This window comes from Streptomyces endocoffeicus (assembly GCF_016741935.1).
In the GTDB taxonomy this organism is placed as follows: Bacteria; Actinomycetota; Actinomycetes; order Streptomycetales; family Streptomycetaceae; genus Streptomyces; species Streptomyces endocoffeicus.
Map to the genome: position 1 here is coordinate 114,987 of NZ_JAERRG010000025.1, position 44,984 is coordinate 159,970.

Annotated in this window: 42 protein-coding genes and 3 tRNA genes (1 of these 45 only partly in view); 25 read left to right on the plus strand and 20 right to left on the minus strand. The window is 69.4% G+C overall.

Annotated elements, in window-relative coordinates; all coding sequences use genetic code 11:
- Both trxB and trxA read left to right on the plus strand, forming a co-directional pair.
- Positions 1 to 294 carry the final stretch of a thioredoxin-disulfide reductase gene (gene trxB / locus JK364_RS41290; RefSeq protein ID WP_201856573.1) on the plus strand. Its footprint begins 657 nt before the window's first position, so the window shows 294 of its 951 coding nt (coding positions 658-951); its start codon lies beyond the left edge, outside the window; it ends in the stop codon at positions 292 to 294.
- 42 nt (positions 295 to 336) lie between these two features.
- A complete protein-coding gene (gene trxA / locus JK364_RS41295) occupies positions 337 to 666 on the plus strand; it encodes a thioredoxin (protein ID WP_014061966.1) in 330 nt (109 codons plus the stop codon).
- Between the two features lie 75 nt (positions 667 to 741).
- On the opposite strand, the gene JK364_RS41300 is transcribed toward trxA, so the two are convergent.
- The 9 genes from JK364_RS41300 to rpmH all read right to left on the minus strand — a co-directional run bounded on the left by JK364_RS41300 (position 742) and on the right by rpmH (position 7,498).
- Entirely contained in the window at positions 742 to 1,359 is a 618-nt protein-coding gene (locus tag JK364_RS41300) for a GNAT family N-acetyltransferase (RefSeq protein ID WP_037954609.1), read from the minus strand.
- A gap of 326 nt (positions 1,360 to 1,685) precedes the next feature.
- Complete coding sequence (locus tag JK364_RS41305; protein ID WP_201856574.1) at positions 1,686 to 2,831, minus strand: ParB/RepB/Spo0J family partition protein; 1,146 nt, start codon at positions 2,829 to 2,831, stop codon at positions 1,686 to 1,688.
- Positions 2,828 to 3,916 (minus strand): ParA family protein, encoded by a 1,089-nt coding sequence (locus JK364_RS41310; protein WP_078956777.1) that lies wholly within the window; start codon positions 3,914 to 3,916, stop codon positions 2,828 to 2,830. Before JK364_RS41310 ends, JK364_RS41305 begins: the two co-directional genes overlap by 4 nt.
- A 226-nt stretch (positions 3,917 to 4,142) precedes the next feature.
- Positions 4,143 to 4,856 carry a 16S rRNA (guanine(527)-N(7))-methyltransferase RsmG gene (gene rsmG, locus JK364_RS41315; protein WP_037954600.1) on the minus strand — a complete coding sequence of 238 codons (714 nt, stop codon included), beginning with the start codon at positions 4,854 to 4,856 and terminating at the stop codon, positions 4,143 to 4,145.
- 111 nt (positions 4,857 to 4,967) lie between these two features.
- Positions 4,968 to 5,477: a Jag family protein gene (locus JK364_RS41320; protein ID WP_020869968.1), complete on the minus strand. Its 510-nt coding sequence runs from the start codon at positions 5,475 to 5,477 to the stop codon at positions 4,968 to 4,970.
- 15 nt (positions 5,478 to 5,492) lie between these two features.
- Positions 5,493 to 6,635: a membrane protein insertase YidC gene (gene yidC, locus JK364_RS41325; RefSeq protein ID WP_201856575.1), complete on the minus strand. Its 1,143-nt coding sequence runs from the start codon at positions 6,633 to 6,635 to the stop codon at positions 5,493 to 5,495.
- A gap of 3 nt (positions 6,636 to 6,638) precedes the next feature.
- Positions 6,639 to 6,956 (minus strand): membrane protein insertion efficiency factor YidD, encoded by a 318-nt coding sequence (gene yidD / locus JK364_RS41330; RefSeq protein ID WP_020869966.1) that lies wholly within the window; start codon positions 6,954 to 6,956, stop codon positions 6,639 to 6,641.
- Positions 6,953 to 7,336 (minus strand): ribonuclease P protein component, encoded by a 384-nt coding sequence (gene rnpA, locus JK364_RS41335; RefSeq protein WP_037954594.1) that lies wholly within the window; start codon positions 7,334 to 7,336, stop codon positions 6,953 to 6,955. The genes yidD and rnpA overlap by 4 nt, the downstream gene beginning before the upstream one ends.
- Positions 7,337 to 7,360: 24 nt before the next feature.
- On the minus strand, positions 7,361 to 7,498 hold the full coding sequence (rpmH, locus tag JK364_RS41340) for a 50S ribosomal protein L34 (RefSeq protein ID WP_003956500.1): 138 nt from the start codon (positions 7,496 to 7,498) through the stop codon (positions 7,361 to 7,363).
- 438 nt (positions 7,499 to 7,936) lie between these two features.
- On the opposite strand from rpmH, the gene dnaA reads away from it, so the two are divergent.
- The 11 genes from dnaA to JK364_RS41395 all read left to right on the plus strand — a co-directional run bounded on the left by dnaA (position 7,937) and on the right by JK364_RS41395 (position 22,454).
- The gene (dnaA, locus tag JK364_RS41345; protein WP_201856576.1) at positions 7,937 to 9,811 is read left to right on the plus strand and encodes a chromosomal replication initiator protein DnaA; all 1,875 of its coding nucleotides are present in this window, start codon (positions 7,937 to 7,939) and stop codon (positions 9,809 to 9,811) included.
- An 861-nt stretch (positions 9,812 to 10,672) separates the two neighbouring features.
- Positions 10,673 to 11,803 (plus strand): DNA polymerase III subunit beta, encoded by a 1,131-nt coding sequence (dnaN, locus tag JK364_RS41350; RefSeq protein ID WP_201856577.1) that lies wholly within the window; start codon positions 10,673 to 10,675, stop codon positions 11,801 to 11,803.
- 105 nt (positions 11,804 to 11,908) lie between these two features.
- The gene (gnd, locus tag JK364_RS41355) at positions 11,909 to 12,790 is read left to right on the plus strand and encodes a phosphogluconate dehydrogenase (NAD(+)-dependent, decarboxylating) (RefSeq protein WP_201856578.1); all 882 of its coding nucleotides are present in this window, start codon (positions 11,909 to 11,911) and stop codon (positions 12,788 to 12,790) included.
- Positions 12,791 to 12,846: 56 nt separating this feature from the next.
- On the plus strand, positions 12,847 to 13,989 hold the full coding sequence (gene recF / locus JK364_RS41360; protein WP_201856579.1) for a DNA replication/repair protein RecF: 1,143 nt from the start codon (positions 12,847 to 12,849) through the stop codon (positions 13,987 to 13,989).
- Positions 13,986 to 14,528, plus strand: a complete 543-nt coding sequence (locus JK364_RS41365) for a DciA family protein (protein ID WP_201856580.1) — start codon at positions 13,986 to 13,988, stop codon at positions 14,526 to 14,528. Before recF ends, JK364_RS41365 begins: the two co-directional genes overlap by 4 nt.
- 307 nt (positions 14,529 to 14,835) lie before the next feature.
- Positions 14,836 to 16,866, plus strand: coding sequence for a DNA topoisomerase (ATP-hydrolyzing) subunit B (gyrB, locus tag JK364_RS41370; protein ID WP_201856581.1), 2,031 nt, complete (start codon positions 14,836 to 14,838; stop codon positions 16,864 to 16,866).
- 42 nt (positions 16,867 to 16,908) lie between these two features.
- Positions 16,909 to 19,533: a DNA gyrase subunit A gene (gene gyrA / locus JK364_RS41375; RefSeq protein ID WP_201856582.1), complete on the plus strand. Its 2,625-nt coding sequence runs from the start codon at positions 16,909 to 16,911 to the stop codon at positions 19,531 to 19,533.
- A 3-nt stretch (positions 19,534 to 19,536) separates the two neighbouring features.
- The gene (locus tag JK364_RS41380) at positions 19,537 to 20,331 is read left to right on the plus strand and encodes a DUF3566 domain-containing protein (protein ID WP_201856583.1); all 795 of its coding nucleotides are present in this window, start codon (positions 19,537 to 19,539) and stop codon (positions 20,329 to 20,331) included.
- Between the two features lie 62 nt (positions 20,332 to 20,393).
- Positions 20,394 to 20,467: transfer RNA gene (locus tag JK364_RS41385), tRNA-Ile, on the plus strand.
- Between the two features lie 191 nt (positions 20,468 to 20,658).
- The gene (locus JK364_RS55965) at positions 20,659 to 20,793 is read left to right on the plus strand and encodes a DLW-39 family protein (protein ID WP_003958712.1); all 135 of its coding nucleotides are present in this window, start codon (positions 20,659 to 20,661) and stop codon (positions 20,791 to 20,793) included.
- Positions 20,794 to 21,098: 305 nt separating this feature from the next.
- Positions 21,099 to 22,454: a hypothetical protein gene (locus JK364_RS41395; protein ID WP_201856584.1), complete on the plus strand. Its 1,356-nt coding sequence runs from the start codon at positions 21,099 to 21,101 to the stop codon at positions 22,452 to 22,454.
- A gap of 163 nt (positions 22,455 to 22,617) precedes the next feature.
- On the opposite strand, the gene JK364_RS41400 is transcribed toward JK364_RS41395, so the two are convergent.
- Both JK364_RS41400 and JK364_RS41405 read right to left on the minus strand, forming a co-directional pair.
- On the minus strand, positions 22,618 to 24,345 hold the full coding sequence (locus JK364_RS41400; protein ID WP_201856585.1) for a serine/threonine protein kinase: 1,728 nt from the start codon (positions 24,343 to 24,345) through the stop codon (positions 22,618 to 22,620).
- Positions 24,346 to 24,390: 45 nt separating this feature from the next.
- Positions 24,391 to 24,936, minus strand: a complete 546-nt coding sequence (locus JK364_RS41405; RefSeq protein ID WP_037954566.1) for a helix-turn-helix domain-containing protein — start codon at positions 24,934 to 24,936, stop codon at positions 24,391 to 24,393.
- Positions 24,937 to 25,054: 118 nt separating this feature from the next.
- Between JK364_RS41405 and JK364_RS41410 the strand changes: the two genes are divergently transcribed.
- Both JK364_RS41410 and JK364_RS41415 read left to right on the plus strand, forming a co-directional pair.
- A tRNA-Ala gene (locus tag JK364_RS41410) sits at positions 25,055 to 25,127 on the plus strand.
- A gap of 187 nt (positions 25,128 to 25,314) precedes the next feature.
- Positions 25,315 to 26,466 (plus strand): response regulator, encoded by a 1,152-nt coding sequence (locus JK364_RS41415; protein WP_201856586.1) that lies wholly within the window; start codon positions 25,315 to 25,317, stop codon positions 26,464 to 26,466.
- 133 nt (positions 26,467 to 26,599) lie between these two features.
- Here JK364_RS41415 and JK364_RS41420 read toward each other — a convergent pair whose 3' ends face one another.
- Positions 26,600 to 27,322, minus strand: a complete 723-nt coding sequence (locus tag JK364_RS41420) for a DUF5324 family protein (protein WP_201856587.1) — start codon at positions 27,320 to 27,322, stop codon at positions 26,600 to 26,602.
- A gap of 296 nt (positions 27,323 to 27,618) precedes the next feature.
- Between JK364_RS41420 and JK364_RS41425 the strand changes: the two genes are divergently transcribed.
- Together JK364_RS41425 and JK364_RS41430 are read left to right on the plus strand one after the other, a co-directional pair.
- Complete coding sequence (locus tag JK364_RS41425; protein ID WP_044581678.1) at positions 27,619 to 28,152, plus strand: peptidylprolyl isomerase; 534 nt, start codon at positions 27,619 to 27,621, stop codon at positions 28,150 to 28,152.
- Between the two features lie 110 nt (positions 28,153 to 28,262).
- The gene (locus tag JK364_RS41430) at positions 28,263 to 29,147 is read left to right on the plus strand and encodes a rhomboid family intramembrane serine protease (protein ID WP_201856588.1); all 885 of its coding nucleotides are present in this window, start codon (positions 28,263 to 28,265) and stop codon (positions 29,145 to 29,147) included.
- 344 nt (positions 29,148 to 29,491) lie between these two features.
- Here JK364_RS41430 and crgA read toward each other — a convergent pair whose 3' ends face one another.
- A complete protein-coding gene (crgA, locus tag JK364_RS41435) occupies positions 29,492 to 29,749 on the minus strand; it encodes a cell division protein CrgA (protein WP_201856589.1) in 258 nt (85 codons plus the stop codon).
- A 145-nt stretch (positions 29,750 to 29,894) separates the two neighbouring features.
- On the opposite strand from crgA, the gene JK364_RS41440 reads away from it, so the two are divergent.
- From JK364_RS41440 to JK364_RS41465, 6 genes are all read left to right on the plus strand, one after another.
- Positions 29,895 to 30,665: a DUF881 domain-containing protein gene (locus JK364_RS41440; protein ID WP_201856590.1), complete on the plus strand. Its 771-nt coding sequence runs from the start codon at positions 29,895 to 29,897 to the stop codon at positions 30,663 to 30,665.
- 53 nt (positions 30,666 to 30,718) lie between these two features.
- On the plus strand, positions 30,719 to 31,396 hold the full coding sequence (locus JK364_RS41445; RefSeq protein WP_201856591.1) for a class E sortase: 678 nt from the start codon (positions 30,719 to 30,721) through the stop codon (positions 31,394 to 31,396).
- Between the two features lie 84 nt (positions 31,397 to 31,480).
- Entirely contained in the window at positions 31,481 to 31,657 is a 177-nt protein-coding gene (locus tag JK364_RS41450; RefSeq protein ID WP_020869946.1) for a hypothetical protein, read from the plus strand.
- Complete coding sequence (locus JK364_RS41455; protein ID WP_201856592.1) at positions 31,654 to 32,304, plus strand: aminodeoxychorismate/anthranilate synthase component II; 651 nt, start codon at positions 31,654 to 31,656, stop codon at positions 32,302 to 32,304. The genes JK364_RS41450 and JK364_RS41455 overlap by 4 nt, the downstream gene beginning before the upstream one ends.
- Positions 32,301 to 33,935, plus strand: a complete 1,635-nt coding sequence (locus JK364_RS41460) for a class E sortase (protein WP_201856593.1) — start codon at positions 32,301 to 32,303, stop codon at positions 33,933 to 33,935. Before JK364_RS41455 ends, JK364_RS41460 begins: the two co-directional genes overlap by 4 nt.
- 41 nt (positions 33,936 to 33,976) lie before the next feature.
- The gene (locus JK364_RS41465; protein ID WP_307841537.1) at positions 33,977 to 34,717 is read left to right on the plus strand and encodes a class E sortase; all 741 of its coding nucleotides are present in this window, start codon (positions 33,977 to 33,979) and stop codon (positions 34,715 to 34,717) included.
- Positions 34,718 to 34,809: 92 nt separating this feature from the next.
- On the opposite strand, the gene pknB is transcribed toward JK364_RS41465, so the two are convergent.
- The 6 genes from pknB to JK364_RS41495 form a co-directional block, all read right to left on the minus strand.
- Positions 34,810 to 36,831 (minus strand): Stk1 family PASTA domain-containing Ser/Thr kinase, encoded by a 2,022-nt coding sequence (gene pknB, locus JK364_RS41470; RefSeq protein ID WP_201856595.1) that lies wholly within the window; start codon positions 36,829 to 36,831, stop codon positions 34,810 to 34,812.
- A gap of 165 nt (positions 36,832 to 36,996) precedes the next feature.
- Positions 36,997 to 38,469 carry a peptidoglycan D,D-transpeptidase FtsI family protein gene (locus JK364_RS41475; RefSeq protein ID WP_201856596.1) on the minus strand — a complete coding sequence of 491 codons (1,473 nt, stop codon included), beginning with the start codon at positions 38,467 to 38,469 and terminating at the stop codon, positions 36,997 to 36,999.
- On the minus strand, positions 38,466 to 39,878 hold the full coding sequence (locus tag JK364_RS41480) for an FtsW/RodA/SpoVE family cell cycle protein (RefSeq protein ID WP_201856597.1): 1,413 nt from the start codon (positions 39,876 to 39,878) through the stop codon (positions 38,466 to 38,468). The genes JK364_RS41475 and JK364_RS41480 overlap by 4 nt, the downstream gene beginning before the upstream one ends.
- A 22-nt stretch (positions 39,879 to 39,900) precedes the next feature.
- Positions 39,901 to 41,490, minus strand: coding sequence for a PP2C family protein-serine/threonine phosphatase (locus tag JK364_RS41485; protein WP_201856608.1), 1,590 nt, complete (start codon positions 41,488 to 41,490; stop codon positions 39,901 to 39,903).
- Positions 41,491 to 41,565: 75 nt separating this feature from the next.
- The gene (locus JK364_RS41490; RefSeq protein ID WP_201856598.1) at positions 41,566 to 42,096 is read right to left on the minus strand and encodes an FHA domain-containing protein FhaB/FipA; all 531 of its coding nucleotides are present in this window, start codon (positions 42,094 to 42,096) and stop codon (positions 41,566 to 41,568) included.
- Between the two features lie 10 nt (positions 42,097 to 42,106).
- The gene (locus tag JK364_RS41495) at positions 42,107 to 42,961 is read right to left on the minus strand and encodes an FHA domain-containing protein (protein WP_201856599.1); all 855 of its coding nucleotides are present in this window, start codon (positions 42,959 to 42,961) and stop codon (positions 42,107 to 42,109) included.
- Between the two features lie 326 nt (positions 42,962 to 43,287).
- Here JK364_RS41495 and JK364_RS41500 point away from each other — a divergent pair.
- Positions 43,288 to 43,374: transfer RNA gene (locus JK364_RS41500), tRNA-Leu, on the plus strand.
- Between the two features lie 295 nt (positions 43,375 to 43,669).
- On the opposite strand, the gene JK364_RS41505 is transcribed toward JK364_RS41500, so the two are convergent.
- Positions 43,670 to 44,326 (minus strand): FMN-dependent NADH-azoreductase, encoded by a 657-nt coding sequence (locus JK364_RS41505; protein WP_201856600.1) that lies wholly within the window; start codon positions 44,324 to 44,326, stop codon positions 43,670 to 43,672.
- A gap of 114 nt (positions 44,327 to 44,440) precedes the next feature.
- Here JK364_RS41505 and JK364_RS41510 point away from each other — a divergent pair, with 114 nt between their 5' ends.
- Entirely contained in the window at positions 44,441 to 44,818 is a 378-nt protein-coding gene (locus JK364_RS41510; RefSeq protein WP_201856601.1) for a winged helix-turn-helix transcriptional regulator, read from the plus strand.
- Positions 44,819 to 44,984: the final 166 nt, after the last annotated feature.

Genomic DNA, 44,984 nt, shown 5'->3' on the forward strand with positions numbered 1-44,984 from the left:
CGCGACGTCAAGAAGGACGAGACCTCCGAGCTGCAGGTCACCGGACTGTTCATCGCGATCGGTCACGACCCGCGCACCGAGCTGTTCAAGGGCCAGCTGGGCCTGGACGACGACGGGTACCTGAAGGTGGAGGCGCCCACCACCCGGACCAACCTGTCCGGTGTCTTCGCCGCCGGCGATGTCGTGGACCACACCTACCGTCAGGCGATCACCGCGGCCGGCACCGGTTGCTCGGCGGCACTGGACGCCGAGCGGTACCTCGCCTCGCTGGGCCAGGGCGACGCCACCGTCTGACTCCGATTCCCACCTCTGCACCAACTCACTAAGGAGATTGCCATGGCCGGTGCCACGGTCACCGTGACGGACGCCGACTTCGAGGAGAAGGTCCTCAAGAGCGACAAGCCGGTACTCGTCGACTTCTGGGCCGCCTGGTGCGGTCCGTGCCGCCAGATCGCCCCCTCCCTGGAGGCCATCGCGGCCGAGCACCCCGACAAGATCGTCATCGCCAAGCTCAACATCGACGAGAACCCGGCGACGGCCGCCAAGTACGGCGTGATGTCCATCCCGACGCTCAATGTCTACCAGGGCGGCGAGGTCGCCAAGACCATCGTCGGCGCCAAGCCCAAGGCCGCCATCGAGCGCGACCTGGCCGACTTCATCGGCTGAGCACACCACGCGTCGCCCTCATACACGAAGGGGCTGCCCATCCGGGCAGCCCCTTCGTGTTTCACGTGGAACCCGCTACAGCGGCCGAAGCGCCGGCTCCTTCTGGACGGCGCCGAGCAGCCGGTCCAGCGCCAGCTCGACATCCTCCTTCCAGGAGATCGTCGTCCTCAGCTCCAGCCTCAGCCGGGGGTAGCGCGGATGCGGCCGTACGGTCTTGAAGCCCACGGCCAGCAGATGATCGGCGGGCAGCACACACGCCGGTTCCTTCCAGGTGGCGTCCCCGAACGCCTCCACCGCCTTGAAGCCCCGGCGGATCAGATCCTTGGCGACGGTCTGCACCATCACCCGGCCCAGCCCCTGTCCCTGGTATCCGGGCATCAGCCATGCCGTCATCAGCTGGACGGCATCCGCCGCGACCGGACTGGTCGGGAAGGCCGTGGAGCGCGGCACATACGCCGGAGGCGCGTACAGCACAAAGCCCACCGGGACCTCATCGACATAGACCACCCGGCCGCAGGATCCCCACTCCAGCAGAACGGCGGAGATCCATGCCTCTTTCTCCAGCTCCGGCCGGCCGGCCCTTACGGCTGCTTCGCCGCTGACCGGATCGAGCTCCCAGAAGACACAGGCGCGGCAGCGCTTGGGGATGTCCGGGAGGTTGTCCAGCGTGAGCGGTACGAGCCGACGCCCCATGAAGCCAGTCCTTCACTTCCGTGGCCAGCCGCGCCACGGGCGGCTGACAGCGCACTACGCTCCCTGAGCAGACTGCCGACGAAACCGCCGACAGCTCCCAGGCCCAATCCTGTGGCCAACAGTCCGGTGCGGCTCACCGATCGCATGGCCCTGCCCTCCACATGCGGCGCCTCCACATGGATCCGCCCTACCTGACCGCATCGTATCCGTGCCGAGATTGCACCGATACCGCCCTTGGGCAAACAGCGGGTCGCGTTCCGACCATGCCGGAACGCGACCCGCCCCGCGCTGCCCTTCCGTACGGCATGAACCGCACGGGCAGCGCCTCACTCGTCCTCGTCCGCCGCTCCGCCCTCGGAGGAGAGCGGCTGCTCCAGCACCGGCCCCTCACCGGGGGCCAGCGAGCCGAGGATCCGCTCGAGATCCTCTATCGAGGCGAACTCGACGACGATCTTTCCCTTCTTCTGACCGAGGTCGACCTTCACCCGCGTCTCGAACCGATCGGAGAGACGTGAGGCCAGATCCGTGAGCGCGGGGGACACCCTCGCACCCGCCCTCGGACTCTTGGGCTTGGTCGTACCGCCCGATCGCGACCCCATCAGGGTGACGATCTCCTCGACCGCACGCACCGAGAGCCCCTCGGCGACGATGCGATGGGCCAGCCGGTCCTGCTCCTCCGGGTCGTCCACGGAGAGCAGCGCCCGGGCATGGCCCGCGGAGAGAACCCCGGCGGCCACCCTGCGCTGGACGGACGGGGAGAGCTTCAGCAGCCGCAGCGTATTGGAGACCTGCGGGCGCGAGCGCCCGATGCGGTCGGCCAGTTCGTCATGCGTGCAGTTGAAGTCCTTCAGCAGCTGGTCGTACGCCGCCGCCTCTTCCAGCGGATTCAGCTGGGCCCGGTGGAGGTTCTCCAGCAACGCGTCGAGAAGGAGCTTCTCGTCATCGGTGGCCCGGACGATCGCGGGGATCTTCTCCAGCCCGGCCTCACGACAGGCCCGCCAGCGGCGCTCGCCCATGATGAGCTCATAGCGCTCCGGCGCCAACTGCCGCACGACGACGGGCTGGAGGAGACCGACCTCCTGGATCGAGGTGACCAGTTCGGCCAGCGCGTCCTCGTCGAAGACCTCACGGGGCTGCCGCGGGTTGGGGGTGATGAAGTCCAGCGGCAGCTCCGCGAAGTGAGCCCCGGCCACCTCCTCCGGCATCGACTCCGGGGCGGCGGCCTCGGGCTCCTGCTCCCGCGGCGCGGGCTCGGTTTCCTGTGGAACGGTGTGCGTGGCCAGTCCGGCCACCTTGGCCGCCGCCACTCCGCGCTCCTGGGTGAGCACCGGGACCGCGGTCGGTGAGGTGGTGGCCCCGGTCGTCGTGACCGTTCCCGCCCCCGCCGAGGACGCGGCGTTGTCCGCCCCCTTCGGCGCGGGAGGGATCAGGGCACCGAGCCCACGGCCCAGTCCTCTGCGTCGCTCACTCACTGAATCCCCTCCTGCATGCTGCTGTGCTGGTCGTGCTGGCTGAGCTCGGGCAAGGCATGGGCGTGCTGGGCTTCGTAGTGCACGCCGACACCTCTGAGGGCGATCTCGCGGGCCGCCTCCAGATAGGAGAGCGCCCCACTCGACCCCGGGTCATAGGTGAGGACGGTCTGCCCATAACTGGGGGCCTCGGAGATGCGCACCGATCGGGGAATGCTCGTCCGGAGCACCTCACCGCCGAAGTGGCTCCGCACCTCGTCGGCGACCTGGGAGGCCAGCCGGGTACGACCGTCGTACATGGTGAGAAGGATCGTCGAGACATGGAGCTTGGGGTTGAGATGGCCCCGCACCAGATCCACATTCCGCAGCAGCTGCCCCAGCCCCTCCAGCGCGTAGTACTCGCACTGGATCGGGATCAGCACTTCCGCGCCGGCCACCAGCGCATTGACCGTCAGCAGGCCCAGCGAGGGCGGGCAGTCGATCAGGATGTAGTCCAGCGGCTGCTCATACGCCTCGATGGCCCGCTCAAGCCGGCTCTCCCTGGCTACCAGGGAGACCAGCTCGATCTCGGCACCGGCGAGATCGATCGTGGCCGGAGCGCAGAAGAGGCCCTCCACATCCGGGACCGGCTGCACCACATCGGACAACGGCTTGCTGTCGACCAGCACGTCATAGATCGATGGAACCTCGGCATGGTGGTCGATCCCCAGCGCCGTCGAGGCATTGCCCTGTGGGTCGAGATCGATGACCAGCACGCGACCACCGTGCAGGGCGAGCGAGGCAGCCAGATTGACCGTGGTCGTGGTCTTCCCGACCCCGCCCTTCTGGTTGGCGACCACCATCACCCGGGTCTGCTCCGGCCTGGGCAACCCCTCACCGGCGCGGCCCAGGGCTTCGACCGCCAGCTGAGCGGCACGGCCGATAGGGGTGTCGTCCATCGGAGGCGGCGTTTCACGTGAAACATCCTCCCCCGGCGATTCAGTACGGGGGCCGGGGACCGGATCGGTCATCGGCCCCGCGATGTTGGCGTCGGACCGCAAGGATTCACTCTCCTCGACATCAGGCTCGCAATAAGCAGAGCCTGCCATGCTTTTGGGGTCGTGAACCAGCGAGGCCCGTTCTCCTGTGGATGAATCCACGTTCCTACGGGGTCGGCGGTCGCGGGGCAAGGCCGCCGCACGACCGCGACTGATGATTCCATGCAGCAGGGAGCGACGTTTCACGTGAAACACGATGCACGGGAGGACTCGTCGATGGGTCGCGACACTCCGGTATGTGTAGTTTTGCCAGCTTGTATGGAGCAATGCCCCTGATTCAGGGCCGACGGCGCGGCGACCGGCGAGCCGCCTTGGCCCGCTTCGCCGCGAAGCGCACACCCCCGGGGCTCTCCCCGACCTCGACCCGCACCACCGTGGACGGCGGGTCCACCACTCCCTCACCGACATGCAGCACCGAGGTCCCCACCACGCCCAGCTTGCCCAGCGCGGCCCGGGCCTGCTTCAGCTCCTCCTCGGCGGTGTCGCCCTTCAGCAGCAGCATCTCGCCGTACGGGCGCAGCAGCGGAACCCCCCAGCCGGCCAACCGGTCCAGCGGGGCCACCGCCCGTGCCGTCACCACATGCATCGGGGTCAGCTTCCCGAGGACCTCCTCGGCGCGGCCGCGCACCACCGTCACATGTTCCAGCCCCAGCAGCTCCACCACTTCCCGCAGAAAGTTCGTCCGGCGCAGCAGGGGCTCCAGCAGGGTGATCCGGAGGTCGGGACGGGTCAGGGCGAGCGGAATACCCGGGAGCCCGGCCCCCGAGCCCACATCGCAGACGGTGACCCCCTCGGGCACCACTTCGGAGAGCACGGCGCAGTTCAGCAGATGCCGCTCCCACAGCCGCGGCACCTCACGCGGGCCGATCAGCCCACGGGTCACTCCCACATCCGCCAGCAGCTCGCCGTAGCGGACGGCCTCCGGGAAACGGTCACCGAATACGTCCCTTGCCTCGGGGGGCGCCGGGGGGAGCTCCGCTGCTTCCGTCACGGGGACCGTCCTTCCGTACCGAACACTCTGCTGAACGATGATGTAAGGCTGACAAGATTCGGCCCCGTCTGCGTGCAGACGGGGCCGTGTGGATCACGAGGCGGAACCGCTTCAGACCGGAAGCACGACCACGCAGCGCTGGGGCTCCTCGCCCTCGGACTCGCTGCGCAGCCCGGCGGCGGCCACGGCGTCGTGCACCACCTTCCGCTCGAAGGGCGTCATCGCCTTGAGCTTCACCGGCTGACCGGTGCCCTTCGCCTCCTCGGCCGCCTTGGTGCCCAGCTCGGTCAGCTCGGCACGCTTACGGGCCCGGTATCCGGCGATGTCGAGCATCAGCCGGCTGCGGTCACCGGTCTCCCGGTGCACCGCGAGGCGGGTCAGCTCCTGAAGGGCCTCCAGCACCTCGCCATCGCGGCCGACCAGCTTCTGCAGATCACGGCTGGTCGAGTCGCTGATGATCGACACCGCTGCGCGATCGGCCTCGACGTCCATGTCGATGTCGCCGTCGAGGTCCGCGATGTCCAGCAGCCCCTCGAGGTAGTCGGCCGCGATCTCCCCTTCCTGCTCAAGGCGGGTCAGGGTGTCGACACCCTCGGCTGCCGGGGTGGTGCCTTCCGTCACGGATGGACTCCTTCGTTACTTCTTGGTCGGGTGCTTGGGGCGCTGCTGGCCCTTGCGCTGGCCGGACTTCGAGCCACGGGAGGAGCCGGAAGCCGAGCCGCCGCCGGCCGGCTTGCCGCCCTGCGCGCCCTTCTTCTGCCCCGGTCCCTGCTTCTCGACGGACTTGTGCTCGGTGGACTCCTCCGTGGAGGCCGAGGAATCCGGCTGCGAGCTGGCCTTGCTGTGGCCGGTCGTGGAGCGCTGCGCCTTGGTCTGGCGCTTGGGCTGCTGACGGTTGGCACGCGCCGTCTCGGCCGCCTCCTTCGCGGCGACCTCGGCCGGCTCCTCCTTCAGCTTGCCGGTGGCCCGCAGCCGCTCCTGGCGGGCCTTGAAGGCCACGCTGCCCGGGGTCGGGTTCCGGCGGATGACGAACATCTGCTGGCCCATGGTCCAGACGTTGGTGGTCAGCCAGTAGACGAGGACACCGACGGGGAAGTTGATGCCGAAGACGGCGAACATGATCGGGAAGACGTACATCAGCATCTTCTGCTGCTGCATGAACGGCGTCTTCACCGTGAGGTCGACGTTCTTGGTCATCAGCTGGCGCTGGGTGAAGAACTGCGAGGCCGACATCAGGACGATCATGGTGATCGTCACGATGCGGACGTCGGTCAGCGAGGCGCCGAGGGATTCGACCTTCGAGGCCGAGTCCATGAACTTCACCGACAGCGGAGCGCCGAAGATATGGGCGTTACGGGCGCTGTCCAGCAGCGACTGGTCGATGACACCGACCGTCTTGTTGTTCGCGATGTGGTTGAGCACCTGGTACAGCGAGATGAAGAACGGCGACTGCGCGAGGATCGGCAGACAGCTCGAGAGCGGGTTGGTACCCGTCTCCTTGTAGAGCTTCATCATCTCTTCGGACTGGCGCTGCTTGTCGCTCTTGTAGCGCTCCTGGATCGCCTTCATCCTGGGCTGGAGCGCCTGCATGTTCCGCGTCGACTTGATCTGCTTCACGAAGAGCGGGATCAGGCAGATCCGGATCAGCACCACCAGCGAAACGATGGACAGACCCCACGCCCAGCCACTGTCCCGATCGAAGATCAAGCTGTAGAACGAGTGGAACTGGACGATGATCCAGGAAACTACGTCATAAAGAGGACCGAGGATCGTGTCCACGAATCAGGCTCCTTGGGCTTTGGGCTGGGTCTCGGGCTGTGCGGCAGGCTCCACAGCCGGATGCCCGCCGAGGCGGTTCCGCAGCCGCTGGTGCCACACCGGACGCTTCCGGGGCGGGACGTGGTCGACGCCACCGAGTGACCATGGGTTGCAGCGCAGGATGCGCCAGGCCGTCAGCGCCGTTCCTTTCACCGCGCCGTGCCGGTTGATGGCCGTATAGCCATAGTGCGAGCACGACGGGTAGTACTTGCAGACCGGTCCCAGCATCGGGCTGATGGTCCACTGGTACAGCTTGATCAACCACAGCAGCGGGTACTTCATCGCGGCACCCCTCCCAGTAGCCGCTGCACTGCCGTGTCGAGATCGCGGGCCAGCTGGTCGTGACCCGCCTCACCCGCGCCGGGCAGCGCCCGTACGACCACAAGGCTACCTGCGGGAAATCGGTCGATGCGGTCCCGCATCAGATGGCGCAGTCTCCGCTTCACCAGATTGCGGACGACGGCACCGCCGATCGCCTTGCTCACGACGAAACCCGCACGCGCCGGAGGAGCACTCTCCCCGGATGCGTGCGGGTCCGTATCACCGCTGGTGAGGCCGGTGCGAAGATGCACGACAAGGAGCGGGCGCCCGGCCCTGCGTCCTCGGCGTACCGCGGCCGCGAAGTCCTCGCGCCGCCTCAGCCGATGTTCGGTAGGCAGCACGTCATGGACCTTGAGTCAGGCTGCTCAGGCCGACAGGCGGGCGCGACCCTTGCTACGGCGGGACGCGAGAATCGCGCGGCCGGCACGGGTGCGCATCCGCAGCCGGAAGCCGTGGGTCTTCGCGCGGCGACGGTTGTTCGGCTGGAAGGTGCGCTTGCTCACTCGGGGGCTCCAGAAATGAATCGGATGGTGGAGGTCTATCGCTTGGCTGTCACCGTGCGCCCACGAGTAGCTCGCAATACGCCCGAGTGCACCGCTTCACGACCACGGATCATCAGCCCGTGAATCCTTGCCCATCGGAGGCAGGCGGCAGCAGCCATCGACAACTCGACCTGGTTACGGTACGCGCGGTTACGCCATCCGGTCAAACCGGTGGCCGACACCCTGACAGCGCGCTATCCACCCCCAGCCTAGGGGCAAGGGAACGCCCGGCGACATCGCATGGCACATTTGTACACACCCTGTGGACAACGACTTGAACCCTGTACCCCGGCCTGACTACCGTGGCTGGGCTCCGATTCCTTCACGCCCGTCCCGAGAACCACGCATTCGTGGGACCTGTCGGCGTCCCCCACCCAGCGAGCTGAGAGAGCGTGCCCTGTGGCTGACGTACCCGCCGATCTTGCCGCAGTGTGGCCACGTGTGCTCGAGCGGCTGCTGGGAGAGGGCTCCGAGCACGGCGGACAAGGCGTCGAGGCCAAGGACGAGCACTGGATCAAGCGGTGCCAGCCCCTCGCACTGGTCGCCGACACCGCGCTGCTCGCCGTCCCCAATGAATTCGCCAAGGGCGTACTGGAGGGCCGGCTGGCCCCCGTCGTCAGCGAGACGCTGAGCCGGGAGTGCGGCCGCCCGATCCGCATCGCGATCACCGTGGACGAGTCCGCCGGCGAACCGATCGTCCCCCCGCAGCCCCAGCGCGAGCAGCGCGAGTCCTACGAGAGCTACGACGGCCGGGACGGCTATGGCCGCCAGGCGCCGGACGATCTTCCGTCGGCCCGCCCCGCGTACCCCGGGTATCAGCAGCCGCGCCCGGAACCGGGCGCCTGGCCGCGGGGCCGTGACGACTACGGCTGGCAGCAGCCCCGGCTCGGCGGCTTCCCCGAGAACGATCCGTATGCCTCCCAGCGCACCTCGTCCGGCTATGACCAGCAGTCCGGCTATGACCAGCAGCCGTACGAGCAGCCGCGCGGCGACTACCGCGGACCGGGCGCCGAGCGCCCCGGGCCGGGCCACGGTCACGGTCACGGCCACGGCCACGGCGGCGGTCACGGCGGCATCCCCGGCCCCGGGACGAGCCCCGAGCGCCCGCCGTACGAGCAGCGCCACGATCTGCCCGACCCGCTCGAGCGCGCCCGCGGCGGCCCGCCCGTGCTGCCCTCGCAGACCGGCGCCCCCGGCCCGCTCGCCGCTCAGCCCGCGCCCGCGTCCGGCCCCGGTGAGCCGACCGCGCGGCTGAACCCCAAGTACCTCTTCGACACCTTCGTCATCGGCGCGTCCAACCGCTTCGCGCACGCCGCGGCGGTCGCCGTCGCCGAGGCGCCGGCCAAGGCGTACAACCCGCTGTTCATCTACGGCGAGTCCGGGCTCGGCAAGACCCACCTGCTGCATGCCATCGGGCACTACGCGCGCAGCCTCTACCCCGGCACCCGGGTGCGCTATGTGAGCTCGGAGGAGTTCACCAACGAGTTCATCAACTCCATCCGCGACGGCAAGGCGGACGCGTTCCGCAAGCGCTACCGCGACATGGACATCCTGCTGGTCGACGACATCCAGTTCCTGGCGAGCAAGGAGTCGACGCAGGAGGAGTTCTTCCACACCTTCAATACGCTTCACAACGCCAACAAACAGATCGTGCTCTCCTCCGACCGGCCGCCCAAGCAGCTGGTCACCCTGGAGGACCGGCTCCGCAACCGCTTCGAGTGGGGCCTGATCACCGATGTGCAGCCGCCGGAGCTGGAGACGCGCATCGCGATCCTCCGTAAGAAGGCGGTGCAGGAGCAGCTGAACGCGCCGCCGGAGGTGCTGGAGTTCATCGCCTCGCGGATCTCCCGCAACATCCGCGAGCTGGAGGGCGCGCTGATCAGAGTGACGGCCTTCGCGAGCCTGAACCGGCAGCCGGTGGACCTCGGGCTCACCGAGATCGTGCTGAAGGATCTGATCCCCGGCGGCGAGGACGCGGCCCCGGAGATCACCGCCACCGCGATCATGGCCGCGACCGCCGACTACTTCGGGCACACGGTCGACGATCTGTGCGGCGCCTCCCGCAGCAGGGTGCTGGTCACCGCGCGGCAGATCGCGATGTACCTCTGCCGGGAGCTGACCGATCTCTCGCTGCCCAAGATCGGCGCGCAGTTCGGCGGCCGGGACCATACGACCGTGATGCACGCCGACCGCAAGATCAGGGCGCTGATGGCCGAGCGGCGCTCCATCTACAACCAGGTGACCGAGCTGACCAACCGCATCAAGAACGGCTGAGAGGGGCCCGCAGGGGCCACCACGAACCGCTGAAGGGCGCTCCGGGACGGACATCTCCCGGGGCGCCCTTCGCCGTCCTCCCGCGTTACATCGCCGTCCCTCGTCGTTCACCGCCATGAAGCTGTTCGATTCCCTGCCCGGCCGGCCCGGTTCTCCACAGATCCACGGCTCATCCACCGTCCACACCCTGGGGACACGGGAGTTGTCCCGATCGCGTCCACAGGGTGCCCGATGGAAAGGGGATCCCCCGAGGTCAGCCGGTTGTGGAATTGTGGCTAACCGGAGTCCACAGACTGTGGACGATCGAGACGTCCACAGGCCGCGCGTCAGCTTGTCCACCGACAACCCACAGCCGAAGGCCCGTTGCCCACAGCTTCTCCACACCGCTGTCCACTGTTCGGCAACGAAACGGCCACGGTCACCGGGGAGAGTGAAAGGCGTCACACCGAAGAGGCGGGTTGGGCTGTGGGGAAGGTGGGTAAAACTGGGGACGGCGCTGGGGAGAACCGGGCGATGTCTGTGCATCGCATGTGCAGAACTCTTCGGCATCCACAGAAAGCCCTGGTTGTCCACCGCCTCCACCCACAGGCCCGGTGGATAAAAAAGCGCCTCTGACCAGGGCGGATTGAGTTTTCCACGGTTTCCACAGGGCCTACTACTACGACCACATAGAGATAGCGAGGAAATCGCTTCGAAGTGGGGCCTGTGCACAACCTCGGGCCGAGCCGCCCGACACCCCGCGCACCGACTTGACCCCGAGCCGCACCGACTGTCGGCGGCGTGCGTCAGACTGGTCTCCGGCGACACAGCCGACGACGAAGGCCAGCAGGGCGAGCCAGCAACAGCAGGAGGCGGCTTACGGTGAAGATCCGGGTGGAGCGCGATGTACTCGCGGAGGCGGTGGCCTGGACGGCCCGCAGCCTCCCGGCCCGACCGCCGGTGCCCGTCCTCGCGGGGATTCTGATGAAGGCGGAGGAAGGCGCGCTCAGCCTCTCCGGCTTCGACTACGAGGTCTCGGCCCGCGTCTCGGTGGAGGCCGACATCGAGGACGACGGCACCGTCCTCGTCTCCGGCCGGCTCCTCGCCGACATCTGCCGCGCCCTCCCCAACCGTCCGGTGGAGATCTCCACCGACGGGGTGCGGGTCACCGTGGTCTGCGGCTCCTCGCGATTCACACTCCACACCCTGCCTGTGGAGGAGTACCCCGCGCTGCCGCAGATGCCGACCGCGACGGGCACCGTCCCCGGTGAGGTCTTCGCCGCCGCCGCGGCCCAGGTCGCCATCGCCGCCGGCCGTGACGACACCCTGCCGGTGCTCACGGGTGTGCGGATCGAGATCGAGGGCGACACCGTCACACTGGCCTCCACCGACCGCTACCGCTTCGCGGTCCGCGAGTTCCTGTGGAAGCCCGAGACCCCCGACATCTCCGCCGTCGCGCTGGTGCCCGCCAAGACGCTCCTCGACACCGCCAAGTCGCTGACCAGCGGTGACACCGTCTCGATCGCGCTCTCCGGCTCGGGTGCGGGTGAGGGCCTGATCGGCTTCGAGGGCGCCGGGCGCCGTACGACCACCCGGCTGCTCGAGGGCGACCTGCCGAAGTACCGCACGCTCTTCCCCACCGAGTTCAACTCGGTCGCGGTGATCGAGACCGCCCCGTTCGTCGAGGCCGTCAAGCGTGTGGCCCTGGTCGCCGAGCGCAACACCCCGGTGCGGCTCACCTTCGAGCAGGGCGTGCTGATCCTGGAGGCCGGATCCAGCGACGACGCACAGGCTGTGGAAAGGGTGGACGCCCAGCTCGACGGCGACGACATCTCGATCGCCTTCAACCCGACGTTCCTGCTGGACGGGCTCAGCGCGATCGACTCGCCGGTCGCCCAGCTGTCCTTCACCACCTCGACCAAGCCCGCCCTGCTGAGCGGCAAGCCCGCCATGGACGCCGAGGCGGATGAGGCGTACAAGTACCTGATCATGCCGGTCCGACTGAGCGGCTGAAAGCCGAGCGAATGAGCGGGTGTAGCCCACATCTGTGCGGCTACCCGCGGGCGTAGGCTCGGATTCACCGCGAAACGCAACGGACTACGGCACAAAGGATCACTGATGGAGCTCGGTCTCATCGGCCTCGGCAAGATGGGCGGCAACATGCGCGAGCGCATCCGCCGCGCAGGCCACACGGTCATCGGATACGACCGCAACCCGGACGTCGCCGATGTCCACAGCATCGATGAGCTCGTCAACCAGCTCAAGGGCCCCCGAGTGGTGTGGGTCATGGTCCCGGCGGGCGTCCCCACCCAGATCACCATCGATGAGCTGGCCGAGCTGCTGTCGCCCGGCGACGTCGTCGTGGACGGCGGGAACTCCCGCTGGACCGACGACGAGAAGCACGCAGAGCAGCTCAACGCCAAGGGCATAGGCTTCGTCGACTGCGGTGTCTCCGGCGGTGTCTGGGGTCTGGAGAACGGCTACGCGCTGATGTACGGCGGCGCCGCCGACCATGTGGCCCGGGTCCAGCCGATCTTCGACGCGCTCAAGCCCGAGGGCGCGGTCGGCGCCGTCCACGCTGGCAAGGTCGGCGCGGGCCACTTCGCCAAGATGGTCCACAACGGCATCGAGTACGCGATGATGCAGGCGTACGCCGAGGGCTGGGAGCTGCTGGAGAAGGTGGACTCGGTCACCGACGTCCGTGAGGTCTTCCGCTCCTGGCAGGAGGGCACCGTCATCCGCTCCTGGCTGCTGGACCTGGCCGTCCGCGCCCTGGACGAGGACGAGCACCTGGGCAAGCTGCGGGGCTACGCGGAGGACTCCGGTGAGGGCCGCTGGACTGTGGAGGCCGCGATCGACAACTCCGTGCCGCTGCCCGCGATCACCGCGTCGCTCTTCGCCCGGTTCGCCTCCCGCCAGGAGGACTCGCCGCAGATGAAGATGGTCGCCGCGCTGCGCAATCAGTTCGGTGGCCACGCGGTCGAGAGCAACGAGAAGTAACCACCCCTCGGGGTCGGAAGCAGCAGTACTGCCGGGGGAGGTCGGCGCAGCCCACTATGCACGTCACGCATCTCTCGCTCGCCGACTTCCGCTCGTACGTCCGGGCCGAGGTGGCGCTCGACCCGGGCGTCACGGCCTTCGTCGGGCCCAACGGCCAGGGCAAGACCAATCTCGTCGAGGCCGTCGGCTATCTCGCCACCCTCGGCAGCCACCGGGTCTCCTCCGACGCCCCGCTGGTGCGCATGGGCGCGGAGCGGGCCGTGGTCCGGGCCGCGGTCGTCCAGGGGGACCGGCAGCAGCTGATCGAGCTCGAGCTGAACCCGGGCAAGGCCAACCGCGCCCGTATCAATCGATCGTCGCAGGTCAGGCCGCGTGATGTGCTGGGGATACTGCGGTCGGTGCTGTTCGCGCCCGAGGATCTGGCCCTGGTCAAGGGCGATCCGGGCGAGCGCCGCCGGTTCCTGGACGAGATGATCACCGCGCGGGCGCCCCGGATGGCCGGGGTCCGCTCCGACTACGACCGGGTACTGAAGCAGCGCAACACCCTGCTGAAGACCGCCGCCCTGGCCCGGCGCCACGGCTCGCGCAGCGGGGGCGGCGACGCGGCCCTGTCCACTCTCGACGTCTGGGACCAGCATCTGGCCCGGGCCGGTGCCGAGCTGCTCGCCCAGCGGCTCGATCTGATCTCCGTGCTCCAGCCGCTCGCCGACAAGGCGTACGAGCAGCTCGCCCCGGGCGGCGGCCCCGTGCTGCTGGAGTACCGCGGCTCGGCCGGTGAGGGGCTGGCCGACGCGGGCAGCCGCGACGAGCTGTACGAGCTGCTGATGGCCGCCCTCACCGAGGCCCGTAAGCAGGAGATCGAGCGCGGGGTCACGCTGGTGGGCCCGCACCGCGACGACCTGGTGCTCAAGCTGGGCCGGCTCCCGGCGAAGGGCTACGCCAGCCACGGCGAGTCCTGGTCGTACGCCCTCGCCCTGCGGCTGGCCTCCTACGATCTGCTGCGCACCGAGGCGGGCGAGCCGGTGCTGGTGCTCGACGACGTCTTCGCGGAGCTGGACGAGCGGCGCCGGGAGCGGCTGGCCGAGCTGGTCGCCCCCGGGGAGCAGGTGCTGGTGACCGCGGCGGTGGAGGACGACGTGCCGAATGTGCTGACCGGTACGCGCTACGCGGTGTCCGAGGGTGAGGTGCGGCGCGTATGACGGATCCGATGGAGCAGCCCGCACGGCCCCCGGCGGTGCCCGAGCCCTCGGGGGTCGATCTGGCGCGGGTGGCGCTGCGCGCCGCCAAGGAGCAGGCGCGCGCCCGGGGGGCCGCGGCCCAGCAGAAGAAGCAGGCGCGCAGAGGGGGCTTGCGCTCCGGCGCGCGCGCCGATGGCCGCGATCCGCTTCCGCTCGGTGCGGCGATCAACCGGCTGATCACCGAGCGTGGCTGGGAGACCCCGGCCGCGGTCGGCGGGGTGATGGGCCGCTGGCCCCAGATGGTGGGCCCCGAGGTGGCCCAGCACTGCGAGCCCCAGCGCTATGACGAGGACGCCCGGGTGCTCACGGTGCGCTGTGACTCCACGGCGTGGGCGACCCAGCTGCGGCTGCTCGCGCCCCAGCTCGTGGCCCGGCTCAACGCGGATCTGGGCCAGGGCACGGTGAAGCTGATCAAGGTTCTGGGCCCCGGCGGCCCGCCCCGGCGCTACGGCCGGCTGCGCTCCCCGGGCTCCACGGGCCCGGGTGACACGTACGGCTGACCGGGGTTCGAGCCATGGTGTTAACCGGGGGTAACAGGGTGACTGCTGAGACCCCGGTCACGGTAGCCGGTGGTTGACAGCCCGAAGCGCTGAGTGGCGGCGTGAGCCTCTTGGAGCCCGTCCCCGCATATGGGGAGTCGGCGGCGGCCGGTTCAGGGCGGCACATGCGGACTCAGGCGGCAGCAAGCCCCCATTCTTGTCGGCGCTACCGGTAGACTGGGGCCGTACACCGTCGCCGCTGGTGCACCGAGCGCTTGCGGACACATGTTGAACGACGCAGCCGCTCCCGCCTGCCCGGAGACGGCTTGTGCTGTGCCAGAAAGGGCGCTTCGTGGCCGATTCCGGCAACCCCATCGAAAACATCCCGTCCACGCCCGACGGCGAGGCCATGGCTCCGCCGTCGTACGACGCCAGTGCGATCACCGTTCTGGAGGGGCTGGAGGCGGTCCGCAAGCGACCCGGTATGTACATCGGTTCCACCGGTGAGCGCGGTCTGCACCACCTCGTCCAGGAGGTCGTCGACAACTCCGTCGACGAGGCCATGGCCGGTCATGCGGACAGCATCGAGGTCACGATCCTCGCCGACGGCGGCGTCCGCGTCGTGGACAACGGCCGCGGGATCCCGGTGGGCATCGTCCCGTCGGAGGGGAAGCCGGCCGTGGAGGTCGTGCTGACCGTGCTGCACGCGGGCGGCAAGTTCGGCGGCGGCGGCTACGCCGTCTCCGGCGGTCTGCACGGCGTCGGCGTCTCCGTCGTCAACGCCCTGTCGTCGAAGGTGTCGGTCGAGGTCAAGACGGACGGTTACCGCTGGACCCAGGACTACAAGACGGGAGCGCCGACCGCGCCCCTGGCCCGGAACGAGGCCACGGAGGAGACCGGCACCACGGTCACCTTCTGGGCGGACCCGGACGTCTTCGAGACCACCGAGTACTCCTTCGAGACGCTGGCCCGGCGCTTCCAGGAGATGGCGTTCCTCAACAAGGGCCTGTCGATCTCGCTCAAGGACGAGCGCGAGGCCCATGTGGACGAGGAGGGCAAGCCGCTCTCCGTGAAGTACCACTACGAGGGCGGCATCGTCGACTTCGTCACTTACCTCAACTCCCGCAAGGGCGAGCTGGTCCACCCCACGGTGATCGGCTTCGAGGCCGAGGACAAGGAGCGGATGCTCTCCCTCGAGATCGCGATGCAGTGGAACGCCCAGTACACCGAGGGTGTCTACAGCTTCGCGAACACCATCCACACCCATGAGGGCGGCACCCACGAGGAGGGCTTCCGCGCCGCGCTGACGTACCTGATCAACAAGTACGCGCGCGACAAGAAGCTGCTCCGGGAGCGCGACGACAACCTCACCGGTGAGGACATCCGTGAGGGTCTTACCGCGATCATCTCGGTCAAGCTGGGCGAGCCCCAGTTCGAGGGCCAGACCAAGACCAAGCTGGGCAACACGGAGGCCAAGACCTTCGTCCAGAAGATCGTCAACGAGCATCTCGCCGACTGGCTGGACCGCAACCCCAACGAGGCGGCGGACATCGTCCGCAAGGGCATCCAGGCGGCCACGGCCCGTGTCGCGGCCCGTAAGGCGCGCGATCTGACCCGTCGCAAGGGGCTGCTGGAGACCGCGTCGCTGCCGGGCAAGCTGAGCGACTGCCAGTCCAACGACCCGGCGAAGTGCGAGATCTTCATCGTCGAGGGTGACTCCGCCGGCGGCTCGGCCAAGTCCGGCCGTAACCCGCAGTATCAGGCGATCCTCCCGATCCGAGGCAAGATCCTCAACGTCGAGAAGGCCCGGGTCGACAAGATCCTGCAGAACAACGAGGTGCAGGCGCTGATCTCCGCCTTCGGCACCGGGGTGCACGAGGACTTCGACATCGCCAAGCTCCGCTATCACAAGATCATTCTGATGGCGGACGCCGATGTCGACGGCCAGCACATCAACACCCTGCTGCTGACCTTCCTCTTCCGTTTCATGCGCCCGCTGGTCGAGGCGGGGCATGTCTTCCTGTCCCGTCCGCCCCTCTACAAGATCAAGTGGGGCCGGGACGAGGTCGAGTACGCGTACTCGGACCGGGAGCGGGACGCGCTGATCCAGGCCGGCCGGGAGCAGGGCAAGCGCATCAGGGACGACTCGGTCCAGCGCTTCAAGGGTCTGGGCGAGATGAACGCCGAAGAGCTGCGGGTGACCACGATGGACCAGGACCACCGCGTCCTGGGCCAGGTCACGCTGGACGACGCGGCCCAGGCCGACGACCTGTTCTCGGTCCTCATGGGTGAGGACGTCGAGGCACGGCGCTCGTTCATCCAGCGCAACGCCAAGGATGTCCGCTTCCTCGACATCTGAGTCGGCCCCCAGCCGCAGACGACAGAAGGACTTTGACCAGCAATGGCCGACGAGAACACCCCGAACACGCCCGACGACCTGAACCCCGACGAGCTCGCCGACGGCGCCGCCCTCCGCGTCGAGCCGGTCGGCCTCGAGACGGAGATGCAGCGCTCGTACCTCGATTACGCGATGAGCGTGATCGTCAGCCGTGCGCTGCCCGACGTCCGGGACGGCCTCAAGCCGGTGCACCGCCGGGTGCTGTACGCGATGTACGACGGCGGGTACCGCCCCGAGAAGGGCTTCTACAAGTGCGCCCGTGTCGTCGGTGACGTCATGGGCACCTACCACCCGCACGGCGACTCGTCGATCTACGACGCGCTGGTGCGGCTGGCCCAGTCGTGGTCCATGCGGATGCCGCTGGTCGACTCCAACGGCAACTTCGGCTCCCCGGGCAACGACCCCGCGGCGGCCATGCGGTACACCGAGTGCAAGATGGCGCCGCTGTCGATGGAGATGCTCCGGGACATCGACGAGGAGACCGTCGACTTCCAGGACAACTACGACGGCCGTAACCAGGAGCCGACGGTCCTGCCGGCCCGCTTCCCCAACCTGCTGATCAATGGCTCGGCGGGGATCGCGGTCGGCATGGCCACCAACATCCCGCCGCACAATCTGCGCGAGGTGGCCGAGGGCGCCCAGTGGGCCCTGGCCAACCCCGAGGCCACGCAGGAGGAGCTGCTCGACGCCCTGGTCGACCGGATCAAGGGCCCGGACTTCCCGACCGGAGCGCTGGTCGTCGGCCGTAAGGGCATCGAGGAGGCGTACCGCACCGGGCGCGGCTCGATCACCATGCGCGCGGTGGTGGAGGTCGAGGAGATCCAGGGCCGGCAGTGCCTGGTGGTCACCGAGCTGCCGTACCAGGTGAACCCGGACAACCTCGCGCAGAAGATCGCCGACCTGGTGAAGGACGGCAGGATCGGCGGCATCGCCGACGTCCGCGACGAGACCTCCTCGCGCACCGGCCAGCGCCTGGTCATCGTGCTCAAGCGGGACGCGGTCGCCAAGGTCGTCCTCAACAACCTCTACAAGCACACCGATCTGCAGACCAACTTCGGCGCCAACATGCTGGCGCTGGTCGACGGTGTGCCGCGCACCCTCTCGCTGGACGCGTTCATCCGCAACTGGGTCACCCACCAGGTCGAGGTCATCGTCCGCCGGACCCGCTTCCGGCTGCGCAAGGCCGAGGAGCGGGCGCACATCCTGCGCGGTCTGCTCAAGGCCCTGGACGCGATCGACGAGGTCATCGCGCTGATCCGGCGCAGCGACACGGTCGACACCGCGCGCGGTGGCCTGATGGGGCTGCTGGAGATCGATGAGATCCAGGCCAACGCGATCCTGGAGATGCAGCTGCGGCGGCTGGCCGCCCTGGAGCGCCAGAAGATCGTCCAGGAGCACGACGAGCTTCAGGCGAAGATCAACGAGTACAACGCGATCCTCGCCTCGCCGGAGCGGCAGCGGCAGATCATCAGCGAGGAGCTGACCGCGATCGTCGAGAAGTACGGCGACGACCGGCGCTCCAAGCTGGTCCCCTTCGACGGCGACATGTCCATCGAGGACCTGATCGCCGAGGAGGACATCGTCGTCACGATCACGCGCGGCGGCTATGTGAAGCGCACCAAGACCGAGGACTACCGCTCGCAGAAGCGCGGCGGCAAGGGCGTGCGCGGGACGAAGCTGAAGCAGGACGACATCGTCTCCCACTTCTTCGTCTCGACCACCCACCACTGGCTGCTGTTCTTCACCAACAAGGGCCGCGTCTACCGGGCGAAGGCGTACGAGCTTCCGGACGCGGGCCGGGAGGCGCGCGGTCAGCATGTCGCGAATCTGCTGGCCTTCCAGCCGGATGAGAAGATCGCGCGGATCCTGGCGATCCGGGACTACGAGGCGGTGCCGTATCTGGTGCTGGCCACCAAGTCCGGCCTGGTGAAGAAGACCCCGCTGAAGGACTACGACTCGCCCCGCTCGGGCGGTGTGATCGCGATCAACCTCCGGGAGATGGACGACGGCCGCGAGGACGAGCTGATCGGCGCCGAGCTGGTCTCCTCCGCGGACGATCTGCTGCTGATCAGCAAGAAGGCCCAGTCGATCCGGTTCACGGCGACCGATGACTCGCTGCGGCCGATGGGGCGCGCGACCTCCGGTGTGAAGGGCATGAGCTTCCGCGAGGGTGACGAACTCCTCTCGATGAATGTCGTCCGGCCCGGTACGTTCGTGTTCACCGCCACCGACGGCGGGTACGCGAAGCGGACCAATGTCGATGAGTACCGCGTCCAGGGGCGCAGCGGTCTCGGCATCAAGGCGGCGAAGATCGTCGAGGACCGTGGTTCCCTGGTCGGGGCGCTGGTGGTCGAGGAGACCGATGAGATCCTCGCCATCACGCTCAGCGGTGGCGTGATCCGGACCCGGGTCAATGAGGTCAGGGAGACGGGCCGTGACACCATGGGCGTCCAACTGATCAACCTGGGCAAGCGCGATGCCGTCGTCGGCATCGCCCGGAACGCCGAGGCCGGTCGTGAGGCTGAAGAGGTCGAGGAAGAAATCGCGACCGGGAACGCGCCAGCCGAGGAGGCCGAGTCCGAGGCGGCCGAGGGCACAGCGCCCCCGGCCGACGAGACCGAGGAGTAAGTCGTGAGTGGAGCCACGGGTGCCGCGGGCGGCGGTGCGGACGCCGGAGGGCGTCCGGGATCAGGAGCCCCGACGGGCGGTCATACCGCTGGGGACGGCGCCCGTGGCCCGGCCGGGGACTCCGCCGCGGCGGTGACCGAGACCCGGAAGCTGCGGCCGCAGCGCGATCCGCACCCCAAGCCCCAGTACTCCAGCCCGCTCCCCAATGAGCGACCCGCTCCCGCCCAGCCCGCGCAGCCGTACCACCCGCCGCAGGCGTACGCCCCGCCGCCCGGCGGCGGGGCCGGACTGGGCGGCTCGGTGCCCGGGCAGGCGGCCCAGGCGGCTCACACGGGCCAGACGGCTCAGACGGGCCAGACGGGGCACCAGCAGGCCGCCACGGCCGTCCGCCGCCCCCGTACGTCCGCGGGGGCCCGTCCGGCGCCGCGCACCCGTAAGGCGCGGCTGCGGGTCGCCAGGGTCGATCCGTGGTCGGTCATGAAGGTCAGCTTCCTGCTGGCGATCGCGCTGGGGATCTGCACCGTGATCGCGGTGGCGGTGCTGTGGATGGTCATGGACGCCATGGGCGTCTTCAACGCGGTGGGCGGCACCATCAGCGACGCCACGGAGTCGCAGAAGGGCAGCGGGTTCGACCTGGAGTCCTTCCTGTCGCTTCCGCGTGTCCTGGGGTTCACCGGGATCATCGCCGTGATCAATGTGGTGCTGGCGACCGCGCTGGCCACACTCGGGGCCTTCATCTACAACCTGTCGGCGGGCTTCGTGGGCGGCGTCGAGCTGACCCTGGCCGAGGACGAGTAGCGGGCCGCCCGTTACCGATTTTGGGACAGGGCAGGTGGTGCGCTAATCTTTCGGTGCAGCGCGGGGCTATAGCTCAGACGGTTAGAGCGCTTCCCTGATAAGGAAGAGGCCACAGGTTCAAGTCCTGTTAGCCCCACCGTAGCGATCAGCCTGGATGGAGATTTTCTTCGTCCAGGCTGATGTCGTATGGGGGCAGGGAGTTGATCCTCGCTTCCTTCCCGGTTTCTCATCGGCCAATGCCGGTCATAGGTCACCGATCGGTATCGGTCGGTGTGTATCATCGGGCGCCAGAGGTCCCCTACGTCAAGAAAGAGACGAGGTAGCGCAGTGAAGAAGCTGCTCCTGGTCGCACTGGCCGCCATCGGCGGGCTCCTCGTGTACCGCCAGATCCAGGCGGATCGCGCCGAGCAGGATCTGTGGACGGAGGCGACCGACTCCGTGCCCGCAGGTTCGGGTGTGTGAGCTCCTAGCTCCTAAGACAGTCCCGGTACGGGGCCCTGACCGCTGGAGCGGTCGGGGCCCCGTCGGCTTTACTGGCGCCGTGGCGGGGAAGCGGCGGGGGCGTCGGGGATGGGACGGCGAGGGCGGGGAGGATGGGACGGCGGGGGTGTCGGGGGGATGGGATGACGGGGGCCTTCGTGTTTCACTCTCGCAAACGAATAGCTTGCACAGGCAAAGTTGAGCGCGCCGGCCGGGCCGGGTTGAACGAGCCGACCAGGCCGGGGTTGAGCGGGCCGACCGGCCGGTACGACGAGGAGTGACGCGCGATGAAGGACCGCCGCAAGGTCAGGGCCGGTCTCACCATGGCGGCGGCGCTGTGCGCGGTGGCCGCGGCACCGGGGACAGCCCTCGCCGACAGCGCCACCGGGGCCCGGGCCTACGAGACCCGCGGCACCCGGATATCCGGCTCCGACGGTGACGCGGGCGCCCCTTCCCTGGCGGCCGGCCGCGCCTATGTCGACAGCGTCGGGCCGGGCGAGAAGCGGTACTACGGCGTGAGGCTCGACACGAAGTCAGCCGCCTATGTCTCGGCGGTCGCGGCACCCCGGCCGGGCGCGGAGGTGACCTCGTACCGCGATGGCGTGAAGGTGACCCTGGAGAGCCCCGACGGGGGCGTCTGCGGCACCGCCTCCCCGAAGATCGAGACGAGCGGCGTGGCCTATCCCCTGGCCGACTACGCCTCCCGCCAGATCGACTCCGGCCCGGCCTCCTGCCACCAGGCGGGGCGCTATGTGGTGACCGTGGAGCGCCAGGACGGGTCACCGGACCCGGAGCGCTGGCCCGTGGAGCTCCGGCTGATGGTGGAGCCACCGGTGAAGGGCGGGGCCACGGGGGCGGCCCCGGAGGGAAGTTCGAGCTCGCCGTCGCCCGAGGCGCCGGACGGCACCCCGTTGCCGAGGCGCGGCGGGCGCGGCTTCACCGACGCGCCGACCCTGGGGACCGGGGTGTGGCGGGACGAGATCACGCCGGGGGAGACGCACTTCTACCGGGTGCCCGTGGACTGGGGGCAGCGCCTCTCCGCCGTCGCCGAACTGTCCGCCGACGGCAAGGACCAGAGCACCCGTCTGCTCGACCGCGCCCTGGCGCTGCACGCCTACAACCCGGCGCGCGGACTCGCGAAGCGCGGCACCCCCGCCGCGCAGGACGGCGAGCCGCCCCGCACCCAGGTGGCCACCGCGCCGGTGGCCTACGGAAACCGGTATGCGAACACCGGCTCCACGGTCCGCGCGATGAGCTTCAGCGGTGGGTACTTCCTGGCGGTCACCCTCAACCCGCCACAGGTGGCACCGCATCTGAACAGCTCGGTGCCGGTCGTGCTGCGGGTACGGGTCGCGGGCGACGCGCGCGGCGGGCCCGCCTACGACAAGGATCCGGTCAAGGCGGGGTTCGGGCTCACGGCGGCCGACCGGCGGGCGGCCAAGCGCCATCCGCTCGCGGCGGACGGCGACCGGATGGGGAGTTCCGGCTCCGGCGCCGCCGACTCGAAGGACGCGCTACGGGTGGTGGGGTACGCGGGGATCGGCACCGGGACGGCGCTGGTGCTCGGGCTCGGGGCGTGGACGCTCACCGCCCGGCGGCGGGCCTCGGCGCAGCAGCGGTACGGGCCGCCGCCTGCTTGGTAGTTGGGGCCTGTGGCTTGCTTGGGGGTGGGCCCCGGGGCCTGCTTGGGGGTGGGCCCCGGGGCCTGCTTGGCAGTTGGGGTCTGGTGCCTGCTTGCGGGCAGGTCTGAGGCCTGCTTGCGGGCGGACCCCGGGGCCTGCTTCGTGGTTGCGGCCCGGGGTGGGGTCAGCCCGCTGCCACCAGGGCCCATGCGCCGATGGCGAAGCACAGCGCCGCCATGATCAGGATCGAGAGCGTCGCTTTCCGGGACGGTCCGGGGCGCCGCCGCGTCGGGGAGGGAACCCGCGGCCGCTCCGCGGTGTATGGACGAGTAGAAGGAAAGTCACGCGGGGGCGGCGTCGGTGTCGGGGTCGGAGTCGGCGTGGGTGTCGGCGTGGGTGTCGGCGTTGGCGTCGGTGTCGGTGTGTGAGCCGCGTTCGGAGCGGGAGCGGGGGTGGGCGTATGCGGGTGCGGGTGCTGCACCGGCTGTACGGGGTGTGGAGGCTGCTGTTGTGCGTGGTGCGGGTGGTGCACGGGCGGCTGTGGGGCCGGTGGGATCGGGGCTGCCGTGGAAGGGGTCGGCGGGGTCAGGGGGTGGGGTATCGACGGCTGCTGGACCGGCGGGGGCGGAGTCGCGGGCTGGGCGGTCGGCGGCGGGGGCGTCGGCGTCGGTGGGCCCGCGGGCCGCGGCGGTGGGGTCTGGTGCGGTGGGGTCCGGTTCAGGGGCGTCTGGGCGTGCGGGGGTCCGGGGTGCCGGACTTCGGCGGGCGGGGCGCCGGAGGACGGAGTCCCTGGAGACCCGGGAGTCTCGGTGTGCGGGGCGCGCGGCTGATCGTTGCGGGGGAGCGGCGGCGGGAGGGTGAAGCTGCCGGTGTCGGACATGGACGGCCGCGGGGCGGATGGCTGCTGGGGAGCGGCCGTGTCGGGGCCGGGGGCTGCCTCGTCGGCGGGGTCCGAGCCGGCGGCGGACCGGGGTCGGGACGGCGCCGCGCCATTGCCCTGGGGCGGGTCGGCCTTCGCGTGGCGGCGGCGCGGCCGGGTGGGGCCCTCGGGGCCGAATCCGCTGGGCAGCGGCCCGAGTTGGTCGAAGACCTCGATGGCATCGTCGTCCAGGTCGGCCTCGGGCAGCAGGTCGACCGCGGTCGCCAGCGCCTTCCGCGCGCCCGTGGCGGTGCGGAAGCGGTTCTCGGGGTCCGGCTGCAGCAGCCCGGCGATCACCTGCCACAGCGGTTCGGGCACCCCGGTGGGCGCGTTCGGCACCCCCTGCTCGAAGAGCTTGACGAGCGCCTCCCCGTCCGGCCTGTGCCCGGTGATCAGATAGAGCGCCACCAGCCCGACGGCGAAGAGGTCCGCCGGGAAGTCGGGGTCGTCGCCCATCATCTGCTCGGGCGCGAAGTAGCCGGGCGTGCCCATCACGTAGTTGGCCTCGGTGAGGCGCGGCTCGCCCTTGGTCAGCGCGATGCCGAAGTCGGACAGCCGGACGTGCGGCCGCCCGGTCCCGGTGGATTCCAGCAGGATGTTCGCGGGTTTGATGTCCCGGTGCACCACGCCCTCGGCGTGCACGGCGGCCAGTCCGGAGAGCAACTGGTCGATCAGGGTGCACACATAGCGGGGCGGCAGCGGGCCGTAGTCCCCGATCAGATGGGCGAACGAGCCGCCGCCCACCAGGTCCATGGTGAACAGCACCTTGTCGTCGTCGGCCGCCCAGCTGGCCGGTGCCAGCACATGGGGGTGATCGATCCGCAGGGCCTGTTCCCGGACGAAGCGCAGCAGCGTATGAGCGTCACGTTGCTGGAGCACCTTCGCTGCCACGTACCGTCGGCGGCGGTGGTCCCAGACGCGCCATACCGCGCCCACGCCCCCACGCCCGATCGGGTCCACCAGCTCGTACCGGCCCGCGAAGATCTCACCCATCGCGCCGTGCCCGCCCCGTCATCGACTCGTCAGCAGTTCAGCCCGTCAGCTCTGGTGCGCCTCGTAATGGGCGACCGCCTCGGCGGTCCGCCCGGCGCCATACACACGGAGAAACTCTGCCAGCTCGGGGTGGGTGGGGGCGAGGGAGTCGGCGGCATCGATGATGTCCCCCGCGGCCGCCACGGACCGCAGCAGCGACTGGATCTCGCGCACCACTCGCCGTACGGTCGGGGCGCCCGTGCTCGCCGTGGTCTGGGTGGAGTTGAGGACCGAGCCGCCCGCGGACTTCTTGATCTCCTCCATGCGCTCCGCGGCCTCGGCGGCGCTGACCCTGCCGTCCGCCGCCTGACTGGACAGCTCCTGCAGCGCCTGCACTCGCTGGACCACGGCGGGGTTGCCGATTTTGGCGCGCTGGCCGCTCATGAGCTGCGAGAGCATGGGCGCGGACAGACCGAGGACGGCGGCGAGACGGGCTTGGTTCAGACCGAGATCGTCGATGAGACGGCGAAAGAGCGCCCCCAGCGGCTCCCCGTACCAGCTGCGCTGAAGCTCCCGTGCGCGCGCGGTGGCATCCTGCTGTGTTGCGTCCATCTCGCTCTCCCCTTCGCTTCGCTGCCGCGAATCTTGCGTGGCATCCTACGGAGAGCGCTACGCGCGAGCGATACCCGGTCGGGAATGCTGGTCGGTAGCAGGTATCCTGATCGGCGAAGGGGCCTTAGCTCAGTTGGTAGAGCGCCGTCTTTGCATGGCGGATGTCAGGAGTTCGACTCTCCTAGGCTCCACCTCCATCACCAGCCAGGACGCCGGACAGGTGTCCTGGCTGATGCGTTTTCGCCCCTGATATCGGTGTTGCCACTCTTGTCATTGCCCGGCGCAACACCCGCGGGATGCTCCAGGGTGTTTTCCACAACTCGGGCAGATCGCCCGGGAGTCGTCTGATCGGCGCGGTGCGCCGTACAGGGGGACACGATGAGTGTGCTGCATCCGCTGGGCGAGAACCTGCCCGAGGAGTGCCGGGCGTTCGCTGTGGAGCTGAGGAAGCTGTTCCTGGGGCTGGGGGTCTCGCTGCGCAGATACGCGGTGCGGCGGCACCGGGATCCGAGCACCATCTCGCGGTTCCTGAACGGCACCCGCATCCCGCCGTGGGAGTTCGTCTTCGATCTGTTCACCGATCTCGCCGAGCGGCGGGGTGTCGCCCCCACCCCGGCCGCCATCGAGCTGGTGCGGGAGCTGCACCGGGCCGCGGTCCGCACCAGCCGCTCCCCCGGGCATGCCATGGAGATCCTGCAGATCCAGCTGGCCGACGCCGACCGGGACGCGCGGGTCTCCATGGCGCACCAGGATGTGCTGGGCGGGGCGCTGCTGGACCTCAAGCACCGCATCGCCGATCTCGAGGTGCGGCTGAACCAGGCCGAGGCGGCATGGGCGACGGAGCGCGCCCGCGCGGACGCGCTGGAGCGGGACATCCCGGACCGGACGGAGCTGATCAAGGAGCGGGATCTGCTCCAGCAGGAGGTGCGGCGGCTCACCGAGGAGCTGGACGAGGTGCGGCTGCGGGGGCGGCTGGCGGAGGAGCGCTGTCTGGTCCTGGAGCGGCAGCTGGCCATGGTGGAGTCCCAGCGCCCGGCCGCGGTGCCACAGCAGGAGGAGGAGCCCATGGGACGGGAAGGGCCCGCGGCGCCTCAGCGGGCCATGGGGCCGCGGCCGAAGATCCTCGTGGTGGACGACCAGCAGAACAATCTGCTGGCCATGGAGGCCGTGCTGGCCACGCTCGACCAGGAGCTGGTGACCGCGACCTCCGGGCAGGAGGCTCTCAAGGCGCTGCTCGACCATGACGACTTCGCGGTGATCCTGCTGGATGTGCAGATGCCCGAGATGGACGGCTATGAGACGGCGGCCCATATCAAGCGGCGCTCCCGCAACCGCGACATCCCGATCATCTTCCTCACCGCGATGGGCTCCGATCCCGAGCACTCCTCGCGGGGCTATGCGGCCGGTGCCGTGGACTACATGGCCAAGCCGTTCGACCCCTGGGCGCTGCGGGCCAAGGTCTCGGTCTTCACCGAGATCTTTCTGGAGCGGCGGCAGCGCCGGTCCCAGGGGGAGGACCCGGCGGACTGAGCCGGAGCCGGAGAGGAGGAGCCGGAGAACCGGAGCCGGAAAACCGCAGCCGGAGAAGAGGACGAGGGGCGGGAGATCAGCTGATCTCCCGCCCCTCCTGGAGGGCCTGCGCCGGGCGCCGTGAGCGGCGCTGTCAGCGCTCGTCGTCCCGGCGGGCCTCGGCCTCGGCCTGCTTGGCCTGCACCTCGGGGTCGAGGGCGTTCTGGTCGCTGCCGTCCACCGCCGAGAGCCGCTCGCGGTCGCCCACCTCGGTCGCCGCCGGGGGCTCGACCAGCCAGTCGGGGTTGGCCTGCTTGTCCCACCACTTCCACACGGCGTAGACGCCCGCGCCGACCAGCCCGATGAAGGCCGCCCGCTTGGCGAAGCGGGCGGCCCGGGCCCGGCGGCGGTGCTTCCGGGCGAGCTTCTCGATCTCCGCGGCCGTCACATGGGTGCGCAGCGCCGCGATGGCCGCCGCCGTGCGGACGGTCGCCTCCTCGCGCGCCGGTCCCGCGGCGGCGCGCACCCCGGCCATCGCCTGCTCCACCCGCGGTGCGGTGTAGTCGGCGGCGTGGCGTGCCGCCTTACGGGTCCGCTTGGCGGCCCGTGTGGCGGCCTGGTCCACCTTCGGCGGCAGGGTGCCGCGGGCCTGGTCGAGCCGTGGCGCGATATGGGCGTGGTACTGAGCACCGGCCGTGCACCGGGCCTGGTGAGCCGCGGTCGAGACCTTGGGCGCCAGCCGGACGCGGGCCTCGTGCGCGTAGCGCGTCGCGGTGTCCTTGGCCGTGCCGGCATAGGGCGCCACCGCCTCCGCGGCGTGCAGGACGCTGCCCTTGGCTGTGCCGGTCGCGGCTCGCACGCTGTCAATGCGGGTCACGGGATCCTCCTCCTCGGTGGCGTGGTCAAGCTCCGGGGTTCAGAGTCGTGCGTTCTTGTTGCGCGATCTATTTGCCCAGTTTCGTGTTTCCATCCCAAGAAAGATCATGCCTGTTTGTGGAGATCATGCCCGTTCGAAGCCCGGCCGGCATGCGTGATCGGGCATCTGGGTCATAGGGAGGATTCTCGGGGAAACCACGCGGATCGGCACGCCCGGCGCCGCCTCAGCGGCTACTCGTCCACCTTGCGTCCGTGCGAGGATCAGGAGACGTAAGTGAAAACGATGGAAGGTTGATCGTGGCCGAGCAGCTATACGCCACCCTGAAGACGAACAACGGCGACATCGTGGTCCGGCTGCTGCCGAATCACGCGCCCAAGACGGTCAAGAACTTTGTCGAACTGGCCGAAGGCAGTCGCGAGTGGACCCACCCAGCCACTGGCAAGAAGGCCAAGGAGAAGCTCTACGACGGCACCGTCTTCCACCGGGTGATCAGTGGCTTCATGATCCAGGGCGGAGACCCGCTGGGCAACGGGACCGGTGGTCCCGGCTATGAGTTCGGCGACGAGTTCCACCCGGACCTGGCCTTCAACAAGCCGTACCTGCTGGCGATGGCCAACGCCGGCCCGGGCACCAACGGCTCCCAGTTCTTCATCACGGTCTCCCCGACCGCGTGGCTGACCGGTAAGCACACCATCTTCGGCGAGGTCGTCGACGAGGGCAGCAAGAAGGTCATCGACGCGATCGCGGGCACCGCGACCAACCCGCGCACCGACCGTCCGCTTCAGGACGTCGTGATCGAGTCGGTCGTCGTGGAGACGCGCGAGGGCTGAACCCGTACGGGAACTTTCATGCCCCGCTTGTCCGTGTGAACAAGTGTCCGTGTGAACAAGCGGGGCGGGGGCACGCCCGATCAGAAGTGGACAAGGGGCGAGGGGACACCATGGAGGACCAGGCGGTCTGTTGCTACCGGCACCCCCAGCGGGAGACCGGCATCAGCTGCACCCGCTGTGAGCGCCCGATCTGCCCCGAGTGCATGATCAGCGCGTCTGTGGGGTTCCAGTGCCCCGAGTGTGTGAGCGGACGGGCGTCCGTCGGGTCCGGGGCCTCGGCCGCCGGCCCCCCGCCGCGCGCCGCCCAGCCGCGCACCCTGGCCGGCGGCACGATGGCCTCGGACCCCCGGCTGATCACCAAGATCCTGGTGGCCATCAACATCGCGGTGTGGCTCGTCGCGCTGTCCGTGGGCGACCGGCTGGTGAACGATCTCGACCTGGTCGGCCGGGCCTACGACCCCGGCACGGTGCAGATCGTCGGCGTCGCCGAGGGCCAGTGGTGGCGCCTGGTGACCTCGGTCTTCCTCCACCAGCAGCTGATGCACATCGCCTTCAACATGCTCTCGCTGTGGTGGATCGGCGGTCCGCTGGAGGCCGCGCTCGGCCGGGTCCGCTTCATCGTGCTCTACATGCTGTCGGGGCTGGGCGGCAGTGCGCTGTCGTATCTCCTGGCCGCGCAGAACCAGCCGTCGCTGGGCGCCTCCGGCGCGATCTTCGGCCTGCTCGGCGCCACCGCCGTGCTGATGCGCCGGCTGAACTACGACATGCGGCCGGTCATCGCGCTGCTGGCGCTGAATCTGCTCTTCACCTTCACCTGGTCCGGCATCGCCTGGCAGGCTCATGTCGGCGGCCTGGTCGCGGGCACGGTGGTGGCGTACGGGATGGTGCACGCGCCCCGGGAGAAGCGGGCGCTGGTGCAGCGGGGGACCTGCGTCCTGGTGCTGCTCGCGATCGTCGCGATGGTGTGGATCCGGACGGTGCAGCTCACCGGCTGAGGCCACTGGCTGAGGCCACCGGCTGAGGCTCGTCTGCTGAAGCTCATCGGCTGAGCGGAGTGGCCGACCGATGAGCGGTCGGCCATAGGCCACCTGGGACGAGCCGGACCCGGTCAGTTGTCCACAGCGCGTGGCGGATCTTACGCAACCTGTGGAGAACTTGCGTACGTCCCCCGACTGACCTGCGTTTTCGCAGGAAGGCGGGGGTGTGAACGATCGAACAGACGCCCGCCACCGGTCACACCGGCGTCAACACAGCAGAGGTTATCCACAGATCTTCTGAGTTTTCCCCGGCTGTGGATAACTCTGTGGACAACTTGGGGACGGGCGTGCGGACCGCCGGGTCACTTCCACTGGGTGGAGACGACGAACCCCGCGGCGATGAAGCCGAAGCCGACCACGATGTTCCAGTTGCCCAGCGATTCGACCGGCATGTCCCCCGTGGTCACGTAGAAGGTGACGATCCACGCGAGGCCGATCAGGAACATGGCCAGCATCAGCGGTGCCACCCACCGGCGGCCGCTGTTCAGACTGATGCTGGCTGCCTGCTTCGCCGGCGGCGGCGTGAAGTCGTCCTTCTTGCGGATCCGTGACTTCGGCACGAGGAACTCTCCTGTCGATGCGCTGCGTGACCGCGCGGGGATGTGTACGGACGGCGCCGGGGCGGGACAGCGACGGGTACCACGTCCCTCCCCCACACGTCCGTTAGCGTAGTCCTTCCGCGGCGTCGTAAGGAGTAAGGGTACGTTGAGCAATTCCGCTGACTCCCCCACCCCGGCGTCCCGCCGCCCCCGGTTCCGCCCCGTACGGCTGCTGACCGGAGCGGTCTTCGCGCTGGCCGGAGTGATCTTCTGGACCAGTTTCAACACGGCCCAGGGCACCAATCTCCGCAGTGATGAATCGATGCTGCGGCTCTCCGATCTCATCCAGGAGCGCAGCCGTAAGAACGGCACCCTGGACGACAGCACCGGCAAAATACGTTCCGAGGTCGACGCCCTCGCCCGGCGGGACAACGGCAGCACCCAGGCCGAGCGCCGCAAGCTGGCCGAGCTGGAGGAGACCGCCGGCACCAAGAAGCTCACCGGCCCCGGGCTCACCGTCACCCTCACCGACGCCCCGCCGAACGCCACCCCGCAGATCCCCGGCGTCCCGGATCCCCAGCCCAACGATCTCGTCATCCACCAGCAGGATCTCCAGGCCGTGGTCAACGCGCTGTGGCAGGGCGGCGCCGAGGGGATCAAGGTCATGGACCAGCGGCTGATCTCCACCAGCGCGGTGCGCTGCGTCGGCAACACCCTGATCCTCCAGGGCCAGGTCTACTCGCCGCCCTACAAGGTCACCGCCGTGGGTGACCGGGACAAGCTGGGCGCCGCCCTCGCCGCCTCGCCCGCGATCCAGAACTACCGCAGCTATGTCGACGCGTACGGCCTCGGCTGGAAAGTCGACCAGCACGACACGGTGACTCTTCCCGGCTACTCCGGCACAGTGGATCTGCACCAGGCACAGCCCATCGGATAGCACCGGCGGACCGGCGCGCGGCACCGGGTCCGCGGGGCGGACAGTGGGGGCCGATGAGAACGCGACTGATCGTCAGGACGCTCAGTGAGATCTGCGTCACCGTCGGAGTCCTGATCATCCTTTTGGTGGTCTACGTCCTGTACTGGACCTCGGTACGGGCCGACCGCGCCATGGACGGCGAGATCGACCACCTCCAGGACCGCTGGGCCACCGGCACGGTCAGCGCCGGCGCCGAGCCCTCGTCGCGACCACGCCGCTACGAACCCGGCGCCTCCTTCTCGATCATGTACATCCCGCGCTTCGGCGCCGACTGGGCCAAGCCCGTCCTCGAGGGCACCGCCACCGACACCCTGAAGAAGGGGCTCGGCCACTACACCCGCACCGCCCGCCTCGGCGCCCTCGGCAACTTCGCCGTCGCCGGGCACCGCCGCACCTACGGCGATCCCTTCAAGGACTTCCCCGAGCTGCGCCCGGGTGACGCGGTGGTGCTGACCGACGGCACCACCTGGTTCACCTACCGCGTCGACCGGCGGCCCTACCGCACCCTGCCGACCGACACCGGGGTGATCGATCCGGTGCCGCGCGCGTCCGGCTTCCGGCGCCCCGGCCGCTATCTCACGCTGACGACCTGCGAGCCGGAGTGGGGCCACAGCCACCGGCTGATCACCTGGGCACACCTCGACGCGACCCAATCCGTTGCCCAAGGCAAGCCCAAGGCTTTGTACAGCTGACCCTCCGGCCCCACCCCTCGCCCCTTACTCTGGTGCTGCACTCCGGTGCTGCAATCGACTTCGTCATCGGTGAGTAGGGATGGCATGTACGGCTGGATCTGGCGGCATCTGCCGGGTAACGCATGGGTGCGGGCACTGATTTCGCTCGTGCTGGTGCTGGCGATCGTCTTCGTGCTCTTCCAGTACGTCTTCCCCTGGGCGGAGCCCCTGCTGCCGTTCAACGACGTGACGGTCGACCAGGGAATGGCGGGTCCGCGATGAGCGCGCGCATCCTGGTCGTGGACAACTACGACAGCTTCGTCTTCAACCTCGTCCAGTACCTCTACCAGCTCGGCGCCGAGTGCGAGGTGGTGCGGAACGACGAGGTCTCCCTGGGCCACGCCCAGGACGGCTTCGACGGAGTGCTGCTGTCCCCCGGGCCCGGCACCCCGGAGGAGGCCGGGGTCTGCGTCGACATGGTCCGGCACTGCGCGGGCACCGGCGTACCGGTGTTCGGCGTCTGCCTCGGGATGCAGTCCATGGCCGTCGCGTACGGCGGAGTCGTCGGACGGGCCCCGGAGCTGCTGCACGGCAAGACCTCGCTGGTGACCCATGAGGGAGCCGGCGTCTTCAGCGGGCTGCCCACCCCCTTCACCGCCACCCGCTACCACTCGCTGGCCGTGGAACGGGGGACCGTACCCCCCGAGCTGGAGATCACGGCCTGGACGGAGACCGGCATCGCCATGGGTCTGCGCCACCGTGAACTGCGGGTCGAGGGCGTCCAGTTCCACCCCGAGTCGGTCCTCACCGAATGGGGCCACCGGATGCTCGCCAACTGGCTGGTGGAGTGCGGGGACACGGATGCCGTGGGGCGGTCCGCGGGGCTCGCCCCGGTGGTCGGGGCGGTCGGCGGTAAGGCCGGCGAGTGACCGGACCGCGCCCCGAGCGCGAGGGCGCCGCCCAGGGCGCCCGGGAGCCCGCCCCGTACGCGCCGTACGGGTCTCATGAGCAGCCTGCCGCCCCTGGCGCGCATGGCACCCAGGGGGACCCGGACGCGTTCCCGGCGGCTGCGGAGGGCCTGCGGGACCCGCTGACCGATCCGCTGCCGGACGCCGCCCCGGCCGGGCCGACGGGGCGCGCCGTGGGCACCGCGTCGCTCTCCGTGCCGCCGCCCACCGGCCGCAGACGGCGCGCCCGCCCGGCCGCCGCGGGGTCGGAGGAGGCCGCTGAGGCGGCCGGGTCGCCCACGGGGCGACGCCGCGCTCGTACGGTTCCCTCAGGGGAGGAGGCGGCTGAGGCGGCCGGGCCGCCCACGGGGCGCAGACGCGCCCGTACGGCCCCCTCGGGGTCGGAGGAGGCGGCTGAGGCGGCCGGGCCGCCCACGGGGCGCAGACGCGCTCGTGCGGCCCCCTCGGGGCCGTCAGGGCCCGCACACGCCACCCAGACACCCACTCGCACCCCGGGACCGTCCCCTCGCTCCGCCGTACACGACGGCCAGACGTCCCCACGGCCCGCCGAGGCGTCCGCACGCGCCCCGGAGGCCGCCGAGACGGCCGTCCTGCCCCGGGTGCCGCCCCGGGGCGACGACGAGACGGTCGCCCTGCGCGCCGTGGAGACACCGCCCGCCGACCGGACCATGTTGCTGCGCAAGGTCGAGGCGGACCGGGACGGCGAGCCCGAGCCCGCGTCCGGCGGCCGGGCCGCCCGCCGTAAGGCCGCGGCCCAGGGGGCCGGGAAGCGCGCCGGAAAGCATGGCTCCCGCGCCGCCCGGCGCGACACGGCGGAAGCGGACGCCACACAGGCCGCGGAGGGCGCGGAGAGCGTCGGGGCCGCCCGGCCCCGCACCCGTATGGAGGCCAGGCGCGCGGCGCGGGCGCGCAAGGACAGCCCAGGGGTGGTGGCGAGCCGGGTGGTCGGCGAGCTGTTCATCACGCTCGGCGTGGTGATGCTGCTCTTCGTCACCTATCAGCTGTGGTGGACGAACATCCTCGCCCATCAGCAGGCCAACGGCGCCGCGAACAACCTGCAGAAGAAGTGGGACGAGAGCGGTGACGAGCGGGACCCGGGCACCTTCTCCCCCGGACAGGGGTTCGCGATCATCTACATCCCCAAGCTGGATGTGAAGGCCCCGATCGCGGAGGGCATCGACAAGCACAAGGTCCTCGACCGCGGCATGGTCGGCCACTACGGCAAGACTCCGCTGAAGACCGCCATGCCGTGGGACAAGAAGGGCAACTTCGCGCTCGCCGGGCACCGCAACACCCATGGCGAGCCGTTCCGCTACATCAACCGCCTCAAGCCCGGCGACGAGATCGTCGTCGAGACGCAGAGCCGGTACTACACCTATGCGATGAAGAGCATCCTGCCGCAGACGTCGCCGTCCAACACGGGCGTCATCAAGCCGGTGCCGCCCGGCTCCGGCTTCACCGAACCGGGGCGGTACATCACGCTGACCACCTGTACCCCCGAGTTCACCAGCACCTACCGGATGATCGTCTGGGGCAAGATGGTCGAGGAGCGGCCGCGTAGCGAGGGAAAGCCGGACGCGCTGGTCGAATGAGCGGGAACAGCCGGGAAACCAGAAAAAAGGGGTACGACGCGGTGGCACGGACCGACCACGACGAGCGGCAGGACCGGCACCCCGGCCCGCCCGCAACGCCCAGCCGCCGTCCCGGCCGTGGACGGGTAGCCGCGGCCATCGCCGTCTTCGGCGAGCTGCTGATCACCGCGGGGCTCATCCTCGCCCTGTTCGTCGTCTACTCGCTGTGGTGGACCAACGTCCTGGCCGACCGTGAGGCCAAGAAACAGGGCGACCGGGTGCGCAGGCACTGGGCGCAGCAGGGGCCGGGCAAGCTGGACACCAAGACCGGCATCGGCTTCCTGCACGTACCGTCCATGCACAACGGCGAGGTGCTGGTCAAGAAGGGCACCAGCACCGAGACCCTCAACGACGGTGTGGCCGGCTACTACACCAAGCCGGTCAAGTCCGCGATGCCGTGGGCCAAGAAGGGCAACTTCAGCCTGGCCGCGCACCGGGACGGGCACGGCGCGAAGTTCCACAACATCGACAAGGTCCACGAGGGCGACCCGGTGGTCTTCGAGACCCGCGACACCTGGTACGTCTACAAGGTCTACGCGACGCTGCCGGAGACCTCGAAGTACAACGTGGACGTGCTGGACGCGGTCCCGAAGGAGTCGGGCCGGAAGCGGCCGGGCCGCTACATCACGCTCTCGACCTGCACCCCCGTCTACACCTCCCGCCACCGCTACATCGTGTGGGGCGAGCTGGAGCGCACCGAGAAGGTCGACGCGGCCCGCACGCCCCCCGAGGAACTGCGCTAGCGCACGGCCCCTGGAAGCCCCGAGTACGGGGAAGCCCCCGGCACCCTGAGAAGGTGCCGGGGGCTTCCCCGTGTCAGGTGCCCGGAGGCCGGCTAGAAGCCGTTCTGGCCGCCGAAGATGCCTCCGCCGTTGTCACCGCCGCCGTTGCCGCCGCCGTTGCCACCCTGGCCGGCGACCGTGATGAGGTTCACGGACTGGCCCTTGGGCACCTGGGTGCCCGCGCCGGGCTGGCTGGCCACCACGGTGGCGTTGTCGTCCTGCGGACCGGCGATGTTGCCCACGTTGAGGCCCAGGTCCTGGAGCGCCTTCTTGGCGTCCTTGAGCTTCTGGCCGCCCAGGTTGGGCACCGGCACGTTCTCGTCCTGCGCGGGCTCCTTGGCGACGGTCAGCGTGACCGTCGAACCGGGCAGGACCTCCTGGCCGCCCTTGGGCGTCTGGTCGGTGACCGTGCCGGCATCGACGTCGCCGCTCTCGACCTCCTGGGTCTGGACCTTGAGGCCCTTGCCCTGGAGCGACTTCGTGGCGTCCTCGACCTTCTGCGTGGTCACGTCCGGGACGACGACCTTCTGCTGAGCCTCGGCGACGGTCAGGGTGATCGTGGCGCCCTTGGCGACCTTCTTGCCGCCCTTCGGGTCCTGGTCGATCACCTTGCCGGCGGTCTGGTCCGACTGCTCGGTCTTCTGGTCGACCTTGAAGCCCTTGGCCTCCAGCTGTTGCCTGGCCGACTCGTACTGCACGTTCAGGACGTCGGGCACCTCGACCCTGGCCGCGGGCTTGGGGCCCTTGGACATGGTCAGCTCGACCGTGCCGTACCGCTTGACCTCGTCGCCGCCCTTGGGGGTCTGCTCACAGACGGTGTTCTTGTCCGCGTTCTCGCAGAACTTGGAGCCGACGTTCTTGACCTTGAAGTCGCCGTTCTCCCCTTGGCTCTTGGCGTCCTCGATCGTCTTACCGACGAGATTGGGGACCGGGACCATTTCGTCGTTCTTACCGCCGGAGAAGAGCGACTTCCCGATGAAGATCGCACCGACCAGCACCAGTATCCCGGCGATGATCAGCAGGATCGTGGAGAGGTTGCTCTTCTTGCCGGGGCCCCCGCGCCCCCGGCCGCGATCCGGCCGCTCGTCGTAGCCGAAGCCGCCGTCGTCCTCACGCATCGGCGGGAGCATCGAGGTCTGTGCCCCGCCGCCGGAGTTCTGCGGCCGCAGCATCGCGGTGGGCTGGTCGTCGGAGCCGTAGCCGACCGCGCCCAGGGCGGCGGTGGCGGCCACCGGCTGGCCCTCCAGGGCCGCCTCGATGTCGGCGCGCATCTCGTCGGCCGACTGGTAGCGGTAGTCGGGGTCCTTGACCAGCGCCCGCAGGACGATGGCGTCCATCTCCGGGGTGATCTCGGGGTCGTACGTGCTCGGCGGCTGCGGTTCCTCCCGCACGTGCTGATAGGCGACCGCCACCGGGGAGTCGCCCACGAACGGCGGCCTTACGGTCAGCAGCTCGTAGAGCAGACAACCGGTGGAGTACAGGTCGCTGCGCGCGTCGACGGCCTCGCCCTTGGCCTGCTCGGGGGAGAGGTACTGGGCGGTGCCGATGACGGCGGCCGTCTGCGTCATGGTCATACCGGCGTCGCCCATGGCCCGGGCGATGCCGAAGTCCATCACCTTGACCTGGCCGCTCCGGGTGAGCATGACGTTGGCCGGCTTGATGTCCCGGTGGACGATGTTGTTGCGGTGCGAGTACTCGAGGGCCTGGAGGATGCCGGTGGTCATCTCCATCGAGCGCTCGGGGAGCAGCTTTCTGCCCGAGTGAAGAAGCTCACGCAGAGTGGAACCGTCGACGTACTCCATCACGATGTACGGGATCGAGACGCCGTCGACGTAGTCCTCGCCGGTGTCGTAGACCGCGACGATCGCGGGATGGTTGAGCGAGGCGGCCGACTGGGCCTCTCGGCGGAACCGGGCCTGGAAGGACGGGTCGCGGGCAAGGTCCGCCCGGAGCGTCTTCACAGCGACAGTACGGCCGAGGCGGGTGTCGTGCGCGAGGTAGACCTCCGCCATGCCACCGCGGCCGAGCACTGAGCCCAGCTCATACCGGCCGCCGAGGCGACGCGGCTCTTCCATAGCTACTCCAGCCCTCTTCCGTGGTTCCCGGCCGCACCTGTGGGCCGGCGAAGTGCTGCTCGCGCATACCGTACCCGGCACGTCTTACGGGACCCGGCCTCAGTGGCTATCTGATACCGGACCGGTACGGCGACGTGCGGGATTGGGATCCGGACGTGATGGGGGTCACTTGTCGCGCTCGGATTCCAGTACGGCCTGCATCACGTTCTTGGCGATCGGCGCGGCCAGCTTGCCACCGGCGATATCGCCGCGGAGGGTGTCGGACCCTTCGATGACGACCGCGACCGCGACCGGTGAGCCGTCGTCGCCCTTGGCGTAGGAGATGAACCACGCGTAGGGGTTCTTGCTGTTGGCGACGCCGTGCTGGGCGGTGCCGGTCTTGCCACCGACCGTGACGCCTGGGATCTGGGCGCTGGTGCCGGTGCCCTCCTTGACCACGGTCTCCATCATGCTCTGGAGCTTCTGGGCGTTCTCGGAGCTGAGCGGCTGGCTCAGCTGCTCCGGGTCGGTCTGCTCGATGGTGTTGAGGTTCGGGGCGCGCAGCGAGTCGATCATGTACGGCTTCATCAGCTTGCCGTCGTTGGCGACCGCGGAGGCGATCATCGCCATCTGGAGCGGGGTGGCCCGGTTGTCGAACTGGCCGATGGACGACATCGCGTTGCCCGGCCGGTCCATGTCCTCGGGGTAGACGCTGGCGTAGGCGCGGACAGGGGTGTCGACCGTCTCGTTGAAGCCGAACTTCTCGGCCTGCTCCCGCATCTTCTCCTTGCCGAGGTCGTCACCGAGCTTGCCGAAGACCGTGTTGCAGGAGTAGCGGAGCGCCTGCCGCAGCGAGGCGTTCTTGCAGGGGATGTTCCCCTCGTTGGGCAGGGGCTGGGTGGACAGCGGGAGCTTCCAGGGGTCCGGGGACTCGGTCGGCCCGTCGATGTCGGTGTACTTGCCGTTCTCCAGCGCGGCCGCGGCGGTGACGACCTTGAAGGTCGAGCCGGGCGGGTAGGTCTGACGGAGCGCCCGGTTGAGCATCGGGTCGTCCTTGTCCTTCTTCGGCTGGAGCCCGAGCCAGGCCTCCTTGTCCTTGGAGGTGGCGCCCGAGATCTTCGACGGGTCGTAGCTCGGGGTGGAGGCGAGGGCGAGGATCTTGCCGGTGCGCGGGTCGAGCGCGGCGACGGCGCCCTTCTTGTCACCGAGGCCCTTGAACGCGGCCTCCTGGGCCTTGCGGTTCAGGGTGGTGATGATGTCGCCGCCCTTCTGCTTCTTGCCGGTGATCATGTCGATCGTCCGGTTGAAGAAGAGGCGGTCGTCGTTGCCCGTAAGGATGCCGTCTTCGATGTTCTCGATCTGGTTGGCGCCGTACGCCTGCGAGGCGAACCCCGTGACCGGCGCCCACATGGGGCCGTCCTTGTAGGTGCGCTTGTACTTGAAGTCGATGCCGTTGGTCTCGGCGGATCCGGTGATCGGCTGGCCGTCGACGATGATGTTGCCGCGCGGCTGGCTGTAACGGGCGATCAGAACCCGGTGGTTTCCGTCGTGGTTCTTCAGCTCGTCGGCCTGGACGTACTGGAGCCAGTTGTCCCGCACCAGCAGGGCGAGGACGAGGAGTCCGCAGAAGATCGCGATTCGGCGCAGGGGCTTGTTCACGGTCGGACCACCTGGGTCATCTCGGCGTCTGTGGTGGGGGCGGGCGCCGGCGCTGGGCGCCGCGCGGTGTCGCTGACCTTGATCAGGATGGCGACGAGCGCCCAGTTGGCGATGACGGACGAACCGCCCTGCGCGATGAACGGCATGGTCATACCGGTCAGCGGGATGAGGCCCATCACACCGCCCGCGACGACGAAGACCTGAATGGCGAAGGCCGCGGACAGGCCGATGGCCAGCAGTTTGCCGAACGGGTCACGGGCGGCGAGGGCGGTGCGCACACCGCGCTCGACGATCAGGCCGTAGAGCAGCAGGAGCCCCATGGTGCCCGCGAGCCCGAGTTCCTCGCCGACGGTGGCCAGGATGAAGTCGGAGTTGGCGGCGAAGCCGATGAGGTCGGAGTTGCCCTGGCCGAGGCCGGTGCCGAAGACGCCGCCGGAGCCGAAGGCCATCAGCGCCTGGGCGATCTGGTCACTGCCTCCGGCCTTGGCCACCGCGAAGGGGTCGAGCCAGGCGTCCACACGCGACTGGACGTGCGGTTCGAAGGTGGCGACGCCGACCGCGCCGGCCGCGGACATCAGCAGACCGAAGACGATCCAGCTGGTGCGCTCGGTGGCGACGTACAGCATCACCACGAAGAGGCCGAAGAACAGCAGCGAGGTGCCCAGGTCGGTCTCGAAGACCAGGATGAGGATGCTCATCCCCCAGACCACCAGGATCGGGCCGAGGTCGCGGCCGCGCGGCAGGTACAGCCCCATGAAGCGGCGGCTGGCCAGGGCGAGTGCGTCCCGCTTGACCATCAGATAGCCGGAGAAGAACACGGCGATGATGATCTTGGCGAACTCACCGGGCTGGATGGAGAAGCTGCCGAGGGTGATCCAGATGCGGGCGCCGAAACGCGCCGGGAAGAACATCGGAAGGATCAGCAGGATCAGCGCCACCACCATGGAGATGTAGGTGTAGCGCTGGAGGATGCGGTGGTCCTTGAGCAGGATCAGGACGCCGACGAAGAGGGCGACGCCCAGTGCCGAGTAGATCAGCTGGTTGGGGGCCGAGGGCGCGAAGGCCATGCCGGCGTCCTTCGCCCGCTGGGCCAGCCGCCTGGACTGGTCCAGCCGCCAGATGAGCACCAGGCCCAGCCCGTTGAGGAGCGTGGCGATCGGCAGCAGCAGCGGATCCGCGTACGGCGCGAACTTCCGGACCACCAGATGGCCGACGGCGGCCAGCAGCCCGAGCCCGAGGCCGTAGCTGAGCATGCCGGAGGGCATCTCGTCGCTGAGCGCCAGGCCCGCGTTGGCGTAGGCGAAGACCGGAATGATCACCGCGAAGACGAGCATGGCCAGCTCGGTGTTCCGCCGGCTCGGCGGCCCGGCCGTACTGATCGTCGTCGTGTTGGTCGTACTACTGCTCATGGGTGGACGGCCCCTTACGGCTTCACTGCTGGGTGCTGCTGCACTGCGGGACCAACTTCTTCTCCTCCTCCGAGAGGGTGGGGCCGGGCTTCGGAGTGGGAGACGTCGTCGGCGTGGGCTTGGACGTGGCCTTGGCGGCGTTCGTTCCGAGCTGGCTCTCGTTCTTCTGGTCCCCGGGCTTGCCGCTGCTGGACGGGTCGGCGCTGCTGGAGGCCCCGCCACTGGGCGGCTTGTCGCCCTTGCCCTTGTCGCCGCCGGTGAGGTCCTTCTGGCTCTCCTCGGCCTTCTCCTGGGCATCGGCCTTCTTACAGGCGCTGGCGAGGGTGGCGAGGTCCTTGGTCTTGTCCTGGGCCTGGCCCAGTCCGCTGACCGTGATGGTGTCCTCCACACGGCCGCGCTGGTCGGCCGGGAGGTACTTGAGTTCGATCTCGCGGTGGTCCTCATGGATCTTGTTGAGCTTGATCCAGGCCAGATCCTGGCTGATGCCCTGATAGACCGCGACGTGGTCGCCGTTGGCGCCCACGTAGTACTGCGTCTGGGTCCAGCGATAGCCGCCGTAGAGGCCGCCACCGATCACGGCGAGGCCCAGCACGATGAAGAGCGACCGCTTGGCCCATGTCTTGCGGCCGCTCTTCTTGGTGAAGTCGCCTTCGGCGTAGTCGCCGTAACTGCCCTGCGGCATGCCGCCGATGGCCGGATCGCCGCTGCCGGGCGGTCCGAAGCCGCCGTGCGCGTCGCCCTGCTGCGGCGGTACGGACCGGCCGAGCTCCGCGGCCCGGCCCGCGGGGGTGTGCGCGGCCCCGCCGTCCCCGAGCGGGATCTGGTTCTCGGCGACCGCGCCCACGATCACGGGGGTGTCGTTGAGCTGGGCGGCGAGGGTGTCGGCGCCGTCGACGTCCAGGACGTCGGCGACGATGCAGGTGATGTTGTCGGGGCCGCCGCCGCGCAGCGCGAGCTGGATCAGCTCCTGCACGGTCTCGTGGGGGCCCTGGTAGCTGGCGAGGGTGTCCTCGAGGGTCTGGTGGCTCACGACGCCGGACAGGCCGTCGGAGCAGATCAGATAGCGGTCACCGGCCCGGACCTCGCGGATGGACAGATCGGGCTCGACGTGGTCACCGCTGCCCAGGGCGCGCATCAGCAGGGAGCGCTGCGGGTGGGTGCCCGCCTCCTCCTCGGTGATCCGGCCCTCGTCGACCAGGCGCTGCACCCAGGTGTGGTCCTGGGTGATCTGGGTGAGCGCCCCGTCGCGCAGCAGATACGCGCGCGAGTCGCCGACGTGCACCAGACCGAGCCGCTGGCCGGTCCACAGCAGGGCGGTGAGCGTGGTGCCCATGCCCTCCAGCTGCGGGTCCTCCTCGACCATGACGCGCAGCTGGTCATTGGCCCGCTGCACGGCACTGCCGAGGGACGTCAGGATGTCCGAGCCCGGGACGTCGTCGTCGAGCTGGACGAGGGTGGAGATCACCTCGGAGCTGGCGACCTCGCCGGCGGCCTGGCCACCCATGCCGTCGGCGATCGCGAGCAGCCGGGGACCGGCGTAGCCGGAGTCCTCGTTGCCCTCCCGGATCATGCCCTTGTGTGATCCGGCCGCGAAACGCAGTGACAGACTCATGCGCACCTCGCCCGTCGGCTCCGGGTACAGCCCCTTGCCAACCACGCTGCCCACCCTCCGGTCGTCATGGTCCTACTACTTCCGCAGCTCGATGACGGTCTTGCCGATACGGATCGGCGCACCCAGCGCAATCGGTGTCGGTGTGGTGAGTCGGGTCCGGTCGAGATACGTGCCGTTGGTGGACCCGAGATCCTCGACGATCCACTGGCCGTCACGGTCCGGGTAGATCCTGGCATGCCGGCTGGAGGCGTAGTCGTCGTCCAGCACGATTGTTGAATCGTGCGCACGGCCGAGGGTGATGGTCTGCCCCTGCAGGGCGACCGTGGTGCCGGTGAGCGTGCCCTCGGAGACCACCAGCTTGGTGGGGGCACCACGGCGGCCGCGGCCCCCGGACTGCTGGCGCTGCGGCGGCGGCGCGCTCTGCTGCTGCCGTTGTTGCTGCTGCTGCGCTTGCGGCCGGTCGGGGGCGCCGCGCCGCGCCGAACCGCGCTGGGTCACGCGGGTCCCGAACAGATCGCTGCGAATGACCTGGACGGCCACGATGACGAACAGCCACAGTACGGCGAGGAAACCCAACCGCATGACCGTGAGGGTCAGCTCTGACATTGCCCCCGCTTCACCCTTCGGCTTGCCGGTAAACGATGGTGGTGCTGCCCACGACGATCCGCGAGCCGTCGCGGAGCGTAGCGCGCGTGGTGTGCTGTCCGTCCACCACGATGCCGTTCGTCGACCCGAGATCCTGGACGGTCGGTGGGGTTCCGACCCGGATCTCGCAGTGTCTGCGGGAGACACCGGGATCGTCGATTCGCACGTCAGCGTCGGTGGAGCGGCCCAGGACGAGCGTGGGCCGGGAGATCTGATGGCGGGTGCCGTTGATCTCGATCCAGCGGCGGGTCTGGCCCTGCGGCTGGGCTCCGGCACCGGCCGCCGCTCCGCCGCTGCGGGGCGCCGGACGGGCGCCGGGAGGCGCGGAGGGCATCGGCGGGGCACCGGCGGGCTGGGCGGGGTAGCCGTAACCGCCGGGGCGCTGCTGCGGGGCCGCTCCGGCGCCGGCGCGGCCCGGCGCCTGCTGTGCGCCCTCCGCGCTCTGGGACTCGCTGGAGGCCAGGGTCCGGCTGCGCACCCGGTACAGGCCGGTGTCGAGGTCCTCGGCCTTCTGCAGATGCACCTTGATGGCGCCCATGAAGGTGTATCGCTGCTGCTTGGCGTAGTCGCGGACCATACCGGCCAGCTCGTCGCCGAGCTGTCCGGAATACGGGCTGAGCCGCTCATAGTCGGGCGCGCTCAGCTCGACGATGAAGTCGTTGGGGACGACCGTCCGGTCGCGGTTCCAGATCGTGGCGTTGTTGTCGCACTCGCGCTGGAGCGCGCCGGCGATCTCGACCGGCTGGACCTCGGACTTGAACACCTTGGCGAAGGTGCCGTTCACGAGGCCCTCGAGACGCTGCTCGAAGCGTTTCAGTACTCCCACCGGGCACCTCCTTCCTCAGTCCTGCTCTGCGTCGTCCTGGTACTGCTTACTGATCGTATCCACGCGTCGGGAAATCGGGTGGTTCCCCTTCCTCGCCCTGTGGAGCAGTGTCACCTCTCACAGGGATCGTAGAGGTGCCCTGACGACAGTGTCCCGCAACCGTGACGCTCTACGGACGGGTGGGGGCGGGGGCCTCGGTAACGGGTGTGATTGCACCCCGAGGGCCGTGCTAATGTTCTGGATGTCGGAAGGCGCCCCACACGAACCGGACGGATCAAGAAGATCGGGCCGGGGAGCGGGGAGAGTGGCCGGGCGGCAGCACCCATGCGCGGGTGGCGGAATAGGCAGACGCGCTGGATTCAGGTTCCAGTGCCCGAAAGGGCGTGGGGGTTCAACTCCCCCCTCGCGCACCAGTCGGAGCGGGTCTCTCCGGAGTGACGAAAGTCGCTCGGAGGGGCCCGCTTCGCGTTTGTGGCGGCTTCGCGTGCGCCGCGGCTTCGTGTGCGCGGCAGGACCTCCTGGGGCTCCCGGACGAGCGGCGGTCTCCCGGACGAGCCGCAGGGGTCTCCCGGACGAGCCGCAGGGGCCTCCCGGAGAAGAGGAGGCCCCTGCGGCCCGATGCCCGTTGGGACCGGATCAGACGGGTCGGGCGGATCAGACGGGTCGGGCGGATCGGTCGGGTCGGGCAGATCGGTCGGATCAGTCGGATCAGGCGGCGGCGAAGCGCGTGGCGAGCTCCTTCGCCTTGGCCGCGACGTCCTCGTGGGCCTTCGCCTTGGAAGTGTCCGACAGCTCGACCAGGTCGGCCATGGCGGGATTGCTGCGGGCCAACGTGAGTTCCGGCACAACGAAGGTGACATCGAGGCCGAGGCCGTCGCCCAGGGCCTTCCCGAGGTAGTTCGTCACGAACTCGAAGCTCTCCCGCGGGGTGCCCGGGCCGTAACCGCCGCCGCGGCTGGCGACGACGATCGTCGGGGTGCCCGAGGTGGTGGTCTGCTCGGCGCCCGCGGTGCGGCCCATGATGATCACGTGGTCCAGCCACGCCTTGAGGGTGGAGGGAATCGTGAAGTTGTACATCGGGGCGCCGATCAGGACCACGTCGGCCTGCTCGAGCTCGCCGGCAAGGGTCTCCCGCAGGGCGAAGGCGGCGTGCTGCTCGGGGGAGCGCTGGTCGGCAGCGGCGAAACCGGCGGCGGCCGCGAGGCCGTCCAGGTGCGGCAGCGGCTCGGCGGCCAGGTCGCGATAGATCACCGTGCCGTTCGGGTGCTGGGCTTCCCATTCCTTGCGGAAGGTGGCCGTGACCGCGCGGGAAGCGGAGGCTTCACCGGGGAAGACAGAGGTGTCGAGGTGCAGAAGAGTCGGCATGGATGCCTCCAGTGACAAGGCTCGGGAAGGAGCCAGTAATACCTACGTACCTACAGAAGGCACAGTAGCTTACTTTTTCGTAGTCCCGAACCGGAACGCAGTAGTGTGTATTCCATGGCGAAGGATCGTGGGGCCCACAACGAGCAGGCCTGCAAGCAGGTCGACGGCGAGATGACGCGGTTCTTCGAGCTGTTCGGCAAACGATGGACGGGGCTGATCGTGGCCGTGCTGACGGAGCAGGGGGCGTACTTCGCCGACCTGCGGCGGGCCATCCCCGGGATCAGCGAGCGGATGCTGTCGGACCGGCTCACCGAGCTCGCCACGGCGGGCCTGGTGGTGCGGGAGGTCGACGCCGGGCCGCCGCTGCGGGTGGCCTACCGGCTGACGGACGCGGGGAAGGCGCTGGAGCCCGCGCTGAAGGAGCTGTCGCGGTGGGCGGAGAAAAATCTGCCCTCGGGCGGCGAGGGCTGCCCGGAGCAGTTCCGGGGCTGAGCCGGATCACCTTCTGATCTGGGGTTCACCCTCTGATCTGGGGTTTCGCGTGATCGTCAAGGTTTTCCACAGGCTCTGACGGGGTGGGTCGACAGGGGGTACGGTCGATTCAGTCGATTCAGTCGATTCAGTCGATTCAGTCGATTCAGTCGATTCAGTCGATTCA

Coding starts and splice junctions, on each gene's coding strand:
- trxA (WP_014061966.1), top strand. CDS start 337: ATGGCCGGTGCCACGGTCACCGTGACGGACGCCGACTTCGAGGAGAAG.
- JK364_RS41300 (WP_037954609.1), bottom strand. CDS start 1,359: ATGGGGCGTCGGCTCGTACCGCTCACGCTGGACAACCTCCCGGACATC.
- JK364_RS41310 (WP_078956777.1), bottom strand. CDS start 3,916: ATGGCAGGCTCTGCTTATTGCGAGCCTGATGTCGAGGAGAGTGAATCC.
- yidD (WP_020869966.1), bottom strand. CDS start 6,956: ATGAAGTACCCGCTGCTGTGGTTGATCAAGCTGTACCAGTGGACCATC.
- gnd (WP_201856578.1), top strand. CDS start 11,909: ATGGAGCTCGGTCTCATCGGCCTCGGCAAGATGGGCGGCAACATGCGC.
- recF (WP_201856579.1), top strand. CDS start 12,847: ATGCACGTCACGCATCTCTCGCTCGCCGACTTCCGCTCGTACGTCCGG.
- JK364_RS41365 (WP_201856580.1), top strand. CDS start 13,986: ATGACGGATCCGATGGAGCAGCCCGCACGGCCCCCGGCGGTGCCCGAG.
- gyrA (WP_201856582.1), top strand. CDS start 16,909: ATGGCCGACGAGAACACCCCGAACACGCCCGACGACCTGAACCCCGAC.
- JK364_RS41395 (WP_201856584.1), top strand. CDS start 21,099: ATGAAGGACCGCCGCAAGGTCAGGGCCGGTCTCACCATGGCGGCGGCG.
- JK364_RS41400 (WP_201856585.1), bottom strand. CDS start 24,345: ATGGGTGAGATCTTCGCGGGCCGGTACGAGCTGGTGGACCCGATCGGG.
- JK364_RS41405 (WP_037954566.1), bottom strand. CDS start 24,936: ATGGACGCAACACAGCAGGATGCCACCGCGCGCGCACGGGAGCTTCAG.
- JK364_RS41415 (WP_201856586.1), top strand. CDS start 25,315: ATGAGTGTGCTGCATCCGCTGGGCGAGAACCTGCCCGAGGAGTGCCGG.
- JK364_RS41430 (WP_201856588.1), top strand. CDS start 28,263: ATGGAGGACCAGGCGGTCTGTTGCTACCGGCACCCCCAGCGGGAGACC.
- JK364_RS41445 (WP_201856591.1), top strand. CDS start 30,719: ATGAGAACGCGACTGATCGTCAGGACGCTCAGTGAGATCTGCGTCACC.
- JK364_RS41450 (WP_020869946.1), top strand. CDS start 31,481: ATGTACGGCTGGATCTGGCGGCATCTGCCGGGTAACGCATGGGTGCGG.
- JK364_RS41455 (WP_201856592.1), top strand. CDS start 31,654: ATGAGCGCGCGCATCCTGGTCGTGGACAACTACGACAGCTTCGTCTTC.
- pknB (WP_201856595.1), bottom strand. CDS start 36,831: ATGGAAGAGCCGCGTCGCCTCGGCGGCCGGTATGAGCTGGGCTCAGTG.
- JK364_RS41480 (WP_201856597.1), bottom strand. CDS start 39,878: ATGAGCAGTAGTACGACCAACACGACGACGATCAGTACGGCCGGGCCG.
- JK364_RS41485 (WP_201856608.1), bottom strand. CDS start 41,490: ATGAGTCTGTCACTGCGTTTCGCGGCCGGATCACACAAGGGCATGATC.
- JK364_RS41490 (WP_201856598.1), bottom strand. CDS start 42,096: ATGTCAGAGCTGACCCTCACGGTCATGCGGTTGGGTTTCCTCGCCGTA.
- JK364_RS41505 (WP_201856600.1), bottom strand. CDS start 44,326: ATGCCGACTCTTCTGCACCTCGACACCTCTGTCTTCCCCGGTGAAGCC.
- JK364_RS41510 (WP_201856601.1), top strand. CDS start 44,441: ATGGCGAAGGATCGTGGGGCCCACAACGAGCAGGCCTGCAAGCAGGTC.